The organism is Enterobacter sp. CFEC122 (assembly GCF_052983755.1).
This window is the reverse complement of sequence record NZ_JBRIQR010000020.1, coordinates 56,400-98,101: the sequence shown is the minus strand read 5'-3', so window position 1 is coordinate 98,101 and position 41,702 is coordinate 56,400. Positions and strand designations below refer to the sequence as shown.

At 56.7% G+C, this 41,702-nt stretch carries 35 protein-coding genes and 1 pseudogene (1 of these 36 only partly in view); 22 read left to right on the top strand and 14 right to left on the bottom strand.

Annotation, left to right across the window (positions count from 1 at the left end; translation table 11 throughout):
- Positions 1-164: 164 nt before the first annotated feature.
- From metA to aceK, 4 genes are all read left to right on the top strand, one after another.
- Positions 165-1,094, top strand: a complete 930-nt coding sequence (gene metA, locus ACVCAM_RS15495; protein WP_407222957.1) for a homoserine O-acetyltransferase MetA — start codon at positions 165-167, stop codon at positions 1,092-1,094.
- Between the two features lie 270 nt (positions 1,095-1,364).
- Entirely contained in the window at positions 1,365-2,966 is a 1,602-nt protein-coding gene (gene aceB, locus ACVCAM_RS15490) for a malate synthase A (RefSeq protein ID WP_447093623.1), read from the top strand.
- 31 nt (positions 2,967-2,997) lie between these two features.
- Complete coding sequence (gene aceA, locus ACVCAM_RS15485; RefSeq protein ID WP_008503407.1) at positions 2,998-4,302, top strand: isocitrate lyase; 1,305 nt, start codon at positions 2,998-3,000, stop codon at positions 4,300-4,302.
- Positions 4,303-4,353: 51 nt separating this feature from the next.
- Positions 4,354-6,090: a bifunctional isocitrate dehydrogenase kinase/phosphatase gene (aceK, locus tag ACVCAM_RS15480; protein ID WP_021242715.1), complete on the top strand. Its 1,737-nt coding sequence runs from the start codon at positions 4,354-4,356 to the stop codon at positions 6,088-6,090.
- A 37-nt stretch (positions 6,091-6,127) separates the two neighbouring features.
- Here the strand turns inward: aceK and iclR are convergent, their stop codons facing one another.
- Positions 6,128-6,958, bottom strand: a complete 831-nt coding sequence (gene iclR, locus ACVCAM_RS15475; RefSeq protein ID WP_023293555.1) for a glyoxylate bypass operon transcriptional repressor IclR — start codon at positions 6,956-6,958, stop codon at positions 6,128-6,130.
- Between the two features lie 193 nt (positions 6,959-7,151).
- Between iclR and metH the strand changes: the two genes are divergently transcribed.
- Together metH and ACVCAM_RS15465 are read left to right on the top strand one after the other, a co-directional pair.
- Complete coding sequence (metH, locus tag ACVCAM_RS15470) at positions 7,152-10,835, top strand: methionine synthase (RefSeq protein ID WP_407222959.1); 3,684 nt, start codon at positions 7,152-7,154, stop codon at positions 10,833-10,835.
- Positions 10,836-11,052: 217 nt separating this feature from the next.
- A complete protein-coding gene (locus tag ACVCAM_RS15465; protein WP_025912225.1) occupies positions 11,053-12,684 on the top strand; it encodes a Na/Pi cotransporter family protein in 1,632 nt (543 codons plus the stop codon).
- Here ACVCAM_RS15465 and ACVCAM_RS15460 read toward each other — a convergent pair.
- Positions 12,681-12,968, bottom strand: a complete 288-nt coding sequence (locus ACVCAM_RS15460; RefSeq protein ID WP_021242718.1) for an addiction module antidote protein — start codon at positions 12,966-12,968, stop codon at positions 12,681-12,683. The two genes, ACVCAM_RS15465 and ACVCAM_RS15460, sit on opposite strands and share 4 nt — an antisense overlap.
- 6 nt (positions 12,969-12,974) lie before the next feature.
- On the bottom strand, positions 12,975-13,277 hold the full coding sequence (locus ACVCAM_RS15455) for a type II toxin-antitoxin system RelE/ParE family toxin (RefSeq protein ID WP_025912224.1): 303 nt from the start codon (positions 13,275-13,277) through the stop codon (positions 12,975-12,977).
- Between the two features lie 197 nt (positions 13,278-13,474).
- Between ACVCAM_RS15455 and rluF the strand changes: the two genes are divergently transcribed.
- A complete protein-coding gene (gene rluF, locus ACVCAM_RS15450) occupies positions 13,475-14,347 on the top strand; it encodes a 23S rRNA pseudouridine(2604) synthase RluF (protein ID WP_008503414.1) in 873 nt (290 codons plus the stop codon).
- Here rluF and ACVCAM_RS15445 read toward each other — a convergent pair whose 3' ends face one another.
- The 4 genes from ACVCAM_RS15445 to ACVCAM_RS15430 all read right to left on the bottom strand — a co-directional run bounded on the left by ACVCAM_RS15445 (position 14,348) and on the right by ACVCAM_RS15430 (position 17,473).
- Positions 14,348-14,620 carry a DUF3811 domain-containing protein gene (locus tag ACVCAM_RS15445; protein ID WP_014830263.1) on the bottom strand — a complete coding sequence of 91 codons (273 nt, stop codon included), beginning with the start codon at positions 14,618-14,620 and terminating at the stop codon, positions 14,348-14,350.
- A 50-nt stretch (positions 14,621-14,670) separates the two neighbouring features.
- A complete protein-coding gene (gene panS, locus ACVCAM_RS15440; RefSeq protein WP_023293551.1) occupies positions 14,671-15,615 on the bottom strand; it encodes a ketopantoate/pantoate/pantothenate transporter PanS in 945 nt (314 codons plus the stop codon).
- Positions 15,616-15,720: 105 nt separating this feature from the next.
- A complete protein-coding gene (gene rtcR / locus ACVCAM_RS15435; RefSeq protein WP_008503417.1) occupies positions 15,721-17,295 on the bottom strand; it encodes an RNA repair transcriptional activator RtcR in 1,575 nt (524 codons plus the stop codon).
- Entirely contained in the window at positions 17,246-17,473 is a 228-nt protein-coding gene (locus tag ACVCAM_RS15430; protein ID WP_447093622.1) for a hypothetical protein, read from the bottom strand. The genes rtcR and ACVCAM_RS15430 overlap by 50 nt, the downstream gene beginning before the upstream one ends.
- Positions 17,474-17,736: 263 nt before the next feature.
- Here ACVCAM_RS15430 and ACVCAM_RS15425 point away from each other — a divergent pair, with 263 nt between their 5' ends.
- The 3 genes from ACVCAM_RS15425 to ACVCAM_RS15415 are packed head-to-tail and all read left to right on the top strand — an operon-like array spanning position 17,737 to position 20,888.
- Positions 17,737-18,864: a slipin family protein gene (locus ACVCAM_RS15425; protein WP_023618733.1), complete on the top strand. Its 1,128-nt coding sequence runs from the start codon at positions 17,737-17,739 to the stop codon at positions 18,862-18,864.
- 4 nt (positions 18,865-18,868) lie between these two features.
- Entirely contained in the window at positions 18,869-20,095 is a 1,227-nt protein-coding gene (locus tag ACVCAM_RS15420) for an RtcB family protein (RefSeq protein WP_021242724.1), read from the top strand.
- A gap of 4 nt (positions 20,096-20,099) precedes the next feature.
- Positions 20,100-20,888, top strand: a complete 789-nt coding sequence (locus ACVCAM_RS15415; protein WP_025912222.1) for a nucleotidyltransferase domain-containing protein — start codon at positions 20,100-20,102, stop codon at positions 20,886-20,888.
- Between the two features lie 41 nt (positions 20,889-20,929).
- Here ACVCAM_RS15415 and lysC read toward each other — a convergent pair whose 3' ends face one another.
- The gene (lysC, locus tag ACVCAM_RS15410) at positions 20,930-22,279 is read right to left on the bottom strand and encodes a lysine-sensitive aspartokinase 3 (RefSeq protein WP_008503421.1); all 1,350 of its coding nucleotides are present in this window, start codon (positions 22,277-22,279) and stop codon (positions 20,930-20,932) included.
- A gap of 374 nt (positions 22,280-22,653) precedes the next feature.
- On the opposite strand from lysC, the gene pgi reads away from it, so the two are divergent.
- The 6 genes from pgi (at position 22,654) to psiE (ending at position 29,018) form a co-directional block, all read left to right on the top strand.
- Complete coding sequence (gene pgi / locus ACVCAM_RS15405; protein WP_023293545.1) at positions 22,654-24,303, top strand: glucose-6-phosphate isomerase; 1,650 nt, start codon at positions 22,654-22,656, stop codon at positions 24,301-24,303.
- Positions 24,304-24,670: 367 nt separating this feature from the next.
- A complete protein-coding gene (yjbE, locus tag ACVCAM_RS15400; RefSeq protein WP_008503423.1) occupies positions 24,671-24,913 on the top strand; it encodes an exopolysaccharide production protein YjbE in 243 nt (80 codons plus the stop codon).
- 63 nt (positions 24,914-24,976) lie between these two features.
- Positions 24,977-25,615 carry a YjbF family lipoprotein gene (locus tag ACVCAM_RS15395; protein WP_407222961.1) on the top strand — a complete coding sequence of 213 codons (639 nt, stop codon included), beginning with the start codon at positions 24,977-24,979 and terminating at the stop codon, positions 25,613-25,615.
- Positions 25,612-26,349: a capsule biosynthesis GfcC family protein gene (locus ACVCAM_RS15390; RefSeq protein WP_084832291.1), complete on the top strand. Its 738-nt coding sequence runs from the start codon at positions 25,612-25,614 to the stop codon at positions 26,347-26,349. The genes ACVCAM_RS15395 and ACVCAM_RS15390 overlap by 4 nt, the downstream gene beginning before the upstream one ends.
- A complete protein-coding gene (locus tag ACVCAM_RS15385) occupies positions 26,349-28,445 on the top strand; it encodes a YjbH domain-containing protein (protein WP_008503426.1) in 2,097 nt (698 codons plus the stop codon). The genes ACVCAM_RS15390 and ACVCAM_RS15385 overlap by 1 nt, the downstream gene beginning before the upstream one ends.
- Positions 28,446-28,607: 162 nt before the next feature.
- Positions 28,608-29,018: a phosphate-starvation-inducible protein PsiE gene (psiE, locus tag ACVCAM_RS15380; protein WP_021242727.1), complete on the top strand. Its 411-nt coding sequence runs from the start codon at positions 28,608-28,610 to the stop codon at positions 29,016-29,018.
- A 97-nt stretch (positions 29,019-29,115) separates the two neighbouring features.
- Here psiE and malG read toward each other — a convergent pair.
- The 3 genes and pseudogenes from malG to malE all read right to left on the bottom strand — a co-directional run.
- Positions 29,116-29,637 (bottom strand): annotated as a pseudogene (malG, locus tag ACVCAM_RS15375) (maltose ABC transporter permease MalG); the annotation flags it as partial.
- A 68-nt stretch (positions 29,638-29,705) separates the two neighbouring features.
- Positions 29,706-31,250, bottom strand: coding sequence for a maltose ABC transporter permease MalF (malF, locus tag ACVCAM_RS15370; RefSeq protein ID WP_025912219.1), 1,545 nt, complete (start codon positions 31,248-31,250; stop codon positions 29,706-29,708).
- Positions 31,251-31,371: 121 nt separating this feature from the next.
- Positions 31,372-32,562: a maltose/maltodextrin ABC transporter substrate-binding protein MalE gene (gene malE, locus ACVCAM_RS15365; RefSeq protein WP_008500079.1), complete on the bottom strand. Its 1,191-nt coding sequence runs from the start codon at positions 32,560-32,562 to the stop codon at positions 31,372-31,374.
- Positions 32,563-32,932: 370 nt separating this feature from the next.
- Between malE and malK the strand changes: the two genes are divergently transcribed.
- The 5 genes from malK to ubiA all read left to right on the top strand — a co-directional run bounded on the left by malK (position 32,933) and on the right by ubiA (position 38,065).
- Positions 32,933-34,042: a maltose/maltodextrin ABC transporter ATP-binding protein MalK gene (gene malK / locus ACVCAM_RS15360; protein ID WP_008500080.1), complete on the top strand. Its 1,110-nt coding sequence runs from the start codon at positions 32,933-32,935 to the stop codon at positions 34,040-34,042.
- A 71-nt stretch (positions 34,043-34,113) separates the two neighbouring features.
- Positions 34,114-35,439 (top strand): maltoporin, encoded by a 1,326-nt coding sequence (locus tag ACVCAM_RS15355; protein ID WP_407222962.1) that lies wholly within the window; start codon positions 34,114-34,116, stop codon positions 35,437-35,439.
- 112 nt (positions 35,440-35,551) lie between these two features.
- Positions 35,552-36,505 carry a maltose operon protein MalM gene (gene malM / locus ACVCAM_RS15350; RefSeq protein WP_025912217.1) on the top strand — a complete coding sequence of 318 codons (954 nt, stop codon included), beginning with the start codon at positions 35,552-35,554 and terminating at the stop codon, positions 36,503-36,505.
- Positions 36,506-36,685: 180 nt separating this feature from the next.
- A complete protein-coding gene (gene ubiC / locus ACVCAM_RS15345; protein WP_021242729.1) occupies positions 36,686-37,183 on the top strand; it encodes a chorismate lyase in 498 nt (165 codons plus the stop codon).
- Positions 37,184-37,195: 12 nt separating this feature from the next.
- Positions 37,196-38,065, top strand: coding sequence for a 4-hydroxybenzoate octaprenyltransferase (gene ubiA / locus ACVCAM_RS15340; RefSeq protein WP_407222963.1), 870 nt, complete (start codon positions 37,196-37,198; stop codon positions 38,063-38,065).
- A gap of 89 nt (positions 38,066-38,154) precedes the next feature.
- Here the strand turns inward: ubiA and zntA are convergent, their stop codons facing one another.
- Both zntA and ACVCAM_RS15330 read right to left on the bottom strand, forming a co-directional pair.
- Complete coding sequence (zntA, locus tag ACVCAM_RS15335) at positions 38,155-40,326, bottom strand: Zn(II)/Cd(II)/Pb(II) translocating P-type ATPase ZntA (RefSeq protein WP_025912216.1); 2,172 nt, start codon at positions 40,324-40,326, stop codon at positions 38,155-38,157.
- Positions 40,327-40,402: 76 nt separating this feature from the next.
- Positions 40,403-41,029, bottom strand: a complete 627-nt coding sequence (locus ACVCAM_RS15330; RefSeq protein ID WP_008500086.1) for a lysoplasmalogenase — start codon at positions 41,027-41,029, stop codon at positions 40,403-40,405.
- 129 nt (positions 41,030-41,158) lie between these two features.
- On the opposite strand from ACVCAM_RS15330, the gene ACVCAM_RS15325 reads away from it, so the two are divergent.
- Positions 41,159-41,518: a DUF2500 domain-containing protein gene (locus ACVCAM_RS15325; protein WP_008500087.1), complete on the top strand. Its 360-nt coding sequence runs from the start codon at positions 41,159-41,161 to the stop codon at positions 41,516-41,518.
- An 82-nt stretch (positions 41,519-41,600) separates the two neighbouring features.
- On the opposite strand, the gene ACVCAM_RS15320 is transcribed toward ACVCAM_RS15325, so the two are convergent.
- A protein-coding gene (locus tag ACVCAM_RS15320; RefSeq protein ID WP_008500088.1) for a DUF1145 family protein crosses the window boundary here: on the bottom strand, positions 41,601-41,702 show its final stretch. Its footprint extends 180 nt past the window's final position; 102 of the gene's 282 nt are visible here — the last part of the coding sequence; the start codon falls outside the window, past its right edge; the stop codon is at positions 41,601-41,603.

Genomic DNA, 41,702 nt, shown 5'->3' with positions numbered 1-41,702 from the left:
GAACCCCGTACCGTAAGGTGCGGGGTTTTTTGCTTTTGTTTTTCTCCCTCTCCCTGAAACTTTCTCACCTTTGCCTTGCAGACTCGACATTCCGATCATTTCTGGGTATCGTTAGCTGTCTGGATGTCTAAACGTTTATACGTATACTGTGAGGAAGTAAGGTTATGCCGATTCGGGTGCAGGACGAGCTACCAGCCGTCAGTTTCTTACGTGAAGAAAACGTCTTCGTTATGACGGCTTCACGTGCGACAGTTCAGGAAATTCGCCCGCTGAAGGTGCTTATTCTCAATCTGATGCCGAAGAAGATTGAAACTGAAAACCAGTTCCTGCGTTTGCTGTCGAACTCCCCGCTGCAGGTTGATATTCAACTGCTTCGGATCGACGCTCGTGAGTCACGCAATACGCCTTCTGAGCACCTGAACAACTTCTACTGCAACTTTGATGACATTCAGGGTGAAAACTTCGACGGACTGATTGTGACCGGCGCGCCGCTGGGCCTGGTGGAATTTAACGATGTCGCTTACTGGCCGCAGATCAAACAGGTGCTGGAATGGGCAAAAGATCACGTCACGTCCACGCTGTTTGTCTGTTGGGCGGTACAAGCCGCACTGAATATTCTGTATGGCATCCCCAAGCAAACCCGCACTGAAAAGCTCTCCGGCGTATACGAACACCATATTCTCCATCCCCATGCGTTGCTGACGCGTGGTTTCGATGATTCTTTCCTGGCTCCGCATTCTCGCTACGCTGACTTCCCGGCCCAGCTGATTCGTGATTACACCGATCTGGAGATCCTGGCCGAAACGGAAGATGGGGACGCTTACCTGTTTGCCAGTAAAGATAAGCGCATTGCATTCGTAACCGGGCATCCTGAGTACGATCCGCACACCCTGGCGTCAGAGTATTTCCGTGATGTTGAAGCGGGTCTTAACCCGGATGTCCCTTACAACTATTTCCCGAAAGACGATCCGCAAAACAAACCGAGAGCGACCTGGCGCAGCCACGGGAATTTGCTTTTTACTAACTGGCTCAACTATTACGTCTACCAGATAACACCATACGATCTGCGTCACATGAACCCGACGCTGGAGTAATCGTCTGCACTAAACGATCCTAAAGCGTTTCAGCTATTCAAATCAGGCACCTTCGGGAGCCTTTTTTATTTCCGAAATGCCACTCACCGTTCGATCCAACTTTAATCTCAATGAAATCAATCAATTAATCATAATTAATAATTAAAATGGAAATTGTTTTTGATTTTGGAAAAAATAGAGATAGTCTTAATTCTGCTGAGCGAAAACTACCCAACGATCTTTCGTTCGCATCGGGGGCGTGATTTTGGATCTTTGATGAGGAGCAGAGTAATGACTCAACAGGCAACGACGGTCGATGAACTGGCCTTTACCCAGCCGTATGGCGAGCAAGAACAGCAAGTATTAACGGCAGAAGCGGTAGAATTTCTGACTGAACTGGTGACCCGCTTTACGCCGCAGCGCAATAAGCTGCTGGCGGCACGTATTCATCAGCAGCAGGAAATTGATAACGGCAAGTTGCCTGGTTTTATTTCGGAAACTGCTTCCATTCGTCGTGGCGAGTGGAAAATCCGCGGCATCCCTGAAGATTTACAGGATCGTCGCGTTGAGATCACCGGTCCGGTAGAACGCAAAATGGTGATCAACGCCATGAACGCCAACGTTAAAGTCTTTATGGCTGATTTTGAAGACTCGCTGGCACCGGACTGGCGTAAGGTCATCGAGGGGCAGATCAACCTGCACGACGCCGTAAACGGCACCATCAGCTATACCAATGAAGCCGGCAAAATATACCAGCTCAAACCGAACCCGGCGGTGCTGATCTGTCGCGTGCGCGGCCTGCACCTGCCCGAAAAACATGTCACCTGGCGTGGAGAAGCCATTCCAGGAAGCCTGTTTGATTTTGCCCTCTATTTCTTCCACAACTACAAAGCCCTGCTGGCGAAAGGCAGCGGCCCGTATTTCTACCTGCCAAAAACGCAGGCCTGGCAGGAAGCAGCCTGGTGGAGCGAGGTCTTCAGCTATGCGGAAGATCGTTTCAACCTGCCGCGCGGCACCATCAAAGCCACCCTGCTGATTGAAACGCTGCCCGCCGTATTCCAGATGCATGAAATCCTGCATGCGCTGCGCGACCACATTGTCGGTCTGAACTGTGGACGCTGGGACTATATTTTCAGCTATATCAAAACCCTGAAAAATTATCCCGATCGCGTGCTCCCCGATCGTCAGGTTGTCACCATGGACAAACCGTTCCTGAGCGCCTACTCGCGTCTGCTGATCAAAACCTGCCACAAGCGCGGCGCTTTTGCGATGGGCGGTATGGCGGCCTTTATCCCGAGCAAAGATGCTGAGCGTAACAACCAGGTGCTCAACAAGGTGAAAGCCGATAAAGAGCTTGAAGCCCGTAACGGTCACGACGGGACGTGGATCGCCCATCCGGGTTTGGCCGATACGGCGATGGAGGTCTTTAACCGCGTGCTCGGCGACAACAAAAACCAGCTGTTTGTCACCCGTGAAGACGATGCACCAATAGCAGAAGAACAGCTGCTGGCGCCGTGCGCGGGTGAACGTACGGAAGAGGGGATGCGGGCCAACATTCGCGTCGCGGTGCAGTACATCGAAGCGTGGATCTCCGGCAACGGCTGCGTGCCGATCTACGGCCTGATGGAAGATGCTGCGACGGCGGAGATCTCACGTACCTCTATCTGGCAGTGGATCCACCATCAAAAAACGCTTAGCAACGGCAAACCGGTGACCAAGACCCTGTTCCGCCAGATGCTGGCCGAAGAGATGCGGGTGATCCAGGACGAGCTGGGCGAACATCGCTTCAGCAGCGGGCGTTTTGACGACGCTGCGCGCCTGATGGAGCAAATCACCACATCAGATGACTTAATCGACTTCCTGACCCTGCCGGGCTACCGCTTCCTGGCGTAACTCACTACATAACAATATGGAGCATCTGCACATGAAAACCCGTACCCAACAAATCGAAGAATTAAAGAAAGAGTGGACTCAACCGCGCTGGGAAGGCATCCGCCGCCCGTACAGCGCGGAAGACGTGGTGAAATTACGCGGCTCGGTCAATCCGGAATGTACGCTGGCGCAAAATGGCGCGGCGAAAATGTGGAAGCTGCTGCACGGTGGCTCTAAAAAGGGCTACATCAACAGCCTCGGTGCGCTGACCGGCGGTCAGGCGCTGCAGCAGGCGAAGGCCGGTATTGAGGCGATTTACCTCTCCGGCTGGCAGGTCGCGGCGGACGCCAACCTGGCCTCCAGCATGTACCCGGATCAGTCGCTCTATCCGGCTAACTCCGTGCCGTCGGTCGTGGATCGGATCAACAACACCTTCCGCCGTGCGGATCAGATCCAGTGGGCGGCGGGTATTGAGCCAAACGATCCGCGCTTTATTGACTACTTCCTGCCGATCGTCGCGGATGCGGAAGCGGGCTTCGGCGGCGTGCTGAACGCCTTTGAGCTGATGAAATCGATGATTGAAGCCGGTGCAGCGGCCGTTCACTTCGAAGATCAGCTGGCGTCAGTGAAGAAGTGCGGACATATGGGCGGTAAGGTGCTCGTTCCGACTCAGGAAGCCGTGCAGAAGCTGGTTGCCGCGCGTCTGGCTGCTGACGTGCTCGGCGTGCCAACGCTGGTCATTGCCCGTACCGATGCCGACGCGGCTGACCTGATCACCTCTGACTGCGATCCGTACGACAGCGAGTTCATCACCGGCGAGCGCACCAGCGAAGGTTTCTATCGCACCCATGCGGGTATCGAGCAGGCGATCAGCCGTGGTTTGGCGTACGCGCCGTACGCGGACCTGGTCTGGTGTGAAACCTCTACGCCGGATCTGGCGCTGGCAAAACGCTTTGCTGACGCCATCCATGCGAAATACCCGGGCAAGCTGCTGGCCTACAACTGCTCGCCGTCCTTCAACTGGCAGAAAAAGCTGGATGACAAAACCATCGCCAGCTTCCAGCAGCAGCTGTCCGACATGGGCTACAAATACCAGTTCATTACGCTGGCAGGCATCCACAGCATGTGGTTCAACATGTTCGACCTGGCGCACGCCTATGCGCAGGGTGAGGGCATGAAGCACTACGTTGAGAAGGTGCAGCAGCCGGAATTTGCGGCGGGGAAAGATGGTTACACCTTCGTCTCACACCAGCAGGAGGTGGGCACCGGCTACTTTGATAATGTGACCACGATTATTCAGGGCGGCACCTCCTCCGTCACCGCCTTAACGGGTTCAACGGAAGAAGCACAGTTCTAATCTTTTCCCCCTCTCCCCCCTGGGGAGAGGGTTGGTGGTGAGGGGGAATATATGTCGCGTGGCCTGGAATTACTGATTGCCCAAACTATTTTGCAGGGCTTCGATGCCCAGTATGGTCGTTTTCTGGAAGTAACCTCCGGCGCCCAGCAGCGCTTTGAGCATGCAGACTGGCATGCGGTTCAGCAGGCCATGAAGCAGCGTATCCATCTCTACGATCACCATGTGGGTCTGGTGGTGGAGCAGCTGCGCTGTATTACCGACGGTAAAAGTCCGGACGCGGAATTTTTACTGCGCGTGAAGGAGCACTACACCCATCTGTTACCCGACTACCCGCGCTTCGAGATTGCGGAGAGCTTTTTCAACTCCGTCTATTGCCGGTTATTTGACCACCGCTCATTATCTCCTGAGCGGTTATTTATCTTCAGCTCCCAGCCTGAACGGCGCTTTCGTACCATTCCGCGTCCGCTGGCGAAAGATTTCTTTCCCGAGCACGGATGGGAAAAGCTCCTGCACCGCGTGCTGACGGATTTGCCGCTGCGTCTGCCCTGGGAGAATAAAGCCCGGGATATCGGGTATATCCACGCCCATCTCAAAGAAGCATTCGGCGCGGAGGTGCTCAGCCACAGCCATTTGCAGGTGGCCAACGAGCTTTTCTACCGCAATAAAGCCGCCTGGCTGGTGGGCAAACTGGTTACGCCGACGGCCATCGTGCCCTTTCTGCTACCGATCCATCGTACCGACGACGGGGAACTGTTTGTTGATACCTGCCTGACTACCAGCGCCGAGGCCAGCATCGTGTTTGGCTTCGCCCGTTCCTATTTTATGGTGTACGCTCCGCTGCCCGCCGCGCTGGTGGAGTGGCTGCGCGAGATCCTGCCGGGTAAAACCACAGCCGAGCTGTATATGGCCATTGGTTGCCAGAAGCACGCCAAAACGGAAAGCTACCGGGAGTACCTGCGCTATGTCACCACGGCCGATGAACAGTTCATCGAAGCGCCAGGCATTCGCGGCATGGTGATGCTGGTGTTTACGCTGCCGGGCTTTGACCGGGTCTTTAAGGTGATTAAGGACAGATTCGCGCCGCAGAAAGAGATGACCGCCGCGCACGTCCGCGCCTGCTACCAGCTGGTTAAAGAGCACGACCGTGTTGGGCGCATGGCGGATACCCAGGAGTTCGAAAACTTTGTGCTGGATAAGCAGCAGATCGATCCGGCGCTCATGGCGCTTTTACTGCAGGAAGCACCCGCCAAAATCACCGATCTTGGCGACAAAATCGCGATCAGCCATCTCTACATTGAACGACGCATGGTGCCGCTGAATATCTGGCTGGAGCAGTCCGACGGTCAGGCTTTAAGAGATGCGATTGAAGAGTACGGCAACGCGATTCGCCAGCTTGCCGCCGCCAATATCTTCCCGGGCGATATGCTGTTCAAAAACTTCGGCGTCACCCGTCACGGACGGGTAGTGTTCTACGATTACGACGAAATTTGCTACATGACCGAGGTGAACTTCCGCGATATCCCACCGCCCCGCTACCCGGAAGATGAGCTTTCCAGCGAGCCGTGGTACAGCGTTTCGCCGGGCGATGTGTTTCCCGAAGAGTTTCGCCACTGGCTCTGCGCCGATCCGCGCATCGGGCCGCTATTCGAAGAGATGCATGCCGATCTGTTTCGCGCCAGCTACTGGCGGGGACTGCAAACGCGGATCAAAAACGGGCACGTGGAAGATGTGTACGCTTACCGCCGTAAGCAGCGGTTTTGCATCCGGTTTTCAGAGGGCATCATGTAGGCCGGGTAAGGCGAAGTCGCCACCCGGCAATGCATGCTTAACGAATCCCACCGTACGCCAGCGTGACCTCTTTCGCCGCCTTAATCACCAGCGCACCCAACTCAGTGACCCGATCGTCGGTCATACGTGAAATCGGCCCGGAAATAGAGATGGCGGCAAACGGCTCGCGGTGCTCGTCAAAAATGCAGGCTGCGATACAGCGCAGGCCGAGGGCGTGCTCCTCGTCGTCAAACGAATAGCCGCGCTTGCGGGTCAGGGCCAGGTCTTCTTTCAGATGCACCGGCGAAACCAGCGTGGCGTGGGTATAAGCATGCAGTCCTTTACGGTGCAGCAGCCCCGTCACCTGCTCCTCGGTCAGCTGCGAGAGGAACGCTTTACCCGCCCCTGAGGCATGCATCGGCAGCTTGCCGCCAATCGGCGCGGACATGCGCATCAGCTGCGTGCATTGCACCTGGTCGATGATAATCGCCTGATGGTCGCTCTGGTCGAGCACGGCCAGATTCACGGTCTCGCCCGACTCTTCCATCAATTTGCGCAGAATCGGGTGCACAATCGCCAGCAGGTTACGGCTCTGCAGGAAGCTGCTGCCCACGATAAACGCATGCGCGCCCACCGCCCAGTGCCCCAGCTCGCCTACCTGGCGGACAAAGCCCAGCTGCTGCATGGTGGTCAGCAGGCGGTGCGTCGTGGAGTTCGGCAGGCCAGCCTGCTGGGCCAGCTCCGTCAGGGCCACGCTGCTGTGCGACTCGGCTATCCACTCCAGCAGCTTCAGACCGCGCGTGAGCGATTGAACCTGTCCACCCTGTTGTGCGGCAGCGGTGGTGGCAGCAGGTTTTCTGCCGCGTTTAGCGGGAACGGTCGCGACCATGACGATCTCCTTTTTCTGTATCGTGGAAATCATTTTCGTTTTATTTGGTGAATTTGCAACCGTTATCCTGACTGATCGGAGGAGTGATAGTGAACATGTCTCATGTTACCGCTGAGCGACTTTTCCACCCTGCGAGATTGTGCCAGTATGGAACGCAGCCTTTTGGCCTTGTTGAGCGTTGTCGGGAGCAAGTGTGAGCAGCAAAGTAGAGCAACTGCGTGCGCAGTTAAATGAACGAATTCTGGTGCTGGACGGCGGCATGGGCACCATGATCCAGGGCTATCGTCTGAGTGAAGGCGATTTCCGCGGCGAACGCTTCGCCGACTGGCCCTGCGACCTGAAAGGGAACAACGACCTGCTGGTGCTCAGCAAGCCGTCCGTGATCAAGGATATCCACAACGCCTACTTCGAAGCGGGTGCGGATATCGTTGAAACCAACACCTTTAACTCGACAACCATCGCCATGGCGGATTACCAGATGGAATCCCTGTCGGCGGAGATCAACTTTGAAGCCGCAAAGCTTGCGCGCGCCTGCGCCGACGAGTGGACGGCCCGCACGCCGGACAAGCCGCGCTACGTTGCCGGGGTGCTTGGCCCAACCAACCGCACTGCGTCGATTTCACCGGACGTCAACGACCCGGCGTTTCGTAATATCACCTTTGACCAGCTGGTTGTTGCCTACCGTGAATCGACCAGAGCGCTGGTGGAAGGCGGTTCCGATCTGATCCTGATTGAAACGGTATTCGACACCCTCAACGCCAAGGCCGCGATTTACGCGGTGAAAGAGGAGTTCGAGGCGCTGGGCGTTGACCTGCCGATTATGATTTCCGGCACCATCACCGATGCCTCCGGCCGTACCCTGTCCGGCCAGACCACCGAAGCGTTTTATAACTCCCTGCGCCACGCCGACGCGCTCTCCTTCGGCCTGAACTGCGCGCTGGGTCCAGATGAACTGCGCCAGTACGTGCAGGAGCTGTCGCGCATTGCGGAATGCTACGTTACCGCGCACCCGAACGCCGGTCTGCCGAACGCCTTCGGTGAATACGATCTGGATGCCGACACCATGGCGGCACAAATCCGCGAGTGGGCCGAGTCTGGATTTCTGAACATCGTCGGCGGCTGCTGCGGCACCACGCCGGAGCACATCGCCGCCATGAGCAACGCCGTGGCCGGACTGCCGCCGCGCAAGCTGCCCGAACTGCCGGTTGCCTGTCGCCTCTCCGGCCTTGAGCCGTTAACCATCGGCGAAGACAGCCTGTTTGTGAACGTGGGTGAGCGTACAAACGTCACCGGCTCCGCGAAGTTCAAGCGAGTGATCAAAGAGGAGAAGTACAGCGAAGCGCTGGACGTTGCCCGCCAGCAGGTGGAAAGCGGCGCGCAGATTATCGATATCAACATGGATGAGGGGATGCTCGACGCCGAGGCGGCGATGGTGCGTTTCCTCAACCTGATTGCCGGTGAGCCGGACATCGCCCGCGTGCCGATCATGATCGACTCCTCCAAATGGGAGGTGATCGAGAAGGGGCTGAAGTGCATTCAGGGTAAAGGCATCGTCAACTCTATCTCGATGAAAGAGGGCGTGGATGTTTTCATCCACCACGCGAAGCAGGTCCGCCGCTACGGAGCCGCTGTGGTGGTGATGGCTTTTGATGAAGTGGGCCAGGCCGACACCCGCGCGCGTAAAATTGAGATTTGCCGCCGCGCGTACAAAATACTGACCGAAGAGGTAGGCTTCCCGCCGGAAGACATCATCTTTGACCCGAACATCTTCGCCGTGGCGACCGGCATCGAAGAGCACAACAACTACGCCCAGGACTTTATCGGCGCGTGCGAGGACATCAAGCGCGAGCTGCCGCATGCCCTCATCTCCGGCGGCGTATCGAACGTCTCGTTCTCGTTCCGCGGCAACGACCCGGTGCGTGAAGCGATCCACGCCGTGTTCCTCTACTACGCCATCCGCAACGGGATGGACATGGGGATCGTTAACGCCGGCCAGCTGGCGATTTACGACGACCTGCCCGCCGAGCTGCGCGACGCGGTGGAAGACGTGATCCTCAACCGCCGCGACGACGCGACCGAGCGGCTGCTTGACCTGGCAGAAAAATACCGCGGCAGCAAGTCGGATGACGCAGCCAACGTTCAGCAGGCCGAGTGGCGCGCCTGGGACGTGAAAAAACGTCTGGAATATTCGCTGGTAAAAGGCATCACCGAGTTTATCGAGCAGGACACCGAAGAGGCGCGTCAGAAGTCAGCCCGCCCGATTGAGGTCATTGAAGGCCCGCTGATGGACGGCATGAACGTGGTCGGCGATCTGTTCGGCGAGGGCAAGATGTTCCTGCCGCAGGTGGTGAAATCCGCCCGCGTGATGAAGCAGGCCGTGGCGTACCTGGAGCCGTTTATCGAGGCCAGCAAAGAGAAAGGCTCCAGCAACGGCAAAATGGTCATCGCCACCGTGAAGGGCGACGTGCACGACATCGGCAAGAACATCGTCGGCGTGGTGCTGCAGTGCAATAACTACGAGATTATCGACCTTGGCGTGATGGTCCCGGCGGATAAAATCCTCAAGACCGCGCGCGAAGTGAACGCCGATTTGATTGGCCTCTCCGGGCTGATCACCCCGTCGCTGGACGAGATGGTTAACGTGGCGAAGGAGATGGAGCGTCAGGGCTTCACCATTCCGCTGCTGATTGGCGGCGCGACCACCTCCAAGGCGCACACGGCGGTGAAAATCGAGCAGAACTACAGCGGGCCGACGGTCTACGTGCAGAACGCCTCGCGCACGGTGGGCGTGGTCTCCGCGCTGCTCTCTGACACCCAGCGCGACGAGTTTGTTGAGCGCACCCGCAAAGAGTACGAAACCGTTCGCATCCAGCACGGGCGCAAGAAACCGCGCACCCCGCCAGTTTCACTCCAGGCGGCGCGCGATAACGATCTGGCGTTTGACTGGTCGAGCTATACGCCGCCGGTCGCGCATCGCCTGGGCGTTCAGGAGGTCAGTGCCAGCATCGAAACGCTGCGCAACTACATCGACTGGACGCCGTTCTTCATGACCTGGTCGCTCGCGGGCAAATATCCGCGCATTCTGGAAGATGAGGTGGTGGGCGAGGAGGCGAAACGCCTGTTTAACGATGCCAACGACATGCTCGACAGGCTGAGCGCGGAGAAAACCCTCAACCCACGCGGCGTGGTGGGGCTGTTCCCGGCCAACCGCGTGGGCGACGACATCGAAATTTACCGCGATGAAACCCGCACTCACGTGCTGGCAGTCAGCCGCCATCTGCGCCAGCAAACCGAGAAAGTGGGCTTTGCCAACTACTGCCTGGCCGATTTTGTCGCGCCGAAGCTGAGCGGTAAAGCCGACTATATTGGCGCCTTTGCGGTAACCGGCGGTCTGGAAGAAGATGCGCTGGCGGACGCGTTCGAAGCGCAGCACGATGATTACAATAAAATCATGGTGAAAGCGATCGCCGACCGCCTGGCGGAAGCCTTCGCCGAGTACCTGCACGAGCGCGTGCGTAAGGTGCACTGGGGCTACGCGGCGAACGAAAACCTCAGCAACGAGGAGTTGATCCGCGAAAACTACCAGGGGATTCGTCCGGCGCCGGGCTACCCGGCCTGTCCGGAACACACCGAAAAGGGCACGATCTGGCAACTGCTGGACGTCGAAGCCCATACCGGGATGAAGCTCACCGAGTCGTACGCCATGTGGCCGGGCGCATCCGTCTCCGGCTGGTACTTCAGCCACCCGGACAGCAAGTACTTTGCCGTGGCGCAGCTTCAGCGCGATCAGATTGAAGATTACGCCCTGCGCAAAGGCATGAGCGTGTCAGAAGTAGAGCGCTGGCTGGCACCGAATTTAGGCTACGACGCAGACTAACGTCACTTTTCCTTACAACAAACAGGGCACCTCATGGGTGCCTTGTCTCTTTCTTACGCTTAACCCCTTATACTGAAATAAGGTTCTATCCCTGGCACCCGGTGGCGGTGCGCTTACCGGGCCTGTGCGTAGGTCAGATAAGGCGTCGCCGTCATCCGACATGGCAACGCGCAGGGAACCTCAGGAAAACCGATAAAGATAAGGAGGAAAACCATCCGTGCTGACCCTGTTACATCTGCTCTCTGCAGTCGCACTGCTCGTATGGGGCACCCATATCGTCCGTACCGGCGTGATGCGCGTATTTGGTGCCCGTTTACGTACCGTTCTCAGCAGCAGCGTTGAGAAGAAGCCGCTCGCCTTCTGCGCAGGCATTGGCGTAACGGCACTCGTTCAGAGCAGCAACGCCACAACCCTGCTTGTCACCTCCTTTGTGGCGCAGGATCTGGTGGCGCTGGCCCCGGCGCTGGTCATTGTGCTGGGGGCTGATGTGGGTACCGCGCTGATGGCGCGTATCCTGACGTTTGATCTCTCATGGCTGTCGCCGCTGCTGATTTTTGTCGGCGTCATCTTCTTCCTCGGCCGCAAACAGACGCGGGCGGGCCAGCTTGGACGCGTGGGGATTGGCCTGGGGCTGATTCTGCTGGCGCTGGAGCTGATTGTGCAGGCGGTCACCCCGATTACCGAGGCCAACGGCGTGCAGGTCATCTTCGCCTCCCTGACCGGTGACATCATGCTCGACGCGTTGATTGGCGCGGTGTTTGCCATCGTCAGCTACTCCAGCCTGGCCGCCGTGCTGCTGACGGCCACGCTCACCGCCGCCGGGGCGATCTCCTTCCCGGTCGCGCTGTGTCTGGTGATCGGTGCCAACCTCGGCTCTGGCCTGCTGGCGATGCTCAATAACAGCGCCGCCAACGCTGCCGCCCGCCGCGTGGCGCTCGGCAGCCTGCTGTTTAAGCTGGTGGGCAGCCTGATTATTCTGCCCTTTATCCATCCGCTGGCGAACCTGATGGATAACCTCCCGCTGCCGAAGGCGGAGCTGGTGATCTACTTCCACGTGTTCTACAACCTGGTGCGCTGCCTGGCGATGGTCCCTTTTGCCGGGTCGATGGCTCGCTTCTGCGAGCGACTCATTCAGGACGAACCGGAGCTGGACGCCCGCCTGAAACCAAAGCATCTGGATACCTCCGCGCTGGACACCCCGGCGCTGGCGCTGGCGAATGCCGCGCGCGAGACGCTGCGCATGGGCGACGCCATGGAAACCATGCTCGAAGGGCTGCAAAAGGTGATGCACGGCGAGCCGCGAGAGGAGAAAGAGCTGCGCAGACTGGCGGACGATATCAACGTGCTCTATACCGCCATTAAGCTTTACCTGGCCCGCATGCCGCAGGACGAGCTGGCGGAGGAGGAGTCCCGCCGCTGGGCGGAAATCATTGAGATGTCGCTCAACCTTGAGCAGGCCTCCGATATTGTTGAGCGCATGGGCAGCGAGATAGCCGATAAGTCGCTGGCCGCCCGCCGGGCGTTCTCCGTTGAAGGCATAAAAGAGCTTGAAGCGCTGCACGAACAGCTGGTCAGCAACCTCAAGCTGGCGATGCTGGTCTTCTTCTCCAGCGACGTGCCGAGCGCGCGCCGCCTGCGCCGCAACAAGCATCGCTTCCGCATTCTTAACCGCCGCTACTCGCACGCCCACGTTGAGCGCCTGCATCAGCAGAACGTGCAGAGTATCGAGACCAGCTCACTCCACCTGGGGCTGCTGGGTGATATGAAGCGCCTCAACTCGTTGTTCTGTGCGGTGGCCTACAGCGTGATGGAACAGCCGGATGAAGATGACCAGCGGGATGAGTATTAATCCCCGGCGTGTTTGAGTGTTAGCCCAAAACCCAATGCTTTCATGACCGCGAGCGTGGTTTTGAGCGTTGGGTTTCCTTTATCACTGAATGACCGATAAAGCTGCTCACGTGATAAACCGGTTTGCTGTGAAATGTTCGACATGCCTTTGGCTCGCGCGACAACACCAAGGGCTTTAGCGATATATGTCGAGTCGCCTGTTTCTAGTGCATCAGCGATAAACACGGCGATTTCCTCGTCATCCACCAACGCGTTGGCGGGATCGTAAGGTGTTAATTTATGCATGCTCATTCACTCCTGCCATTGGGATACATTGCTCAGCATTTTTGCCATCAGTATGTCTCTGGCCTGGCTGCTTTTGTCACCACCACATAACAGCACGATGATGTAATTGCCCTGGTCTTTAAAATAGATCCTGTAGCGCGGACCAAAGTGGATCCTTAGCTCACTTATACCTTCTCCCACGGGTTTAACGTCGCCCGCTAAGCCATTTGCCAACCGAAAGAGGCGGGAAGCGATAATGGTCTTCGCTCGTCGATCTTTTAAGTTTTGCTCCCAGCGTCGGAAGGATTCTGTCTGAACAATCTCCTTCATATTACTCCCTGTGATTTATAAACTACAAACACTTCTCCATGGAGAGTAAAACTAAAAGGCTTGAACACATGGGTAAATGACAGAATGCAAAATCCTGAAAGCGTCTCGCAAACTAAAAAACCCGTCTCAGTTACCGTCGGCTAATCTTTTTTTCCAGTCCATACCTAAGGTATATTTCGCCCTTCACAGGAGAAACTATGCTGCCAACTCAATCAACCCGATTAAACAAATACATTAGCGAGAGCGGGATCTGCTCACGTCGCGAGGCGGACCGTTACATTGAACAAGGTAATGTGTTCCTCAACGGCAAGCGCGCCACGATTGGTGACCAGGTCATGCCTGGCGACGTGGTTAAAGTGAATGGTCAGCTCATCGAACCGCGTGATGCCGAAGACCTGGTGTTTATCGCGTTGAACAAACCGGTTGGAATTGTCAGCACCACGGAAGACGGTGAGCGGGACAACATCGTTGATTTCGTGAACCACAGCAGCCGTATCTTCCCGATTGGCCGTCTGGATAAAGACTCTCAGGGGCTGATTTTCCTCACCAACCACGGCGATCTGGTCAACAAGATCCTGCGTGCCGGTAACGATCACGAAAAAGAGTACATTGTGACGGTGAATAAGCCGGTCACGGACGACTTTATTCGCGGCATGGGCGCCGGTGTGCCGATCCTCGGTACCGTCACGAAAAAGTGTAAGGTGAAGAAAGAAGCGCCGTTCGCGTTCCGCATTACCCTGGTGCAGGGCTTAAACCGCCAGATCCGCCGCATGTGCGAGTACTTCGGTTATGAAGTGACGAAGCTGGAGCGCACGCGCATCATGAACGTCAGCCTGTCCGGCATTCCGCTGGGCGAATGGCGCGACTTGACGGATGACGAACTGATTGAGCTGTTCAAGCTTATCGAGAACTCCTCGTCCGAAGCGAAGCCGAAGGCCAAAGCCAAACCGAAAACCCAGGCGATTAAACGTCCGGTCGTGAAGGCGCCGCAGGCGGAAGAGAAAGGACGCGGCAAACCGGGTAACGGGAAGCGATTTACCCAGCCTGGCCGTAAAAAGAAAGGGCGCTAGCTAGCGCCTTCCACGGGTAGAGGTATTGGCCGACCAGGAAAAGGTCGTTTCAGTATCCGGCTTATAAGCCTGCTGCTTTTTCAGCTTGCGGGCTTTTTTCGCCTCGGCGTCACGCTGCGCCATCAGTTTGTCGATGTACTCTTTTTTCACCTGATTGGTTTCGGCGTTGGTCAGCGTACGGCCATGCGCGATGCGGGCGCGGTCGAGAAGCGTTTTCAGTTCGCGCTGCTCGGCTTCCGTCATGTCTTTCTGGGTCAAACGTGGTGTCGCCATTGCTGAAGCCTCATGAGAGAGAGGCTTCAGTGTAAAGCAAGCTGAGTCAATTAACCCTGTTTCACCGCATCTTTTTTCGTTTGTTCCTCAATCGGTTTGCCGGACCAGTAGCCCGCCAGCAGCGAGCCGGAGAGGTTGTGCCAGACGGAGAACAGCGCACCCGGCAGGGCCGCCAGCGGCGAGAAGTAGATTTTGCCGAGCGCCGCCGCCAGGCCGGAGTTCTGCATCCCTACCTCGATTGCCAGCGTGCGGCAGGTCGATTCGTCGAAGCCAAACAGTTTCCCGCCCCAGTAGCCGCCCAGCAGGCCAATGGTGTTATGCAGCACCACCGCAACGATCACCACAAAGCCCACGGAAGCTATGTGCGAGGCGGAACCCGCCACCACTGCGCTGATGATCGCCAGAATACAGACCATCGAAAACGCGGGCAGGTACGGCTCAACGGCCTTCACCACGCGCGGGAACAGGTGGTGAATGACCAGTCCCAGCGCAATCGGGATTACTACAATCTGCAGAATGCTCAGCAGCATCCCCATCACGTCCACCTGAATATGCGCATCCACGTACAGGCGGGTTAACAGCGGCGTGGCAATCACGCCAACCAGCGTGGAGACGGACGAGATAGTGACGGAGAGCGCCACGTCGCCTTTCGCCAGATAGATCATGACGTTGGATGCCGTGCCGCTGGCGACGCTGCCCACCAGCACCATCCCGGCGGAGAGGTCGGGCGGCATCTTAAAGACCATCGCCAGCAGCCACGCCGCGAGCGGCATCACCAGGTAGTGGAGGAATATTCCTGCCGCGACGGGCGCAGGGCGAGACAGCACGCGCTTAAAATCGTCTACTTTCAGATGCACACCCATACCGAACATGATCAGCATCAGCAGCGTGGCGACCCACGGACCAATACCGGTGAACGTGGTGGGCGTGTAATACGCGAGTACGGAGAGCAGCAGCGCCCATAACGGGAACAGCCGCGTAATAGCGGATAACATAATGATTTCCTTGCGATGAATGTTGCGTGTGTTTGTTATAAAAAGCCGGGATCGAGCCCGGCTATAGTTATTGTTTATCGCGTAAGGAAGTAATATTCAAATGAATTATGACCGGATGCTTTCCCAGCTCAGACTAAAGCGAGCCAGATATTTGCGCAGTCGGTCGGCGTCGTTAGGATTGGCTTTTTTGAGCCGTGAAACGGCAAACAGCTCACGTCCGGCTTCAGACAACGATGCGCTGCGGCGACATACCTCCAGCACCGTTTCCAGTTGCCGCTGGTCAAAGAGGTCAATCTCCATGTCAGTTGCAGGCTGCGTCACGTCAGTTTGCCAGTCGGTCTGAAGACGTGAGATCTCCTCCAGCACCAGATCCTGAGTAATACGCCCTCGTTCCGCCAGCGTCGCCATGCGTGCGACGCTGGCGCTCAGTTCGCGAAAGTTGCCCCGCCACAGCGCTCTGCTGGAACAGGCAAAGGCCAGATAGCCTTCGCGTGCCTCTTTATCGAAGCGGATTTGCGTCTGGCTTTCGCGAGAGAAACGTTGAAGTTCGTAGTCAACATTCGGCGTGATGTCTTCTTTCCGTTGGGCAAGGCCGGGTAAGGCAAAGCTCCACATATTAATACGGGCATAGAGATCTTCACGAAAACGTCCTTCTGCCACCCACTGGCGCATATCACGGTGGGTTCCGGCGATAAGTTGAAAATCGCTGTGAACTTCTTTATCGGAGCCAAACGGGAAAAAAGTTTTCTCTTCAATGGCTTTGAGCAGCATCGCCTGTTCATCCAGGCCTAGTTCGGCAATCTCGTCGAGGAAAAGGACGCCGCCATCGGCTTCACGCAGCAGGCCGCTGCGCGCCGACAGTGCGCCGGTAAAGGCTCCTTTCACATGGCCGAACAGCGTGGACATGGCGTTATCACCGCGCAGGGTCGCGCAGTTGACGGAAACCAGTTTGCCGGAAACCTGATGGCGTGACTGCTTAAGCTGATAAATGCGGTTCGCGAGGAACGACTTGCCCGCGCCGGTGGGGCCGGTCAGCAGGATCGGGGCTGTTGAACGTAGCGCCACGCGTTCAATCTTGTCGATCAGACTGTTAAAGGTGGCATTTCGCGTCTCAATGCCCGCTTTCAGAAATGAGATTGACTGCTGCTGCTCGCGCTGAAAACGGTTGGTAAGGGTCGTGTAGCGGCTTAAATCCAGGTCGATAATTGAGTAAGTTCCGGCTGCAGTCTCCTCAGCAGAGGCTTCTTTTCTGGCAGGGCCAGTCTGCAAAAGGCTGGCGGGAAGATAGCGTGCTTCCGTCAGCAGGAACCAGCAGATCTGCGCCACATGCGTGCCGGTGGTGATGTGGACGAAATACTCTTCGCGATCGGTATCAAAAGTGTACTGGGTGGCGAAATCGAGAAACGCGGCATAAACCTCTTCGAAATCCCACGGGTCTTCAATGGTTACCGTGCTGGGACGCACCTCGGTGTGGGGGGAAACCAGCACAATATCTTCCGCCAGTTGCTGAGCCATGCCGAGATCTCGCGGTTGATGTAGCAGCTCCAGCCTGTCGACCGGGAAATCCGGCTGTTGGCACAGCCCGACGGTCGGTCGCCATTTGCGAAAGCGATTAGCCCGCTTTCCCCGTTTATCCATCACGGTGCCAAGCACCCCGATCACCACCTTCCGCTTCTTCATATTTATCCAGAAAGATAATTGCCGATATAGCAGGATAAGAAATGTTGAGCTGAACGGCAATGCATGAAAAGCGTGATAAATAAAAAGCATTAATTATCAATAAAATAAAAAAATAAAACGGCGATTTTTGTTTTTGGCACGCTTCTGGCAATACAGATAACGTCACGACGTTGAGCACACTGGGGGTTAAGGCCCCGTCGGCGCACCAGGAACGGCAAGGCTGTTTTCCGGGGGCGTTCCGTCAACTAATGACAGACAGAAGGGTTCGATTCCCGATTCATTCTCCCAATGAAAACTGGTTGTAAACATCAAAGTAAAAACGGGGATTGCGCAGTCAGCAATCCCAATGAAGGTCGCCGGTAATGGCGCCGGATCGCAGGCGAAAAGGCATTCCCCTGTGATTTCGTGCCTGCACCCGCGCCTGACTTTAAGGAATATAAAATGGCTAAGAAAATCACGATAAAAAAAGGTCAGTTAGGACTGGTAGCAAAAGCTGGCGATTATTACCGGGTACTGGAGGCGGGTGAACACCGTCTGGGTTGGTTCAATACTGACGACGTGCTGGTGGTGAGCCAGGATGGCAGCGAGGTGCCGGGTGCGCTGGCGGATTATCTGCGCCGCTTTCAGCCTGACTGGGTGGTACGTTACTGCCTGGCGGTAGACCTTACTGCGGATGAAATCGGGGTGTTATCGAACAACGGCGTATTGCAGGAAATTGTGCCGCCTTCGACTCGTCGTCTGTACTGGCAGCAGGATGCGGCGTTGACCCTGCAAAGAATTGATACCCGCGACGTGCGGGTACCGGTGGACGTGATGAATGCTGCTCTGCAACCGCGTCGCAATGGCGCGCTAAAGGGGCGCGACGCGATGCTGGTCGTACAGGTACCTGCCTGGCACGTCGGGGTGGTGAAAATCGACGGAGAAATTCAGGCACTGTTACCGCCGGGACTGACGGCCTACTGGAAAATTAACCATCTGGTTGAGGCAGAGGTCGTGGATACGCGCCTTCAGGTGGTGGAAGTGAGCGGGCAGGAGATCCTGACGAAGGACAAAGTTAACCTGCGCCTGAACCTGGCGGCTAACTGGCGCTACAGCGACGTGCTGCAGGCCTGCGGACAGCTTACGAAACCGCTGGAACATTTGTACCGCGAACTCCAGTTCGCACTGCGTGAGGCGGTCGGCACCCGCACGCTCGATGAGTTACTGGAAGATAAGCAGATCATTGATGAGGTGGTCAGCAAACAGGTGCAAGGCCGCCTGTCATCCTTTGGAATGGAAATTGCGTCGCTTGGGGTAAAAGATATTGTTTTACCTGGTGATATGAAAACGATTTTATCCCGTCTGGTAGAGGCCGAAAAATCTGCCCAGGCGAATGTTATTCGCCGACGTGAAGAAACGGCGGCGACACGATCGCTGTTAAACACCGCAAAGGTGATGGAGAACAACCCGGTGGCGCTGCGTTTAAAAGAGCTGGAAACCCTGGAAAGGGTCGCGGAGCGTATCGACAAAATTTCAGTATTTGGTGGCCTGGACCAGGTATTACACGGCCTTGTTAACCTGAAAGGATAACGCAATGCAACAGAATGATTTTGAATTACTGACGGCGTCAAACGGCGCCCCGATCAAAATGTGGACTCACGGTGTGCCCGTGGAACCAGAGGCACAGGCGCAGTTACTGAATACTGCAAAGATGCCGTTTATTTTCAAACACCTTGCGGTGATGCCCGACGTTCATCTCGGTAAAGGCTCAACCATCGGCAGCGTGATTCCGACCAAAGGGGCAATTATTCCTGCGGCGGTTGGCGTGGATATTGGCTGCGGGATGATTGCCGTTCGCACGTCGCTGGTGGCCGGTGATTTGCCGGATAATCTCAGCGGTTTACGTAGCGCCATTGAACAGGCAGTACCGCATGGGAGAACTAATACCCGTTCTCGACGGGATAAAGGCGCGTGGGAAACGCCACCGAAAGAAGTGGACGATCGCTGGTGGGTGCTGGCCCCACGTTTTAAACAACTCACGGATAAATACCCGCAGTTGCTGAAAACCAACAACTACCAGCATCTGGGCACGCTGGGTACCGGAAACCACTTTATTGAAATTTGCCTCGATGAGCAGCAGCGCGTCTGGGTGATGTTGCACAGCGGCTCGCGCGGCGTAGGAAACGCCATCGGTAATGTGTTTATCGCCCTGGCACAGCAGGATATGCAGCATCACCTGGGACATCTGCCGGATAAAAATCTGGCCTATTTTCAGGAGGGGAGTCGTCACTATGAGGACTACATCGAGGCGGTGGAGTGGGCGCAGGATTTTGCCCGCCACAATCGGGAAGTGATGATGTCGCGCGTGCTGGCGGCGCTCTCTCGCGAAGTGACAAAGCCCTTTATTACGCAGCAGGAGGCGGTTAACTGCCATCACAACTATGTGCAGAAAGAGCATCACTTTGGGGAAGAGGTACTGATCACGCGCAAAGGTGCGGTGTCGGCGCAGAAAGGGCAGATGGGGATTATTCCGGGCTCAATGGGCGCAAAGAGCTTCATCGTGCGTGGCCTCGGCAACGAGCAAAGCTTCTGTTCCTGCAGCCACGGCGCCGGGCGAGTGATGAGCCGAACGGCGGCCAAAAAACGCTATACCCTTAGCGACCATATTCAGGCGACCTCTCACGTAGAGTGTCGCAAAGACAATGAGGTGATCGATGAAACGCCGATGGCCTATAAAGACATTGACGCCGTGATGGCCGCGCAATCGTCGCTGGTGGAGATCGTTCACACCCTGCGTCAGGTAGTGTGTGTAAAAGGATAAAAAAATGAGCAACAACGATGTTGATAGCGCGATGCGCGCACGTGTCTGCGCGCAACTTCGCGATATAGAGCAGCGCTATAACGTGCGCGTGCTCTACGCCTGTGAATCGGGCAGCCGGGGATGGGGTTTTGCCTCACCGGATAGCGATTATGATGTGCGGTTTTTGTACGTTCACCGCCCAGAATGGTATCTGCGCGTCGAATCCCAGCGGGATGTGATCGAGCTGCCGATAGATGATGAACTGGACGTTTGTGGCTGGGAATGGCGCAAGGCACTGGGCCTGCTGAAGGGGGCAAACCCGACGCTTATCGAGTGGCTGGATTCCCCTGTTGTTTATCAGGAGGATGAGACGGTAGTGGCCGAGTTGCGCGCGCTAATACCTGCGTGGTTTTCGCCATTGCGCGCCCGCTGGCATTACTACTCAATGGCCCGAAAAAACTTCCGTGGATATTTACAGGGGGAAACGGTTCGGCTGAAAAAGTACTTTTATGTTCTGCGACCTTTGCTGGCGGCGCGGTGGGTAGAAGCGGGGAAAGGCGTTCCACCGATGCGTTTTGCCGAACTGCTTGCCGGGAGCGAACTGTGTGCGCCGTTACGTGCGGAAATCGATGGATTACTGGAAATAAAACAGCGCGCAGGTGAAGCGGAATATGGTCCTAAACGGCCCTTACTCCACGCTTTTTTGCAAAGTGAGCTGGTGAGAGGAGAAGTGCCGCCTGTACTACCCGACAGCAGAGAAGGAAATTTAAAAGATCTGGATTCGCTGCTGATGAGAACAGTAATGAAAAGCTAAAGAATGGCCCGGTAGTGAAAACGCCCGGGCCATTCTTGCGCTTATTCAAACAAATTCTGATGAAGCTTCTGCACCACCTGCTCGGCCTGATCGGCTGGCACCAGGAAGCAGAGGTTATAGCTGGACGCACCGTAGCAAATCATGCGGATGTTGAACGGGTCGAGTACGCCAAACACCTCTTTGCCCACGCCGCAGGCGCGCGACAGCTTGTTGCCAATAATGGCAACCAGCGCCAGGTCTTCTTCGACTTCCACGCGGCACAGCTCGGACAGCTCAATCAGCAGCGACTGCGTCAGCAGGGTATCACCGGTTGATGTGGAGCCGGTGGTGTCCAGCGTCAATGCAATGCTCACTTCCGAGGTGGTGATCAGATCCACGGAGATATTGTGGCGCGCCAGAATACCAAACACTTCCGCCAGGAAACCGCGGGAGTGCAGCATATTGTGGCTGTGGAGCGTCACCAGCGTCTGGCGACGGCGCAGGGCCAGGGCGCGGAACAGCGGCGGGTTTTCCGTTTTCTTGCAGACCAGCGTGCCGCCCGCTTTTGGATCTTTACTGGAGCCGACGAAGACCGGAATATCGCTGCGCACAGCAGGCAGCAGCGTGGCCGGGTGCAGCACTTTCGCGCCGAAGGTGGCCATTTCCGCCGCTTCTTCAAACGCGATCACATCAATACGTTTCGCCGCGGAAACAACGCGCGGGTCGGTGGTGTAAATGCCCGGAACGTCAGTCCAGATATCGACGCGCGTAGCATGCAGGGCCTCGCCCAGCAGCGCGGCGGTATAGTCGCTGCCGCCACGGCCAAGCGTGGTCGTGCGGCCTTTCGCTTCACTGCCGATAAAGCCCTGAGTGATCACGATGCCGTCTGCCAGGCGCGGGGCCAGCTGCTGATTGGTCAGCTCGGCCAGCGCTTCAACGTCCGGCTCGGCGCGGCCAAAGCGGTCGCTGGTACGCATGATTTTGCGTACGTCAAACCACTGCGCCTGAACGTTACGCTCGCGCATGATTTCCACAAACAGCAGGGTGGACATCAGCTCACCGTGGCTGACCAGCTCATCGGTCAGGGCGGTGGAGGTGGCCAGAGAGGCCGCTTCTGCCAGCGTGGTGATGTTTTCCAGCAGGCGTTCCACTTCCTCGCGGATGACGTTCGGGTTCTGCAGACGCTCAAGGATGTCGAACTGAATTTTGCGCAGTGCATCCAGCTTCACGAAACGTTCTGTCGCTTCCAGTCCTTCAGACAGAGAAACCAGCAGGTTCGTCACGCCGGCGGATGCAGACAGCACCACCAGGCGGGTATTCGGATCGGCCAGCACCACATCGGCGCTGCGGTTCATGGCATCGTAATCGGCCACACTGGTGCCGCCAAACTTGGCGACCACAAAACTCGTCATAACAACCTCGTGTCAGGGAATGAATAAGCGACCATGGCACAAGAATGAAACGAAAACAGGTGCAGGCGCAAAATACGGCCCTATAAATAAAATGTGGGGGAGGTCCTGTCAATGCTGGGATTATGCGGATTTTTTATGGGGGGGTACCCCTGAGAAACAGGACTTATAACAGGGCCAGATTTTATGCTTCGTTTTAGGGCATTTTGACCGACATTTCTCCGCTCCAGGAGGGCGCTTCAGCAGCTATACTTTTCGGGTCTTTTCACCTGTGTTTGATGCAGGCCAGGGCAATGGCATAAAAACCATCACAATTTTTATTTGCAGGCGCTACAATCGACCGCAGTCACAATTCTCAAATCAGAAGAGTATTGCTAATGAAAAACATCAACCCAACGCAGACCGCTGCCTGGCAGGCACTCCAGAAACATTTTGATGAAATGAAAGATGTCACCATCGCGGACCTGTTCGCGAAAGATGCCGATCGTTTCAACAAGTTCTCCGCGACCTTCGACGACCTGATGCTGGTGGATTTCTCTAAAAACCGCATTACCGAAGAGACGCTGGCAAAACTGCAGGATCTGGCGAAAGAGACCGAACTGGCGGACGCCATCAAATCCATGTTCTCCGGTGAGAAGATCAACCGCACCGAAGACCGTGCCGTGCTGCATGTAGCCCTGCGTAACCGTAGCAATACCCCAATCATCGTTGACGGCAAAGACGTCATGCCGGAAGTGAACGCGGTGCTGGAAAAGATGAAAACCTTCTCCGAAGCGATCATCTCCGGAAGCTGGAAAGGCTACACCGGCAAAGCGATCACCGACGTGGTTAACATCGGTATCGGCGGCTCTGACCTCGGCCCGTTCATGGTGACCGAAGCGCTGCGCCCGTACAAAAACCACCTCAATATGCACTTTGTGTCTAACGTCGATGGTACCCACATCGCCGAAGTGCTGAAGAACGTGAACCCGGAAACCACCCTGTTCCTGGTTGCGTCTAAAACCTTTACCACTCAGGAAACCATGACCAACGCCCACAGCGCGCGCGACTGGTTCCTGAAAACCGCGGGCGACAACAAGCACGTGGCGAAACACTTCGCTGCGCTGTCCACCAACGGCAAAGCCGTCAGCGAGTTCGGTATCGACACCGCGAACATGTTCGAATTCTGGGACTGGGTCGGTGGCCGCTACTCTCTGTGGTCTGCAATCGGTCTGTCTATCATCCTGTCCGTGGGCTTCGACAACTTCGTTGAGCTGCTCTCCGGCGCGCACGCGATGGACAAACACTTCTCCACCACCGCACCAGAGAAAAACCTGCCGGTGCTGCTGGCGCTGATCGGTATCTGGTACAACAACTTCTTTGGCGCTGAAACCGAAGCGATCCTGCCGTATGACCAGTACATGCACCGCTTTGCTGCTTACTTCCAGCAGGGCAACATGGAATCCAACGGTAAATACGTGGACCGTAACGGCAACGCGGTGGATTACCAGACTGGCCCAATCATCTGGGGCGAGCCGGGCACTAACGGTCAGCACGCGTTCTATCAGCTGATTCACCAGGGCACCAAAATGGTACCGTGCGATTTCATCGCCCCGGCTATCACCCATAATCCGCTGTCCGACCACCATCCGAAGCTGCTGTCCAACTTCTTCGCCCAGACCGAAGCGCTGGCGTTCGGTAAATCCCGCGAGGTGGTTGAGCAGGAATACCGCGACCAGGGTAAAGATCCGGCAACGCTGGAGCACGTGGTGCCGTTCAAAGTGTTCGAAGGTAACCGTCCAACCAACTCCATCCTGCTGCGCGAAATCACGCCGTTCAGCCTTGGCGCGCTGATTGCCCTGTACGAGCACAAAATCTTCACGCAGGGCGCGATCCTGAACATCTTCACCTTTGACCAGTGGGGCGTTGAGCTGGGTAAACAGCTGGCAAACCGTATTCTGCCAGAGCTGGGTGACGATAACGCGATTACCAGCCATGACAGCTCGACCAATGGGTTGATCAACCGTTATAAAGCATGGCGTGCGTAATTAAAACGCCATGAAAACGTGCCGGCTTAATGCCGGCATTTTTTTATCAGATAATTCCTGATGTCTGTTAGTTAACTCAAATTCTGGTTCTGAGTTTAATCTGAAAAAGACGTTTAACCCGTTAATTGCTGCGGTTTATTTTAAGAAAATACGCAGAAGGAACTTAATATATCAATATTATAAGTTATTGTTTTATCGTTATTTAATATTTTACCTCTTTGTCTTTCATTTCGATTTTATCCATTAGTCTGAAAACCCACCCTCTATTTCCCCTTACGGCAAACCCACGGCATGAGTTGTGTATACTCGATTCCGCCTGAAATTCTTTTCGGGCAAATCTCCATTCATTCATTGAAGGGAAATTGTTATGAAGAAAGTACTGTATGGCATTTTTGCCATATCTGCGCTTGCGGCGACATCTGTCTATGCAGCTCCGGTTCAGGTCGGGGAAGCGGCAGGTTCGGCTGCGACGTCTGCGTCTGCGGGAAGTTCTACCGCAGCCAGCGCAAGCACCGTAAGTTCAGCCGTGGGTGTCGCGCTGGCGGCAACCGGTGGCGGTGATGGCTCCAACACCGGAACCACGACCACCACGACAACCAGCACCCAGTAATAGCGGGTGTTTTAATCATAACCACACTTCGGTGTGGTTATTTCGCCCCTTCGGAGAAGAGTCGTGAAGCGACCAGCAATCATTCTGATTTGCCTGCTGCTGCAGGCATGCTCGGCCACCACTAAAGGGCTGGGAAACTCACTGTGGGAAAGCCTGTTCGGCACACCGGGCGTGCATCTGACCGATGACGAGCTTCAGAACATGCCTTATGCCAGTCAGTACATGCAGCTTAACGATGGCCCGCAACTGTTTGTGGTGCTCGCTTTCGATGAAAACGGGCAGCAGAAATGGGTGACGCAGGATCAGGCCACCATCGTGACGCAGCATGGCCGTATCGTGAAAACCCTGTTGGGCGGCGATAACCTGCTGGAGGTGAATAATCTCGCTGACGATCCGCTGATCAAGCCGAACCAGATCGCCGACGGCGCGGGCTGGACGCGCACGATGGGCTGGACCGAACACAAGCAGGTGCGTTACGCCACGGTACGCTCGACCTTCCGCTGGGACGGCACCGACAGCGTGAAGGTCGGCAGCGACGAAACGCAGGTTCGCGTGCTGGATGAAGAGGTCACCACCGACCAGGCCACCTGGCACAACCGCTTCTGGATCGACGAGGAAGGGCAGATCCGCCAGTCCTTACAGTATCTCGGTGCCGGATTCTTCCCGGTCAAAACCACCCTGATCAAGGCGGCGAAATCATGAAAACGCTCATCCACGCTGCGCTTATCGCCAGTTTTGCCGCGCCGCTGGCATGGTCCGCGGGAACGGTAAAGGTCTACACGCCGGACAGTGAAAAACCTAAAACCTTAACCCACGCCGAACGTCTGCTCGATCTCGTCGGACAGCCAAGGCTTGCCAACAGCTGGTGGCCAGGCGCGGTCATCGCTGAACGGCAGAAGACCGTGGAAGCGGAACAGCAGCACAAGGCGCTTCTTGCCAGACTAACGGGACTTGCGGAACAGGAAGACGGCGACGACGCGGCGGCCATTAACAGCGTCCGTCAGCAGCTGCAGGCGCTGAAGGTGACGGGCCGACAGAACGTCAATCTTGACCCGGATGAGGTGCGCGTCACGGAAAACGGCAACCCGACCCTGGAAGGGGACTATACGCTCTGGCTTCCGGCGAAGCCGACGACGGTGACCGTGATGGGGCTTATCAGCAGCCCGGGTAACAAGCCCTTTACCCCCGGCCGCGACGTGGCGAGCTATCTCGACGAGCAGAGTCTGCTGAGCGGCGCGGATAACAGCTACGCCTGGGTGGTTTACCCTGACGGCCACACGCAAAAAGCGCCCGTTGCTTACTGGAATAAACGCCATATCGAACCCATGCCGGGCAGCATTATTTTTGTCGGTTTTGCCGACCATTTCTGGACGAAGGCGTATGACGGGCTTAACGCCGATATCCTTCACTCCCTGATTCAGCGGATACCGGAATAATGAAAAGAACCTATCTCTACAGCATGCTGGCGCTCTGCGTGAGTGCCGCCTGCCATGCAGAAACGTATCCGGCACCCATTGGCCCGTCTCAGTCAGACTTCGGCGGCGTCGGTTTACTGCAAACGCCCACCGCGCGTATGGCGCGCGAAGGGGAAATTAGCCTTAACTACCGTGATAACGACCAGTATCGTTACTACTCGGCGTCGGTGCAGTTGTTCCCGTGGCTTGAAACCACGCTGCGCTATACCGACGTCCGTACGAAACAATACAGCAGCGTCGAGGCGTTCTCAGGCGATCAGACCTACAAAGATAAAGCCTTCGACGTCAAGCTGCGCCTGTGGGAAGAGAGCTACTGGATGCCGCAGGTCTCCGTGGGCGCCAAAGATATTGGCGGTACCGGCCTGTTTGATGCGGAATACATCGTGGCCAGCAAGGCCTGGGGGCCGTTCGACTTCTCGCTCGGTCTGGGATGGGGCTATCTCGGCACCAGCGGCAACGTGAAAAACCCGTTTTGCTCCTACAGCGATAAATACTGCTACCGCGATAACAGCTATCAGAAAGCGGGCTCCATCAACGGCGACCAGATGTTCCACGGCCCGGCCTCGCTGTTTGGCGGCGTGGAGTATCAGACGCCCTGGCAGCCATTGCGTCTGAAGCTGGAGTACGAGGGGAATGACTACTCACAGGACTTCGCCGGGAAGATTGAGCAGAAGAGCAAGTTTAACGTCGGCGCCATTTATCGCGTCACCGATTGGGCCGACGTTAACCTCAGCTACGAGCGCGGCAATACGGTGATGTTTGGCTTTACGCTGCGCACCAACTTCAACGACATGCGGCCGCACTACAACGACAACGCGCGGCCTGCATACCAGCCGGAGCCGCAGGATGCGATTCTGCAGCACTCCGTGGTGGCAAATCAGCTGACGCTGCTGAAATACAATGCCGGTCTGGCGGATCCAAAAATTCAGGTGAAAGGCGATACGCTTTACGTCACCGGCGAGCAGGTGAAATACCGCGACTCGCGGGAAGGGATCGAGCGCGCCAACCGGATCGTCATGAACGATCTCCCGGACGGGATCCGTACGATCCGCGTGACGGAGAACCGTCTCAACCTGCCGCAGGTGACGACGGAAACGGACGTTGCCAGCCTGAAGCGCCATCTGGAAGGCGAACCGCTCGGACATGAAACCGAGCTGGTGCAAAAGCGCGTTGAGCCGATCGTGCCGGAGACCACCGAGCAGGGCTGGTATATCGACAAGTCGCGCTTCGATTTCCATATCGATCCGGTGCTAAACCAGTCCGTCGGCGGGCCGGAAAACTTCTACATGTATCAGCTGGGCGTCATGGCGACGGCAGATCTGTGGCTGACCGACCACCTGCTGACCACCGGCAGCCTGTTCGGCAACATCGCCAACAACTACGACAAGTTCAACTACACTAACCCGCCAAAAGACTCGACGCTGCCGCGCGTGCGTACCCGCGTGCGTGAGTACGTACAGAACGATGCTTACGTGAACAACCTGCAGGCCAACTACTTCCAGTACTTCGGCAACGGCTTCTACGGCCAGGTGTACGGCGGGTATCTGGAAACCATGTACGGCGGTGCGGGGGCAGAAGTGCTTTATCGTCCTGTCGACAGCAACTGGGCGTTCGGGATTGATGCCAACTACGTTAAACAGCGTGACTGGCGCAGCGCGCAGGACATGATGAAGTTCACCGACTACAGCGTTAAAACCGGTCACCTGACCGCGTACTGGACGCCGTCGTTCGCGCCTGACGTGCTGGTGAAAGCCAGCGTCGGCCAGTACCTGGCGGGCGATAAGGGCGGCACGCTGGATATCTCCAAACACTTCGACAGCGGCGTCGTGGTGGGTGGCTACGCCACCATTACCAACGTCTCGCCGGACGAATATGGGGAAGGGGACTTCACCAAAGGGGTTTACGTGTCGATTCCGCTGGATCTGTTCTCATCCGGTCCAACCCGAAGCCGCGCGGCCATCGGCTGGACGCCGCTGACGCGTGACGGCGGTCAACAGCTTGGACGTAAGTTCCAGCTGTACGACATGACCAGCGATAAGAACATTAACTTCCGCTGATGCTTCACGTCGGGCGGCACTGCGTTTGCCCGGCCTACGGTTTTTGTAGGCCCGGTAAGCGCAGCGCCACCGGGCGAATGCGCCAAACATAAACAAAAAATATAGATCCCCGTCACATTTTTGCGTTATACAGAAATCTCGCCCTGGAGAATGAGGTGCTGTATGACATCCCTGACTCGCCCGCGCGTTGAGTTTATCTCAACTGTCCTCCAGACCGTGCTGAACCTCGGTCTGCTGAGCCTTGGCCTGATCCTGGTCGTCTTTTTGGGTAAGGAGACGGTGCATCTGGCGGATGTGCTGTTCGCCCCTGAACAAACCAGCAAATATGCGCTGGTGGAAGGCCTGGTGGTCTACTTTCTCTACTTTGAATTTATCGCCCTGATTGTGAAGTATTTTCAGTCCGGCTTTCACTTCCCGCTGCGTTATTTTGTCTACATTGGGATCACCGCGATTGTGCGGCTGATCATCGTCGATCATAAATCCCCGCTCGATGTGCTGATCTACTCGGCGGCGATCCTGCTGCTGGTGATCACCCTCTGGCTGTGTAACTCGAAGCGGCTGAAACGCGAATAAAAAAATGGCGGCCCGGAGGCCGCCTAACAACAGTCACAAGTTGGGTCAATACAATACGTCTAAAGTTGAGGGTTGCAGTGGCATAACAAAATGAAACTTAACCTTTCACACCGCCCGCCGTCAGGCCGTTCACCAGCCAGCGCTGCGCCAGCAGGAACACCACGGTAATCGGGATGGCAGAAAGTACGGCCGCCGCGGCAAAGTCGCCCCACAGGTAGTTTTGCGGGTTGAGGTATTGCTGCATGCCGACGGCCAGGGTGTAGCTGTTCACATCACGCAGTAACAGTGAGGCAACCGGTACTTCGGTGATCGCAGCGATAAACGACAGGATAAACACTACCGCCAGAATCGGCACCGACAGCGGCAGCAGCACCAGGCGGAACGCCTGCCATGGGGTCGCGCCATCCAGCGCGGCCGCTTCTTCCAGCGAGCCGTCGATGGTTTCGAAATACCCTTTAATGGTCCACACATGCAGTGCGATACCGCCAAGGTAGGCGAAGATCACTCCGCCGTGGGTGTTCAGACCGATAAACGGAATGTACTGGCCCAGGCGGTCAAACAGGGCATACAGCGCCACCAGCGACAGCACCGCCGGGAACATCTGGAAAATCAGCAGGCCCAGGTGCGTCGCCAGGAGGCGCAGTTTCTGAGATTTGGGTTGTACCATAGCCATGTTCAGTGCCCTCCTTAGTCAAATTTCATACGTGTGGCTTTCAGGTTCACAATCGCCAGGGCGCCCACCAGCAGGAAGATCAGGGTGGCAATCGCTGCCGCCAGACCGAAGTCCTGACCGCCGCCGCCTTCGAAGGCGATACGGTAGGTGTAGCTCACGAGCAGGTCGGTATAGCCTGCCGGCGTGGTGGTGCCAAGACGGTCCGGGCCGCCGTTGGTCAACAGCTGAATCAGCACGAAGTTGTTAAAGTTAAAGGCGAAGCTGGCAATCATCAGCGGGGTGAGCGGCTTGATGAGCAGCGGCAGCGTAATCTTAAAGAAGTTCTGGAACGGACCCGCGCCGTCCATCGCCGAAGCTTCGTACAGGTCATCCGGGATGGCCTTCAGCAGCCCCATGCACAGGATCATCATGTACGGATAGCCCAGCCAGGTGTTCACGATGATGATCATCGAGCGGGCGGTGGTCGGGTCGCTGAACCAGGCCGGTTTGATGCCAAACAGCGCGCTCAGCATCATGTTGATTTCACCGAAGCTCTGGTTAAACAGCCCTTTGAAAATCAGAATCGAGATAAACGACGGTACGGCATACGGCAGAATCAGCAGCACGCGGTAAATCGCTTTGCCCTTCAGGGATTCCCACTGGACCAGACAGGCCAGCACCATGCCCACGGCCACGGTCAGGATCACGGTCAGTACGGAGAAGACCACCGTCCAGACGAAGATGGCGAAGAACGGTTTCTGAATGCCTTCGTCGGTAAATACGCGGGTAAAGTTGTCCCAGCCGATGGTGACGGTATAGCCCGGGCTGAGTTTGTCATCACCCCATTTGCCGTCGGCAGTAATGGACTGATAGAAACCAATGTCGTTATTCGGACGGTACTTCACGCCGCTCTGGTTGTTGGTCAGCGTGCCGTCATCCCCCAGGGTATAGAGCGGTTGGGTGCCGGAGAACTGGCGCAGCGAGCTCATGATCACTTTGCTGTCGTCTGGCAGCACGGCGGTGAGCTGGGTCAGCGCCTGACGGTTTTGGGTAATGACGCGCAGGTTGGCACGTTCACCTTCCGGCAGGGCCTGGGCCTCTTTTAAGGCCAGCTTCTGCTCGCCGCCAAATTTGAAGGCGTCAGAGACATAGTATTTCCCGCTTGCTTCGTCAGTAAGCGCTAACTTCCATTCGTTGCCTGCGGGATACAGGCCGAAGTTAAAGGTCTTGCCTGCCTGGTATGAGCGGTCCAGCAGGACCTGCTGCGCGCGTTCCTGCGCAAGCTGGTTGGTGCTGCTGTAGTTGGTAAACGCAATGGCGACGGTACAAATCAACGGGAACAGGACAAACAGCCCCATCCCGGCCACGCCCGGGTAGACATAGCGCCAGGCATAGGCTTTACGGTTGGCGAAAATATACAGGCCAGCAGAGCTTAAAATCAGCGTCATGATGGCGAACAGATATTCCCCTTGTACGTACATTAAAACAACAAGGTAACCCACCAGCAGACACAGCAGACCGATCGCTGACCATTTCAGCGCGTCGCTTTGCCACCAGCGTTTCTTTTTAATGACATCCATGGGGTTCTTCCTCTACAACGGTGGAATCTTATCGTCAGGTGGCGCTGCGCTTACCTGACCTACGGATCGTGCCGTAGTCGTAGGGCGGGTAAGCGCACGCGCTACCCGCCGTTTTTCAGACTTACTTAGTAATACGACCCTGAGCATCTTTCAGTGCGGCATCGACAGTCTGACGACCGCTTGCAGCGTTGATAACCGCGGTACGGGTGGCGTACCAGAATGCGGCCATCTGTGGGATGTTCGGCATGATTTCGCCTTTCTGGGCGTTATCCATGGTGGCCGCGATACGTGGGTCTTTCGCCAGCTGATCCTGGAAGGATTTCAGCGCAACGGCACCCAGCGGTTTGTCCTTGTTCACTTCATCCAGACCCTGATCGGTCAGCAGGTAGTTTTCCAGGAACTCTTTCGCCAGCTCTTTGTTCGGGCTGGCGGCGTTGATGCCTGCGCTCAGCACGCCAACGAACGGTTTAGACGGCTTGCCTTTGAAGGTTGGCAGCAGCGTCACGCCGTAATTGACTTTGCTCTTGTCGATGTTGGTCCAGGCCCACGGACCGTTGATGGTCATCGCGGTTTCGCCTTTGTTGAACGCCGCTTCCGCGATGGAGTAATCGGTATCCGCGTTCATGTGTTTGTTCTTGATCAGGTCGACCAGGAAGGTCAGGCCCGCTTTCGCGCCCGCGCTGTCGACGCCCACGTCTTTCACGTCGTATTTGCCGTTTTCAAACTTGAACGCGTAACCGCCGTCGGCAGCAATCAGCGGCCAGGTGAAGTACGGCTCTTGCAGGTTGAACATCAGGGCGGATTTACCTTTCGCCTTCAGCTCTTTATCCAGTTTCGGGATCTCTTCCCAGGTTTTCGGTGGGTTAGGGACCAGGTCTTTGTTGTAAATCAGAGACAGGGCTTCAACCGCGACAGGGTAAGCGATCAGCTTGCCGTTATAGCGAACGGCGTCCCAGGTGAACGGGAACAGTTTGTCCTGGAACGCTTTGTCCGGGGTGACTTCAGCCAGCAGGCCAGACTGTGCGTAACCGCCAAAACGGTCATGCGCCCAGAAGATGATGTCCGGGCCGTCGCCGGTTGCCGCAACCTGCGGGAATTTCTCTTCCAGTTTGTCCGGGTGCTCTACGGTCACTTTGATGCCGGTGTCTTTCTCGAATTTTTTGCCCACTTCGGCCAGGCCGTTATAGCCCTTGTCGCCGTTAATCCAGATAACCAGCTTGCCTTCTTCAATTTTGGCGAGCGCCGGTGCGGAAATCATCATTGCTGCAAGGGCGGACAATGCGAAAACGCGTGCGCCAGTCTTGATATTCATATCTGCCATCCTTTTTGGTGATGTCTCGTGGTATGACTTCAGTGGTTCAACGTGACTCAGTCTCCTTATTTGACATCCTCTTTCCATCCTCCCAACCCCTACGCCCCACCCCCCGTTTGTGTGATCTCCGTTGCATAAATTTAAGTTATGAGTGCTGGCGCACATAAAAACGCACTGAATTTTGCAGGCGGCTTCACGAATTTTGCCTCAGCCCGCCCACGCCGGTCGCAGAGCCTGCTCTCTCATCCTCCCGCCTCCTCCCCCATAAAAAAGCCGGGGGGTGGAGGATTCGTGAAAGTAATGGATCCCCCATAGTCACCTTATCTTGAATGTTTCTGTCGGTGACAGGTTGTAACGAAGGGAGAAGGGCATGGCGAGCGTACAGCTGCGTAATGTAACGAAAGCCTGGGGTGACGTTGTGGTGTCGAAAGACATCAATCTGGACATCCACGAAGGTGAATTCGTGGTATTTGTCGGCCCATCAGGCTGCGGTAAATCAACCCTGCTGCGTATGATTGCCGGTCTTGAAACCATCACCAGCGGCGACCTGCTGATCGGTGATACCCGAATGAATGACATCCCGCCTGCCGAACGTGGCGTAGGCATGGTGTTCCAGTCTTATGCACTCTATCCCCATCTTTCCGTCGCCGAGAACATGTCCTTTGGTTTGAAGCTGGCCGGCGCAAAGAAAGAGGTGATTAACCAGCGCGTGACGCAGGTGGCGGAAGTGTTACAGCTGGCGCACCTGCTGGAGCGTAAGCCGAAAGCGCTTTCCGGCGGTCAGCGTCAGCGTGTGGCGATTGGCCGTACCTTGGTCGCCGAGCCGCGCGTCTTCCTGCTCGACGAACCGCTTTCCAACCTGGATGCCGCCCTGCGCGTCCAGATGCGTATCGAAATCTCCCGTCTGCACAAGCGTCTTGGCCGCACGATGATTTACGTCACCCACGATCAGGTCGAAGCGATGACCCTCGCCGACAAAATCGTGGTGCTGGATGCCGGTCGCGTGGCGCAGGTGGGCAAACCGCTGGAGCTGTATCACTACCCGGCAGACCGCTTTGTTGCGGGCTTCATTGGCTCGCCAAAGATGAACTTCCTGCCCGTCAAAGTGACCGCGACAGCCATTGAACAGGTACAGGTGGAGCTGCCAAACCGCCAGCAGGTGTGGCTGCCGGTCGACAGCGCCAACGTACAGGTGGGGGCAAACATGTCCCTCGGTATTCGTCCTGAGCATTTACTGCCGAGCCACATTGCCGATGTGACGCTGGAAGGTGAGGTTCAGGTCGTCGAACAGCTTGGTCACGAAACACAGATTCATATCCAGATCCCCGCCATCCGTCAGAACCTGGTCTACCGCCAGAATGACGTGGTGTTGGTAGAAGAGGGTGCCACATTCGCTATCGGCTTGCCGCCAGAGCGCTGCCATCTGTTCCGTGAGGATGGCACCGCATGTCGTCGGTTGCACAAAGAGCCAGGCGTTTAAGCAATCCCAAAAGAAGACACGAAACCGACAGGTGAAGTGTTCAAAGAAAAGCAATGATCTCAGGAGATAGAATGATGATTACTCTGCGCAAACTTCCTCTGGCAGTTGCCGTCGCAGCGGGCGTAATGTCTGCTCAGGCACTGGCCGTGGATTTCCATGGTTATGCTCGTTCCGGTATCGGCTGGACGGGTAGTGGCGGCGAACAGCAGTGCTTCCAGGCAACCGGTGCCCAAAGTAAATACCGTCTGGGTAACGAATGTGAAACCTATGCGGAACTGAAGCTGGGCCAGGAAGTGTGGAAAGAAGGCGACAAGAGCTTCTACTTCGACACCAACGTAGCGTACTCCGTGGCGCAACAGAACGACTGGGAAGCTACCGACCCGGCGTTCCGTGAAGCCAACGTGCAGGGTAAAAACCTGATTGAGTGGCTGCCAGGTTCCACCATCTGGGCCGGTAAGCGCTTCTATCAGCGTCATGACGTTCACATGATCGACTTCTACTACTGGGATATTTCAGGTCCTGGTGCCGGTATCGAAAACGTCGATCTGGGCTTCGGTAAACTGTCTCTGGCAGCGACCCGTTCTCAGGAAGCAGGCGGCTCATACATCTTCACCAGCAACGATATCTATCATGACTTCAAAGACACCGCTAACGACGTCTTCGATGTGCGCTTAGCGCAGATGGAAATCAACCCGGGCGGCACGCTGGAGTTGGGTGTTGACTATGGCCGAGCTAACAAAACTGACGGTTACAGCTTCGCTGACGGCGCATCTAAAGATGGCTGGATGTTCACCGCTGAACATACCCAGAGCATGCTGAAAGGCTACAACAAGTTTGTTGTCCAGTACGCTACCGATGCAATGACCACTCAGGGCAAAGGTATTCCGCAGGGTTCCTTCACCGGCAACAACTATGACAAAGACGCTGAAATTGGTGTTGTAAATAACAAGATTAACAACAACGGTTCCCTGGTTCGTATTCTCGACCACGGTGCGATCTCTCTGGGTGACAGCTGGGATCTGATGTACGTCGGTATGTATCAGGATATCGATCGTGACGACAACAACGGTACGACCTGGTACACCGTGGGTGTGCGCCCAATGTATAAATGGACGCCAATCATGAGCACCTTGCTTGAAGTTGGCTACGACAACGTTAAGTCGCAGAAAACTGACGATACCAACAACCAGTACAAAATTACCCTTGCACAGCAATGGCAGGCCGGTAACAGCATCTGGTCCCGTCCAGCGATCCGTGTCTTCGCAACTTACGCGAAGTGGGATGAGAAATGGGGTTATGACAACGGCATTGCAAAAAGCGATACCAAAGCCAAAACCTACAGCCGTGGTGACAACGATGAGTGGTCCTTCGGCGCCCAGATGGAAATCTGGTGGTAATCCCGTCTTAATCTGACGTAATGACCAAACTGAGGGGCGCAAGCCCCTCAATCCTTGGGACGGCGCGCTATTGCCTGGCTACCGCTGACCTGTGCATTTTGAGGTGATAACAATGAAAATGAACAAAACTCTCCTTGCCCTTTGTTTATCCGCAGGGTTGCTGGCGAGCGCGCCTGCTGTAACGCTCGCTAATGTGAATTTCGTTCCGCAAAACACAACATCCGCGCCGGCCATTCCGGCAGCTGCGTTGCAACAGCTGGTCTGGACGCCTGTCGATCAATCTAAAGCCCAAACGACCCAGCTCTCGACGGGTGGGCAGCCGCTTAATGTTCCGGGTATTAGTGGTCCGGTGGTCGCGTACAGCGTGCCCGCTAACATTGGCGAACTGACGTTAACGCTCTCCAGTGAAGTCAATAAACAGACCAGCGTCTTTGCGCCGAACGTGCTGATTCTTGACCAGAACATGACGCCTTCTGCGTTCTTCCCGAGCGAATATTTTACCTATCAGGAACCGGGTGTCATGAGCGCCGATCGCCTGGAAGGGGTAATGCGCCTGACGCCTGCGCTGGGTCAGCAGAAAATTTATGTACTCGTCTTCACCACGGAAAAAGATTTGCAGCAAACCACCACGCTGCTTGATCCTGCGAAGGCCTATGCCAAAGGCGTAGGTAACGCCGCACCGGATATCCCGGATCCGATCGCCCGCCACACCACTGACGGCCTTGTGAAGCTGAAAGTGTCGACCAGCAGTGCGTCCAGCGTCCTGGTCGGCCCGCTGTTTGGCTCCTCCGGTACCGGCCCTGTCACCGTGGGCAACACCGCTGCGCCTGCCTATACTGCGCCAGCTTCCACGGCAGCCGCACCGGTAGCGACCGCAGCGCCGGCCCCGGCGAAGAAAGCGGAGCCGGTACTGAATGACACCGAAGAATACTTCAACAATGCCATCAAGCAGGCGGTGAAGCGCGGCGATGTCGATAAAGCGCTGAAGCTGCTTGATGAAGCCGAACGTTTAGGTTCAACCACTGCCCGTTCCACCTTTATCAGCAGTGTAAAAGGCAAGGGGTAACCGTTTCCCCACAATGCTGATTTGTTAGTCGTTTGGTGCGCCTGAGTGGGCGCACTTTTTTTCGTCTCCGCCGGGCTGTTGCACTCTTGTTGCGATCGTGATCGTTAAATAACGTTTGGCCCCCCTCAATCCGCGTTTCTGCGATACAATGCCTGTACGTTATGTATCGGAGAGTCTGGCATGTCACACCCTGCGCTAACGCAACTGCGTGCGCTGCGCTATTTCGACCAAATACCTGCGCTTGATCCGCAGCAGCTGGACTGGCTGTTGCTGGAAGATTCCATGACAAAACGTTTTGAGCAGCAGGGAAAAACGGTCACGGTGACCCTGATTCAGGAAGGGTTTGTCTCTGGCGATGAGATCGCCAACGAGCTGCCGCTGCTGCCGCACGAGCCACGTTACTGGCTGCGTGAAATTTTACTCTGCGCTGACGGCGAGCCGTGGCTTGCCGGACGGACGGTGGTGCCCGAGTCCACTTTGTCCGGGCCCGAGCTGGCGCTGCAACGTCTGGGGAAAACGCCGCTGGGGCGTTACCTTTTCACCTCGTCTGAGCTTACCCGGGATTTTATTGAGATTGGTCGTGATGCTGAACTTTGGGGGCGTCGTTCCCGCCTTCGCCTGAGCGGTAAACCGTTAATTCTGACGGAGCTTTTTTTACCGGCATCACCGTTGTACTAAGAGGAAGAAAAAATGGAGTGGAGCCTGACGCAGAATAAGCTGTTGGCGTATCACCGCTTAATGCGTACCGATAAACCGATTGGCGCGTTGCTGCTGCTGTGGCCGACCTTATGGGCGCTGTGGGTCGCCACGCCGGGCGTGCCGCCGCTGTGGATCCTGGGCGTGTTTGTTGCTGGCGTCTGGCTGATGCGCGCAGCGGGCTGCGTGGTCAATGATTATGCCGATCGTAAATTCGACGGCCATGTTAAACGTACTGCCGGTCGTCCGTTACCCAGCGGGCAGGTGACCGGGAAAGAAGCCCGCGTGCTGTTTGCTGTTCTGGTGCTGCTCTCTTTCCTGCTGGTGTTAACCCTGAACACCATGACCATACTGCTTTCCGTTGCGGCGCTGGCACTGGCCTGGGTTTATCCGTTTATGAAGCGCTATACCCACCTGCCTCAGGTGGTACTGGGCGCAGCGTTTGGCTGGTCGATTCCAATGGCGTTTGCGGCAGTTAGTGAGTCCTTACCGCTCAGCTGCTGGCTGATGTTCATGGCGAACATACTTTGGGCCGTGGCTTACGACACGCAATACGCGATGGTTGACCGCGACGATGACCTGAAAATTGGCATCAAATCCACCGCCATCCTCTTTGGCCGTCAGGACAAGCTGATTATCGGGATTCTGCAGGTCGCCGTGCTGGCGCTGATGGTGGCGATTGGCCGCCTGAACGGGCTGAACTGGGCGTTTTACTGGTCGGTGCTGGTGGCAGGGCTGCTGTTTGCGTACCAGCAAAAGCTGATTGCGAAGCGCGAACGCGACGCCTGCTTCAAGGCGTTTATGAACAATAACTACGTCGGTCTGGTGCTGTTTTTAGGCCTGGCGATGAGCTACTTCTTATAAAAAAAGCCGGGTGGCGGCTTCGCCTTACCCGGCCTACGTTTTAGCAGGATATGTAGGCCCGGTAAGCGTTAGCGCCACCGGGCGTTTTTTTACCGGCGACGCAGCAGCCGCAGCGCGTTCGCCGTCACCAGCACCGTCGCGCCGGTATCCGCCAGCACCGCCAGCCACAGTCCGGTCATGCCGAGCAGGGTGGTCACCAGGAAAATCCCCTTCAGCCCCAGCGCGATGCCGATGTTCTGGCGGATGTTGGCACGCGTCGCCCGCGCAAGATCGATCATCTGCGCCAGTCCGGTCAGGCGGTTGTGGGTCAGCGCCGCGTCCGCCGTCTCTAGCGCCACGTCGGTGCCGCTGCCCATCGCAATGCCGATGGTGGACGCCTTCATCGCCGGGGCATCGTTAATCCCGTCTCCGACCATCGCCAGCGGGGCGTGCGCGTTCAGCTCCGTTACCGCGCTGACCTTATCCGCCGGCAGTAATCCGGCTTTAAACGCCAGCCCCAGCTCACCGGCAATCGCTGCCGCCGCGCGAGGGTTATCGCCGGTGAGAATCACGCCCTGCACGCCCAGCTGATGCAGCGCCGCCACGGCTTCTTTTGCGTCATCGCGCAGGGTGTCGCGCAGCGCCAGCATCCCTTTTGCGACGCCGTCCTGCATGACGGTCACGACAGTTTGTCCGGTCTGTTCTAACGCCTCCACCTCAGGATGAGAAGACTTGCCCGCCGCGACAATCAGTACCTTTTTACCGTCAACGGTGGCCTCAATCCCGGAGCCTACCAGCGCCCGCTGAGCGGTTGCCGGTGGGATATTCAGCCCGCGCGACTGCGCTTCTCGCACAATCGCCAGCGCCAGCGTGTGAGTGGAACCCTGCTCTACGGCGGCGGCCAGGATCAGCAGTTCGTCTTCACTGATTTCCTGCGGATACACACCGGTCACCTGCGGCTTGCCGACGGTCAGCGTACCGGTTTTATCGAAGGCGATATGCTGGATCTGGCTCAGCTGCTCCAGCGCCGCGCCGCCCTTAATCAACGCGCCGCGACGTGCCGCCGCCGCCAGGCCGGAGGTAATGGCCGCCGGGGTGGAGATGACCAGCGCGCACGGGCAGCCGATCAGCAGTAGCGTCAGCCCTTTATAAATCCAGCCCTCCCACAGCGCGCCAAAGAACAGCGGTGGGACGACGGTGACCAGCAGGGCAACCAGCATAATGGCGGGCGTGTAGATGCGGCTGAAGCGGTCGATAAAGCGTTCGACCGGCGCGCGGCGCTCTTCGGCCTCTTCAATCAGCTTCAGGATGCGGTCGATGGCGCTTTCACCCGGCTCGGAAAGCACGGTGAGCTGCACCAGACGGTCGACGCTGGTGGCGCCAGCAGGCACTTTTTCACCTGCGGCACGTTCAACCGGAATGGACTCACCGGTCAGGGCACTTTCATCAAAGCTCGCGGTGGCGGTAAGCAGCGCGCCGTCGGCAGGCAGGCGTCCGCCTGCCGCAACTTCTATCACGTCGCCCGGACGCAGGGTCGTGATGGCGACCGTTTCACGCGTGCCGTTTACTACGCGCGTGGCGGTTTCCGGCTTCAGCGCCATCAGCGCGCTGACCCCTTTACGCGCCCGGCTCGCCGCCCAGCCCTCAAGACGTTCACCGATTAAGAACAGCAGCAATACCATCGCCGCTTCTGCCGTCGCGCCAATAAACAGCGCGCCGATGGCCGCCACGCTCATCAGCGTTTCAATGGCGAACCAGCTGCCGCTTTTCATCAGACGCAGCGCCTGGCGGGCAATCGGGAACAGCCCGACCAGCGTGGTGGCGATAAACGCCAGGTTGCCGAACGGATGGTTGATCTGTTCCAGCCCCCAGCTCAGGGCCATCATGATGATCAGGGTAATGAGCGGCAGGTTTTCTTTCAGTGAAGAGGTTTTTTCCGCGGGCGCGGCTTCACTACGCAGGCTGTAACCCGCCTTGCTTACCGCGTCTTCAACCTGTTTGCTGACGTCGTTATCGGCGCTAACCAGCAGCTTTTCGGTGGCGAACAGCACCTGAACGTGGCTGACGCCCGGCACCTGTTTCACCGCATTTTCCACTTTGCGGGCGCAGGCGGCGCAGTCCATGCCGTTAACGACCCAGCTGTAGCGGTTGCCGCTTTCAGGAAGCGTTTGAGTTTGCGTTTCGCACGCGCCTTCGCAGCAGCAGTCGTCTTTCGACGGAACGGGACTGAGCTTAAGCGCCGAGAATTGAGGGACTTTTTTGGGTGTTTCTGGAGTCGACATGGCAGTCTCCGGCAATGATAATTTTCTCATTAACCGCAGCATACACTCTGGAGTCGACTCCAGAGTCAAGCGTTATTTAGATATACAGCGAACGCACAATCAGGAAGTGCCCGGCAAAGTAACAGGCGGCGGCAATCGCGTTATCCGCCCGGAAACGGCGGCGATAGTGGCTGCCCAGCCACACGATATTCCCAATCAGCAGCAGCGCGGCCCCGAAGAACGCGGACATCGCCGGAGCGGTCGGACGGAAGAACCACAGTTCACCTGCCAGCCATACCATCACCAGCGTCATGGCGATAAACGTGCAGATCGGCAACCGCATCTCTTCCAGACGCGACCAGATCACCGCGATCAGCAGGGCACCAATCACCAGCAGGACCAGCGGCAGCGGCCAGAAGAAAGAGAGCGTCATCTGGCTGGCGAAGTAGATGGTATACAGCAGATGCGACAGGAAAAATGCCCCTACGGCATACAGCAGGCGCTGGCGCGGCAGCAGGGTTAAGGCATCGCCAATCAGAGAGGCGCACAGCCCGGCGAGGACCAGATAGCTGACGGCATTAAACATCGGTGCTTGCCAGGCCAGCAGCAACAGGAGCAACAGCGTGACGGGTTTAAACAGCCAGCGCTGCCAGGTGGGACCACGGTACGACGCATCGACATAAAGCCATGCGGAAAAACAGACAGCGATAAATGACCAAAGCATATTAACTCCCTGTATCTGTTAAGTCTGAATAATCAGTTTCTGATCCAGTGTAGTGACGCGGGCGGGCGTTTGGCAATGCCGGGGAAGGCAGGGTATCCTGAATTCCGCATAATCTGATGGGATAGTTGAATGAGCAAGATGCCGCTGTTTTTCATTATCGTGGTGGCGATTATCGTCATTGCCGCCTCGTTCCGCTTCGTGCAGCAGCGCCGCGAGAAGGCGGATAACGATGCCGCGCCGCTGATGCAAAAGCGCGTGGTAGTGACGAACAAACGCGAAAAGCCGCTCAATGACCGCCGCTCGCGCCAGCAGCAGGTGACGCCTGCGGGCACAACAATGCGTTATGAAGCGAGCTTTAAGCCGGAAACGGGCGGCCTGGAGATGACCTTCCGCCTGGAGGCGCAGCAGTACCACCAGCTGACGGTGGGGGAAAAAGGAACGCTGAGTTACAAAGGATCGCGGTTTGAGGGGTTTGTTCCGGAGTTGTAACGCCGGGCGGCACTGCGTTTGCCCGGCCTACGTGGTTTCGTAGGCCCGGTAAGCGAAGCGCCGCCGGGCGACTAAACGCACCTTACTTCTTCACCTGCGCCTTAAACTTCTTCATCCACACCAGCAGCTCAAACACGCCGAAAATAAACACGCGCAGCTGCTGCCAGCCTGTCATCTGCGGGCC

Coding starts and splice junctions, on each gene's coding strand:
- metA (WP_407222957.1), top strand. CDS start 165: ATGCCGATTCGGGTGCAGGACGAGCTACCAGCCGTCAGTTTCTTACGT.
- aceB (WP_447093623.1), top strand. CDS start 1,365: ATGACTCAACAGGCAACGACGGTCGATGAACTGGCCTTTACCCAGCCG.
- aceA (WP_008503407.1), top strand. CDS start 2,998: ATGAAAACCCGTACCCAACAAATCGAAGAATTAAAGAAAGAGTGGACT.
- aceK (WP_021242715.1), top strand. CDS start 4,354: ATGTCGCGTGGCCTGGAATTACTGATTGCCCAAACTATTTTGCAGGGC.
- iclR (WP_023293555.1), bottom strand. CDS start 6,958: ATGGTCGCGACCGTTCCCGCTAAACGCGGCAGAAAACCTGCTGCCACC.
- ACVCAM_RS15460 (WP_021242718.1), bottom strand. CDS start 12,968: ATGCATAAATTAACACCTTACGATCCCGCCAACGCGTTGGTGGATGAC.
- ACVCAM_RS15455 (WP_025912224.1), bottom strand. CDS start 13,277: ATGAAGGAGATTGTTCAGACAGAATCCTTCCGACGCTGGGAGCAAAAC.
- rluF (WP_008503414.1), top strand. CDS start 13,475: ATGCTGCCAACTCAATCAACCCGATTAAACAAATACATTAGCGAGAGC.
- ACVCAM_RS15445 (WP_014830263.1), bottom strand. CDS start 14,620: ATGGCGACACCACGTTTGACCCAGAAAGACATGACGGAAGCCGAGCAG.
- panS (WP_023293551.1), bottom strand. CDS start 15,615: ATGTTATCCGCTATTACGCGGCTGTTCCCGTTATGGGCGCTGCTGCTC.
- rtcR (WP_008503417.1), bottom strand. CDS start 17,295: ATGAAGAAGCGGAAGGTGGTGATCGGGGTGCTTGGCACCGTGATGGAT.
- ACVCAM_RS15425 (WP_023618733.1), top strand. CDS start 17,737: ATGGCTAAGAAAATCACGATAAAAAAAGGTCAGTTAGGACTGGTAGCA.
- ACVCAM_RS15420 (WP_021242724.1), top strand. CDS start 18,869: ATGCAACAGAATGATTTTGAATTACTGACGGCGTCAAACGGCGCCCCG.
- ACVCAM_RS15415 (WP_025912222.1), top strand. CDS start 20,100: ATGAGCAACAACGATGTTGATAGCGCGATGCGCGCACGTGTCTGCGCG.
- lysC (WP_008503421.1), bottom strand. CDS start 22,279: ATGACGAGTTTTGTGGTCGCCAAGTTTGGCGGCACCAGTGTGGCCGAT.
- pgi (WP_023293545.1), top strand. CDS start 22,654: ATGAAAAACATCAACCCAACGCAGACCGCTGCCTGGCAGGCACTCCAG.
- yjbE (WP_008503423.1), top strand. CDS start 24,671: ATGAAGAAAGTACTGTATGGCATTTTTGCCATATCTGCGCTTGCGGCG.
- ACVCAM_RS15390 (WP_084832291.1), top strand. CDS start 25,612: ATGAAAACGCTCATCCACGCTGCGCTTATCGCCAGTTTTGCCGCGCCG.
- ACVCAM_RS15385 (WP_008503426.1), top strand. CDS start 26,349: ATGAAAAGAACCTATCTCTACAGCATGCTGGCGCTCTGCGTGAGTGCC.
- psiE (WP_021242727.1), top strand. CDS start 28,608: ATGACATCCCTGACTCGCCCGCGCGTTGAGTTTATCTCAACTGTCCTC.
- malF (WP_025912219.1), bottom strand. CDS start 31,250: ATGGATGTCATTAAAAAGAAACGCTGGTGGCAAAGCGACGCGCTGAAA.
- malE (WP_008500079.1), bottom strand. CDS start 32,562: ATGAATATCAAGACTGGCGCACGCGTTTTCGCATTGTCCGCCCTTGCA.
- malK (WP_008500080.1), top strand. CDS start 32,933: ATGGCGAGCGTACAGCTGCGTAATGTAACGAAAGCCTGGGGTGACGTT.
- ACVCAM_RS15355 (WP_407222962.1), top strand. CDS start 34,114: ATGATGATTACTCTGCGCAAACTTCCTCTGGCAGTTGCCGTCGCAGCG.
- malM (WP_025912217.1), top strand. CDS start 35,552: ATGAAAATGAACAAAACTCTCCTTGCCCTTTGTTTATCCGCAGGGTTG.
- ubiC (WP_021242729.1), top strand. CDS start 36,686: ATGTCACACCCTGCGCTAACGCAACTGCGTGCGCTGCGCTATTTCGAC.
- ubiA (WP_407222963.1), top strand. CDS start 37,196: ATGGAGTGGAGCCTGACGCAGAATAAGCTGTTGGCGTATCACCGCTTA.
- zntA (WP_025912216.1), bottom strand. CDS start 40,326: ATGTCGACTCCAGAAACACCCAAAAAAGTCCCTCAATTCTCGGCGCTT.
- ACVCAM_RS15330 (WP_008500086.1), bottom strand. CDS start 41,029: ATGCTTTGGTCATTTATCGCTGTCTGTTTTTCCGCATGGCTTTATGTC.
- ACVCAM_RS15325 (WP_008500087.1), top strand. CDS start 41,159: ATGAGCAAGATGCCGCTGTTTTTCATTATCGTGGTGGCGATTATCGTC.